This window comes from Pseudooceanicola sp. (assembly GCF_041987405.1).
In the GTDB taxonomy this organism is placed as follows: Bacteria; Pseudomonadota; Alphaproteobacteria; order Rhodobacterales; family Rhodobacteraceae; genus Pseudooceanicola.
The window spans coordinates 674902-732572 of the sequence record NZ_JBHIWR010000001.1 but is presented as its reverse complement, the minus strand read 5'-3'; the positions used below and the strand labels follow the sequence as shown (position 1 = coordinate 732572).

Here is a 57671-nt window from a genome sequence, read left to right as displayed (position 1 = left end):
CCGCGTTCCGGTATACCGCACCGTCGCGATCGACGGCCGTCACGGCAAGGGCAAAGGGAAAGGCCGCCGGGTATTGTGGCGGTTGATCCGCGCCTGCATTTCCCACGGCCGCGACAAGTATGATGCCGTCCTGCGCGGCCTGCCCGAGGGCGCGGTTCATCAGCTTGTTTTTGGGGCCGGCAAGGCTGATGTTCACGAGGTTCACGCCGTTGGACGCCAACCAGTCCATACCGCGCAGAATACTGACGACCCCCGCGGCCTCTCCGTCGGCGAATGCCGGGTCAACGACGTTTGCGCTGAACAGCGTCGTATTCCGCAGACTGTCCGGTCCGACCAGCAATTCGGCCAATAGCGTTGCGTGATCGCTTGCAGGTGGCGCGTCGCTGCCGGTGAACGCACGCTGTGCGATGCGTCCGTCCCTCAGCCCGGGATGATCCGGGGCAACACCGTTGTCGAGCATACCCACGCGCACATGGGCACGACAGCCCCCCTTCGGCCATGCGATCATGGCGGCGGCGTAATCCCTTTCGCCGCGTGCGGAGGCTTGCAACCTGTAAACGTGATGCGCGCCGGCTGTGACGGCGGGAACGGCCTCCTCGATTTCTTCGATGGCCTGCGGAATGGATGTGCCGTCCGGAATGCGAAAGACCACCAGCGTGTCGTCGAGGTCCGGCAACGGATACACCGCCTTCAGACGATAGCCGAGTGTCCGGGCGCGGGAGATCAACACCTGCGGTGCATCCGCCGTCAGAACGATAAGCTCCTGCGGGTCCACGATCGTCGAGGCTGCCGGACCCTGAGCAAGGCGCAGCGATTGGTTCGGCCCCCCGTCGGCAGCGACGCAGGCTGAGAGGGCCATGAACAGAAGTGGAAGCAGTCGCATGGGGTTACTCCTCCGCCAACAGATCGACGAGGGGAGAGGCAGACAACCGATCTCGCGCCGCAGCCAGCGCATCCTCACTCTCAAATGAAATCCGGTAGAGTCCAATCGCACTGGGGCCGTCCACGATACGTCCCCCCGTGTCCCGCAGGAGCGCCTCGATATCTGCCATGGCTGCTTCCGCCGTGAATGCGATGGCGAGTGTGAAACCGGCCACCTCGTCGGAGACGGGCCTGAAAGCGGGCGCATTATTAGTGCCGGGGGCAACGGCAATATACGCCCCTTGCCCGATGACAAGCGCGCCGAGGAACATCGCGGCGATCCTCCAGACGTGCGGACGGGCTCGCGGCTCCGGTGCGTGATCCTCCGATTTCGCGATCTCCGCCTGCAGCCGACGCCAGCCGAATTCGCGTGTATCGGGGCCGTCGGTTGCCGCTGCAAGCGCACCTCTCAGCCCGCCCATCAACGCCAGCTCGGCGCGGAGGGTTTCATCGGTCGCCGCTGCCGCCTCGATCCGGGCCGCGACATCAGCAGGGGCCTCCCCGCGAGAGAAAGCCAGGATGTCATCCTCGTCGAATTTGTCAGGCCGCTCCATCACCATCTCCGTTGACTGGGTGCATGTCTGTTAGACTGGCGAGAGGCTATTCGGTTCAAAATCATTTTGTCGCACTCATCGACAGGCACCGCATGAGCAACTGTTTGGCGTGGTAGATGCGGCTTTTGACGGTGCCTTCGGGCACGGTCTCAACGTCGGCGATCTGGGCGCAGGTCATCTCCTGATAGAAGGCCAGATGGATCACGGCGCGCTGGCGCTCGGGCAGTTTTTCGACGCATGCGCGCAATCGGTCCGCTTCCTGGGCGGCCGCCAGAACGGTTTCGGGGTTGGGATCGTCGTCTGGGATGTCCTCGTCAACGGCCCCGAGGGTGACACGCGCCTGCTTGCGAATGTGGTCCACAGTCCGATTGCGCGCCAATGTCAGGATCCAGGACAGGACGCTGGCCCGCCCTTCAAACCCTTTCGCCCCGCGCCAGACGCTGAGCATCGTGTCATGCACGATGTCCGCAGCTTCGGCATCATCCCTGACCCGCGCGCGCACGAACCGCGTCACCGCATCCGCATGCGTCATGTAGAGTGATTTCATGGCGGTCATGTCGCCGTCAGCCACGCGTTTGAGAAGCTCAAAGTCTTCGGTGCGATCGCGGCGCGCAGACTGTTGAACTTGCGTGGGCATGAAATTTCTTACGCCGCGCAACTGCAGTTGGCAAAGGGAAATTTTGACCCTGGCATCACCTCGCTGCAGGAAACTCACATTTCTTTTGAACCTTTCCGAACCCTCCAGCGACCAACGGTCAACCTCGCAATGGGCGAGGGGCACGCAGATGGTAAGGAACCCACTAATGACGACCGCAAGCACAGCGTTTCAAAGCCCCGAAAGCACTGGCCTCATCAAGGAGTTCGCGTTTGAAGCGGGACCCGACGGCGCACCGATCGATGCCGACGGCACCAATCCTCTTCCGCCGACCGAAGAATTCTCGCCTATCGGGGACCTCCGGGTCGAAGGAACGAAGGGAGACGACGTCCTGGAGGGCGGCCCGGGAGACGATACGTTCATTGCAGGCCCTGGTGATGACACGGTCCTGGGCGGTGAGGGTGCGGACGACATCAATGGCAAAACCGGCTTTGACATCGTCGATTACTCCTTTTCGAACGCCGCGGTTTCGGTGTCGCTTGAAAACGACGGCCAACCGCAATCCGGCGGGCATGCAGAGGGCGAAATCCTGCGCAGTGTTGAAGGGGTCGTCGGCTCGAACTTCGGTGACCGGATTATCGGCGATGGAGCCCGGAACCTGCTCGACGGTGGCAATGGGAATGATTTCCTCGACGGCGGGCGCGGCGCCGATACCCTGCTCGGCGGAAATGGCAACGATACGATTGTTGCGCATAACGACGGCGCCGAGGTCTACGATGGTGGCGAAGGCACCGACACATTGCACGTGAACAGCCGTGTCGAGCTTCGCGATGATGGTATCAATTCGATCGAGAACCTGGTGATCGAGGCCTCCGCGGGAGAGAACGCTCTCGCCCGTCTCAACTCCAGCCAGATGGGCTTTGAGACGATCACCTTCAATTCCGTTAACGACCGGTCCGCCGTGGTGGAAGTTCAGTTCGACACCGACGACGTCGATCTGTCCGACATCACCTTCAATGGCTTCGAGGCGGGGCGCGACCGGGTGGAGATCGTGGCCAACGGCCGGGACAACCGGATCATCGGCAGCGAGGCCGACGATTTCATCAGGGCGGGCGGCGGAAATGACACCGTGTCGACCGGCGATGGCAATGATGACATTCGCGGCGGGGAAGGTGCGGACGATCTGAACGGCGGTGCCGGAGACGACCAAATTCTGGGGGAAGACGGCGACGATTACATCCAAGGCGGCGAAGGTGCGGACACCCTTGATGGTGGAAACGGCCGGGACACCGTGTCCTACACGGAATCCGACGCGGGTGTGGCCGTTTCGCTCCACCAGGGCGCAACCGCGCAACGTGGCGGCACTGCGCAGGGCGACGTGCTGCGCAACATCGAAAACGTCGATGGTTCGCAGTCTGACGACGTGGTCACCGGCAACAATGGCGCAAACGTCATCGGGGGCTTTGCGGGGAATGACATCATCGAAGGGCTGGGTGGTGCAGACACCATCGAGGCCGGCAGCGGTGACGACATGGTGATTGTCGGCGCGGGGGATGGTCGTGTCATCGACGGCGGAGTTGGCTTTGACACGCTGCGTGTCGCCGATCGCGTGGGTCTGCAGCGGAACGACGAGGTAACAGGCTTCGAAGCGCTGGAAATCGTCGGGACGGCGGGGCGCAATGCCCTTCTGCGACTCGATGCGGATCAGTTCACATTTGAAAAGATCACCTATGAAAGCCTGAACGGGCGCGCCGCTATCATCGAGATCTTCGGCGACGATACCAAGGTGCTGGATTTTTCGACCGCAGAGCTGATCGGATTTGACGGTCAGGACGAGTTCCGCTTCTACGGTTCCGGCAGCGACGAGGCCGTCACCGGGACTGCCTTGGATGACCGTCTCGAAGGTCGCAACGGCAACGACGTACTGAACGGTGGCGACGGTGCCGACCTTCTGTTCGGTCAGGATGGCAACGACGTTCTTATCGGCGGGGCTGGATCGGATCGCTTGGATGGGGGCAGTGGTATCGACACGGTAGACTACTCCGCCTCGGCCGAGGGGATCGACATCGTGCTGGACAACGGCAATCGGCGCGGCGACGGCGGTGATGCCGGTGGCGATCAGCTGATCTCGATCGAGAACGTCATCGCCTCCGCCTTTGACGATCTTGTGCGCGGCTCGAACGCCGACAACCGAATCGAAGGCGGCGAGGGGGACGACGTGGTCGAGGGTCTGGGCGGCAACGACGTCTTGATCGGCGAAGACGGCAACGATGTTCTTGACGGTGGTCGCGGGGAAGACCTGCTGATCGGCGGCGCGGGCAACGACGTGCTGACAGGCGGGACGCATGCGGACACGTTCCGTTTCACCGACCGCGATGGTTTTGGCCAGGACGTCATCACTGATTTCGAGGCCATCGACCTGATCCAGCTCCTGCGCGACGGCGATGTGACCGGCTTTGACGATCTGGAGATCTTCCAGACGATCACCGAACTGGGTGGCGGCGAGACGCGCACCGACACCGTGATCGAACTGGATGCCGGAACGATCACATTGCAAGGTGTCGATTTCGCCCTGCAAGCGGGTCACTTCGACTTCTTCGGCTGACACGCTCCTGCGCGGACGACCTGAAGACAAAGCCCCGGCAGTCTTTGCGCCGCCGGGGCGATTTTTGGTTTTCGGCAGGTGCCCGAGACCATGGTGTATCGTCGTAAGTCTACCGGGCGCGGCGTCCGGTCCACGCGCAGCCCTTCCTTGATGTCCAGGCTGCGTGAAACCTATGAGCCAGTGGTGGGCCACCGTGCCAAAGGAACGCCGTCCCGCCCCAGGCCCTTTGTCTCACAGCATCATCTGATAGCTGGACGGGACATAGCGGAAGCGGCCGTCGCCGCGGTCCTCGACATAGCCGACAGCGGGGAAGGGCATGTGGTAGCCGATGAAGGGCACGCGATCCGCAGCCAGCATACCCAGCACCTTCTTCCGCGTTTCCGCAGCCTGGGCCTTGTCGGCGTCAAAGCGCACCTCCCACTCCGGATAGGCCAGCGACCAGACGTAGTGGTTTGCCGTGTCGGCAAAGACCAGCAGCTGCTTGCCGCCGGACTCCAGCATATAGGTCATGTGGCCTGGCGTGTGTCCGTAGGCGGCCATCCCGGTAATGCCCGACACCACGCTGTCGCCATCCCCGATGAAGGTCATCTTGTCGGCCAGCGGGCGCACCTTGGCCTCGAACCCCTCGTTCGATTGCCCGGCCCAGTGGTCGTATTCGGTCTGGCCGGTGACGTAGCGTGCATTGGCATAGGTCGGCGCGCCGGAGGCATCGGTCAGCCCGCCGATGTGATCGCCATGCATGTGGGTCAGCACGACGATGGTCACGTCATCGGCCGAATATCCGGCCTGTTCCAGCGCGGGCAGGGTGCCTTCGGCGTTCAGACCGGTGTCGAACAGAACCACGTCATCCCCGGCCTTGACGACCGTCGGCGTGAAGAAGAACTGCGTCTTGTCGGCCGGGATGAAGTTGGCTTCGCTGACCTCCGCGAATTCTTCGGGCGGAACGTTCATGCCGAAAGTGCCTTGCGGGTCCTCGACGGTGCGGGTGCCCGCGAGAAGGGTGGACACTTCTAAATCGCCCAGCATGAAGCCGCGTTTTTTGGCGTTTTCGCTCATCATGGTCTGCGCCAGGGCGGGGCCCGAAGCGGTGGCGAGGGCACCGGCGAAAGGCAGCGTTGCTCCGGCGGCGAGCGCACTGCGGCGTGTTATCAGTTTCATGAGGATCCTCCCAGATCGATTATGGTGGGGGGAGGTTAGACCGAATTCCGCGCCCTTCCAGTCATCTGTCCGTGAACTGCGGGCGGTCCTTCCCGGCCATCAACGCGTGGCGCTTCTGGCCCGGGCCAGGACGCCTGCGATACCGACCGACAGGGCAAACAGGATCGCGACGACGCAGACGATGGTCGGACCGGTCGGCGTGTCCAGAACGTAGGAGGCCCGAAGTCCGCCAAGGACCGAGGCTGCGGCAATGCCGACCGCGTACAGGGCCATCATCTCGGGCGTGCGGCTGAAGGGGCGGGCGGCCGCGGCGGGAATGATCAGCATCGCAGTGATGAGCAGCGCGCCCACCACCTTGATCGCCACGGCGACGACAATGGCGAGCGCGAGTGTCAGCACCAGTTCTTCCCGCTTGGGGTCCACGCCTTCGGCGAAGGCCAGATCGGGGTTCAGAGTGGCGGTCAGAAGGGCGCTCCATCGCCAGATGATCAGACCCAGTACAAGCGCCGCGCCGCCCCAGATCACGGCCAGGTCCGCAGGGACCACGGCCAGGATATCCCCGAAGAGATAGGCCATAAGGTCGATCCGCACGCCTGACAGGAACGATGCCGCGACGAGGCCGAAGGCCAGCGCCGAATGCGCCAGAACGCCCAGCATCGTGTCCATGGCAAAACCTCGACCGCTGAGCGCTGACACCGTCAGGGCCATGACCAGCGATACCGCCAGCACGCCGCCGAAGACCGAGGCGGAGAACGTCAGCGACAGGGCAACCCCGAGGATTGCCGCATGGGCCGTGGCATCCCCGAAATAGGCCATTCGCCGCCAGACCACGAAACAGCCAAGCGGCGCTGCCGCGATGGCCAGCCCCAGGCCCGCCAGCGTGGCGCGCACCATGAAATCGTCAAGCAGGCTCATTCCGCGGCCTCGTTCGAGTGGTCATGCCCATGATCATGTTCGTGATTATGGTCATGGTGGTGGGTGTAGAGCGCCATCGTGCCCTTGGTCCCGGCTCCGAAGAGCGCGCGGTACTCGGGCGCGGAGGCCACATGGCTCGGTTCCCCCTGACAGCAGATATGCGCGTTCAGGCAGATGACCCGATCGCTGGCGCTCATCACCACGTGCAGATCGTGACTGACCATCAACACGCCGCAGTTGGTCTCCTGCCGGACGGCTTCGATCCTCTCGTAGAAAGCGGCGGTGCCCGGTTGGTCCAGCCCCTGGGTCGCTTCGTCCAGAACCAGAAGCTGAGGGTTGGACAGAAGCGCGCGCGCCAGCATCACACGCTGGAACTGCCCGCCGGAGAGCACGTTCATCTGTCTGTCCGCCAAATCCTCGATCCCGGCCTTGGCCATGGCATCGCGGATCGCCGCCTGACCGACATTGCGGCGCAGGCGGAGCAGCCGGGACACCGTGATCGGCAGGGTCGGGTCAAGGTGCACGCGCTGCGGAACATAGCCGATGCGCAGGCCTTTTTGGCGCGTCACGGCTCCGCTGGTCGGTTTGAGCGATCCGATAAGGACCCGCAGCATGGTTGACTTGCCGGAGCCATTCGGTCCGACGATGGTGACGATCTCGCCCGCGTCCACATTGACGGAAACGCGGTCGAGGACGGTCGCGTCACCAAAACGGACAGACACATCATTAAATTCGAACAGGCTCATGCTGGGGTTCCGGCCTCCCGGCAGTCGGGGCAAACTCCGATCGCCTCTACGGTCGTTTGTTCGATTTGGAAACCGACATCTCTGGCTGCACTGCCCAACAGCCCTCGGGACGGGGCCGGGGTCGTCTCTGCAACGGAGTCGCAGACCCGGCAGATGAGGAAGGCCGGAAAGTGATCTTCATTCGGATCGGCACAGGCGATGAAAGCATTCAGACGTTCGATCCTGTGCGCGAACCCGTATCTCACAAGGAAATCAAGGCAGCGGTACGCAACAGGGGGCTGCGCGGCATGTCCTTCCTGCTTCAGTCGCTCCAGGATCTCGTAGGCGCCCAGGGCACGATGTTCCTCCAGCAGGATCTCAAGCACACGGCGCCGAACCGGTGTGAACCGCAGCTTGTGAGTCTCGCAATAGTCTTCGGCGGCCGAAATGGCCTGGTGAACGCATGCTGCGTGATCATGCGGTGCAAATCCTGCTGCTTCCATGGGAGCCTCCGGCTTGGGTGCTTGAACTGTAATAAAGTAGCATGTACTTGTCCACTGGCGTTACAACATAACAAAGGTATTCCGATGCGCAAAAGCATGATCCTGGGAACGGTCTCCGTGATGGGCCTTGTCGGCGCGGCGCGCGCTGATGTGCCGTTGGTCGTCACCGACATTCCGCCCGTTCACTCTCTGGTGTCCATGGTCATGGAGGGCGTCGGCACGCCTGACCTGATCGTTCAGCCCGGCGCGTCACCGCACGGCTATTCGATGCGCCCCTCAGAGGCACGAGCGCTGGACAGGGCGGACGTCGTGTTCTGGATGGGCGAGGGGTTGGCGCCATGGCTGGCCAACTCGATCGACGCTCTGGCCAGCGACGCACACGTGATCGAACTGGCTGAGGTCGAGGGGGCGATCGCGCTCGAATTCCGTGAAGGTGCGACCTTTGAAGGGCATGCCCACGATCATGACGATCATGCTCACGAGGATCACGAAGACCATGATCACGCCGAGGATGAGGATCACGATCACGAAGACCATGAAGACGATCATGCGCACGAGGATGGTCACGAGGGTCATGAGGAAAACCATGATCATGATGAAGACCACGCCCATGCGGACGAGCATGACGATCACCACCGCGAAGGCCATGATCCCCATGCCTGGCTCGACCCAGAAAACGGCCGTGTCTGGCTTGACGTGATCGCCGCCGAACTCTCCGAACACGACCCCGACAACGCGGCGACCTACAAGGCCAATGCCGAAAAGGGCAAAGCGGAGCTGGCCACACTGATCACCGAAATCTCGGCGCAGCTGGACCCGGTGCGGGGCGCCAACTTTGTCGTTTTCCACGACGCCTATCAGTATTTCGAGAACCGGTTCGATTTCCGGGCGGCAGGCTCGATCACTTTAGGGGATGCGTCAGACCCGAGCCCGGCCCGGATCGAAGAGATCCACGACAAGGTCAAGGGGCTTGAGATCACCTGCGCCTTCTCCGAACCGCAGTTCAACCCGAACCTGATCCGCACTGTGTTCCAGGGGACCGATGCCAAGGCCGGTGTCATGGATCCGCTTGGGATCGACCTGGCACTGGGGGCGGATCTCTACCCCAGTATGTTGCGCAATCTCGCCAACAGCCTCGTCGACTGTCTGAAGTAGCATGATCTCGCGGGCCGGTGTTTCCCACTGGCCCGCAGACCAAAACCCCGGCTTGATCGCGACATCGCCGGTCCCCGGCGGCCGAAATTCAGTCTCCAAACTCTCACTAGGTCGCTTCACCGCAGGGGAGGTTCACGGGGCAGGGGCCGCGGCTGGACAGGAGCCATATGCAAATGTAGCGTTTCCCTAGGGTAAATTCATTCAGATGCATTTTCGAGAATTTCGAAAAGGGGCGCTTATTTCATGAGCCGATTTGGCACGACCACCGCGAACTGGCTGGGTATTTTCGGCCTCTGTCTGGCCGTCAATGGCATGGCCGCCAAAGCGTTGGCCAGTGACGAGGCCTGGAGCTTTTCCACGGATCGGCAGGATCAGGTCGGCACCATCATTCCCGGTGGTCCCGCAGGCAAGGCCATTTCGCTCAGCTGTATCCAGTCCGGCCTCAAGGTGGCCGACTATACCGGTCGTGCGGACATTCGCGAACACCGGGCGGACGAGCTGGTTCTATATGTGACCCGGTCTTATGTCGGGTCCAACGGTCGCGCCGTCGGGGCGGAGGCCCCGGTCAAGTTCACACTCGATGGCAAGGAGGTGGTGACACTCAATCTAGTTCGGGTGCGGCCCGAAAACAGGCTCATGACCAGAGTGCCGCGCTTCGGGTCCTTGCTCGATCAGATCGCGGCGGCCGAGACTTTCTCGATCACAGGCGACAAGCGGACCGAGGAAATCCCCGTCGCGGGGTTCGCGGCTGCGCTGGCCGAACTGCGCGCCTATTGCGCCGCCAAGGACGACCCCGCCCCGGTCGTGGCGGAGCAGCCCGCCAGTGACACCAGCACGGCGGAGGCAGAACCCGGAACCACAGGCGCGCGTCGGTCCGATCCCCCCGCGCCCGCTTCATCCGAGCGCGCCGAAACCAGGCCTCGTTTGCGAGAAGGCCCGACGCCGGATCCGTCCGCGCGATGGAGTTTCGATGTCAGGTCCAGGAATTGGCAGGGGCGCATGCGTCCGAATGCCGGTGCGGCGCAAGGGGCGATGTCGCTGGTCTGTTTACGGCCGGGAATTGCCTTCGCCGACTACAACAACCTCGGCGGCGTTTCCATCCAGGAACACGGGCCAGATGAATTCGTCCTCTACATCACCCGGTCATCCGTCGGATCAAATGGCCGCGCTGTAGGGGAGGTCGCGCCGGTTACCCTCTGGATTGACGGAAAAGAGGACGCGACCCTCGATCTGGTGCGCGTTGCGCCGGAGAATGTGCTATCGATCAATCTGCCGCGCGATCATGACCTCTGGGCCCGGATTGCAAAGGCCGACACCTTCGAGATCTCCGGCGACAAGACCAAAATGCAAATCCCTGTCAGCGGTTTTGCAGAGGCCACGGCACAATTGAGCGAGTTTTGCAGTACCCCGCCGACGCCAGAAGGGCAGGCGGAGCCCGATCCCGATCCGGTGATGACATGGCATGGAGAGATTGCCTGTGCGGGCCTGTCCGACGGCGAAGCCAGGCTGAGTATCACCGAGACATCGCCGGAGCGGTACGACGCCACGCTGTTGATCGGACATGACGCCAGCCTAGTGCGCGGGACACCGTACTTCACCCTGAAAGGCCAGACACAGGATGACCAGATCCGCTTTGTCATCGAAGACGCCCGTGGCGGCCGCCCCCCGCTGCGGCGGATCGACCCCTTCGTGTTTACTCCCGCTACCGGTCAGGCGAGGTTCGACGGCGGAGGGGCCTGTACTGACATGGGGCTCACCCCGCTGACCGCGGCATCGCCGCGATTGGTGCCGACCACCCGCCTCGACGGGACGCAAGGCGCCTTTGACCGCGCGGCGGACAAGGACGCGAAGTGCAAGTTGGTGATCGATTGGGTAAACCGCGTGTCCCGGGAATACTCCGACCCCGCAGACAGCCGCCGTCCGGGCAATGCAAAAACCGCGTGGAAGCAGGTGAAGCTCCTCGCCGACGCGGGTTTTGTTCCGGTGTTCGGTAAGCCGTTCGATCAGCTGAGCGATGAGGATCGACGCGGCCTGTCGGATTTTGTCCGCCGACAATGCTTTTCGGATCTGATCTATCGAGAACAACTGGGCCTCTGGGGGGAGAGCATCGACAACGCCATGCGGGACGGCTCGCTCCGCATGGGACGGATGAACCGGATGGGGCACTCGGCCACCGTCCTGGCCGTCCGCAAGATCCGGGAGGTGCACCATGTCTTGGCCGCGCTTGATGCGCCCTCGTCACGGAAGGGGACCGAGGCCGACGACACATTGGCCAGGCTCATCGCCACCCGGGCGCAGATTGACCGGTCGCCTGAGCTATTGTGGCCGAGCGAACGGGCGGACCAGGTGGCCCGGCTGGATGCGGCGATCGCGGATCAGGCGCTTGGCATGGCCGCAGCGCTGCTGGACGCGTCACGCCAGATAGACGACCCCCTGAAACGCCTCGCCGCCATAACGTCGCTGCAGGACCGCCTGCGAGGGGACCTGGGAGACTGGATGGCGGATAGTGCCCGCGTGGAACAGCAGGCGGTCGTTCTTCGGGAACGGCGCGACGTGCTGGCCGATGTGACACGACCAGAGATCGAGGCGGCGAAAGCCAGCGGTTCCAGCCTTGCGGAGGCGCGCGCCCTCTATCATCGCGAGCCTAAGGGCACACTGGCCGACCTGCTGACCCCGGCGGAGCAGCAGGCGCTGTCCGACCAGTTCCGAGAGGAAGCAGAGGTGCGGCTTGTCGGCAATGTTGCGGAATGGCAATCAGACCTCGACCGGGCCACAAGAGCGGCGCGCCTGCAGGATCAGCTGGCTGCAGGGGCGGAGTGGATGCAGTCCTTCGAGAAGGCGTTTTCCGGGCTGGAGGCATCCCCCACGGTCGCGGGTGAGCGGCAGGCGTTTCTCGACACCCGGTCCGACCTGCTGGCGGAGGCATTCGAAGACTTCCAGTCAGAGGTGAATGCCGCACGGGACGAGGACGAAGTGCGCGACCTTCTGTCGGCTTACCTTGGTTGGCAGGGTGACCGGACCTTGCCTGACTCGCTGCCCTATCGGTTCGTGGCCGCCATGGCCGCGATGCGCCTGGGCGCTGAGGCCGAGGTCGTGGCGACCTTTGACGGCGACCGGCCCTGGCAGGGTGCCATCCCAATTGCGCGGTTCGGTCAGAGCCTGGTTGACCCGTTCGCCGGGCGTCCGGGCCATTCTGCCGCCGACGCCGCGATCAAGACCTTGGTTGCCCAGGAAATTGAAAGGGTCGCCGATGCGGAGCTGGAGAGATTTTCAGAACGGACCCGCGACCGCCAAGACACCTGGGCGACCGTCGATAATCTGTCCTCCGCCCGCGCGGAAATCGCCGCCTTGCCCCAGTCCGAGGCTTTCGCAACATACGCGCGGATCATTGAAGATAAGCTGGACGATGTGTTCGATACGCTTGAGGCGCATACCATCGACGATTTGCAGGCGTCCGGTGAAACCCATGTAGACGTCCAGGCCCTTTTCGCTGCCAGCCGAAAGGCCGAGGCGCAGTTCATGGCGAATGGCCAGGGCACCCGGGCCGAGGCCATCCACGCCGCTGCCGTCGCGCGCGCAGGCACTATCCTGCGTCAGGACCTGCCCAGGTATGCAGAGGAGATCGGCGCGATCGAACCGGACTACGCCACCGCAGAAGATCTCGAAGCCGCCGCGGACGAGTTCGAGCGATCCACCGATCTGCATGAGGGATTCGCCGCTTTCGCCCGGCAGGCGAGAGAACGTGCGCAGGCCATGTCAGATGCCCTCTGCGCCGCCGCGCATTCTGACGCTGACCTGTCAGACAGACTGTCGGACATCCCGATCCTTGTCGCCGACACGCCGATGCCCGCAGGCGATTTCATCTGCCAGCTTGATCGCCTCGGGCATGACGTGCGCGAATTTGCATCTCCGGGCTCCCTGGCCTCTGACGACGGCGTGACCTTCAAGGTCGCACAGCGCGAGGACGGTCCCTTCGATTTCGCGGTTCTGCGCAAGGTCGAGGCAGTGCCCGGCCAGTTGGTTTTGGTCGGCGCGGAATTTGGCGACGCCGTGCAGCGCGCGCCCGTCGGCCTGGACGACTGGGAGGGCTACACATCCCGGTTGATGGGCCTTTCATCCGGCATCTCGTCAGACCTCATGGGCGACCGCGCCCTCTTCGCGCGCCTGCGCGGGGCAACGGTCTGGATCTTGTTCCCGGGTGTCGGCTCCGGCACCGGCTCTTTCATCGGGCCGACAACGATCCTGACCAATGCGCATGTCGTTGAATCGCGGGATCGCAACGGCCAACCGAACGGTGTCCTGCGAGAGGGCTTTGCCATGAGCCCGACCATCGGCCTGAAGCGGATCACCGTCCGGGCCAGCGCTGACAGGTCGCACGACGTGGACGCCGCCGTGGTCGAGATCGAAGGCTATGTCCACGACGAGTTCCTGCCCTTTGCGCAGAGTGTCAGCCTGGACGAAGGCATTGCCTCCGCCGGATTTCCTGGCCGGGGGCAGCGGGCATTCGATGCCAAGGCAAACGCCGTGACGGATGCCCTGCGCCGGGGGCAGCTTCCCTCGGCCTCCGAGGCGCCGCAGGCAATCATGATCGACGGTCTGGTGAGCAATCTCGTTGTTGATCGAAGGACCGGCAACACCGACATCCTTCACACCATGCAGACCTCGCAAGGGGCCAGCGGATCGGCCATCGTCAATGACTGCGGGCAGATCGTCGGCATTGTCCGCGCCGGTCTGGGGAAGGGCGAGATCGCCTATGGCGTCGGGGTCTCGCATCCGCATATCGAAGCGTTTCTGGATGCCAATGAAATCGGCTACGTCAAGGCGGAGCAGGTTTGTGGGAACGCCGGGTGACGGCCTGAAGGCGACTGGCCGGGCCTAGCCGTCCCGGGCACTGCGCAGAAAGTCGATCATCGCCCGGACCTTGCCGGGCACATAGCTGCGGCTCGGGTAGACCAGCCAGGCAGCAGTGTCGAAGGTCGTGGCCGTCACCTCCCATCCTTCGAGACAGTGGATCAGCCGTCCCGCCGCCAGGTCGTCGTTGATCAGCCAGTCGGGCAACAGCGCGGGACCGAGCGCGGCCAGTGCCGCGTCGCGAAGCGCGCCGGAGGGGGACAGGACAATGTCCCCCGCGACCGGCTGATCCGTGATATCGCCCTGCGCATCCCGGAACAGCCAGCGGGAGCGGAAGTCGCGAAAGGGAAACAGGATCGCGCGGTGGTTCTGCATATCCTCGGGCCGCAACAGGGGCGCGGACTTGGCCAGATACGCGGGCGCGGCGACGACGCTGTATCGGGTGTCCATCAGCTTGCTCACCACATAGTCGCCCTGCACCTCAGGGGCGAGGCGGATGGCCAGGTCGATCCGCTCTGCCACGAGGTCGATGTTGGTGTCGGAAAACACGCCCTCGATCCCGACCTCCGGATAGACGGCCCGGAACGCCGCAAGCCGGGGAACGATGAACTGCTGACCGAAGGTCGCCGAGGCCGACAGCCGGAGGGTGCCGCGCGGCTCTGACTGCATGGCGCGGGCGTCTTCGCGGGCGCGCTCCAGCTCCTCGCTCAGCGGGGCAATCCGCGCGAGATACAGCGCACCCGCCTCGGTCAGTTCCATCCGCCGCGTCGTGCGCGAAAAGAGGCGCAGCCCCAGTTCCGTCTCTATCCCGGCTACCAGCCGCCCGATGGAGGACGGATCGACCCCATGCTGACGCGCCACCGCGGCAAAGCTACCAAGCCGGGCGATCTCCTGGATCAGGGTTAGGTCGTTCAGGTTCATTCGTGCAGAATCCGCATGAGTATGTGGATCAAAGCATAATTTATTGCGGGGAATCTAGCTAATAAACCTGACTCATTCGAAATTCTCACCAAGGAGGCAAAAATGCCTGACTTCACCCTACATACCCCCGACACGGCCCCTGAGGGGTCGAAAACCACCTTGGAGGCGGTCACGACGGCCTGGGGCTTTACCCCTAACATGCATGCGACGATGGCGGAAAGCCCGGCGGTCCTTGTCGGGTACGAAACGCTATGGGCGCAGATCGGCGCCTCCACCCTGACGCCCGTGGAACAGCAGGTCGCCTATCAGGCGGTAAACGTGATGCACGGCTGCGGCTATTGCACCATGGGGCACACCTACCTGTCCGCCCAGGTCGGCATGGATGACGCAACGAGTACGGCCCTGCGCGCAGGCCAGGCGCCTGCCGACCCGCGCCTTGCCGCGCTTTGGACCTTCACCCGCCGCGTGGCCGAGGCCCGGGGCGAGGCGTCCGACGCGGTGCCTGCCTTCCTGGCCGCGGGATTCACCCGGGCGCAGGTGCTCGACGTCGTTGCGGTGATCGCGACCAAGGTACTGGCGAACTACACCGCCGCCCTGACCGGCCTGCCGGACGAGGAGTTCATGTCCGACCCCGCGCTGGCCTGGACCCCGTCGATGGCAACCGCCGCCGAATGACCCTGACAGACGGGGCGGTACGCCTCGGCTTTTCACGGAGGAATACCATGATTTTCAAGAACACGTCGGTGATTGTCACCGGTGCCAGCCGGGGCATCGGCGAAGCCACGGCCCGGCATTTCGCGACGCTCGGGGCCCATGTCGTCCTGGCCGCGCGCGACGCGCGGCGGATCGAAGGGATCGTCGCGGACCTGGAGGCGCAGGGCCTGTCGGCCTGCGCCTGGCCAACGGATGTCGCCGACGCCGGGCAGGTCAAATCCCTTGTCGAGGCCACCTTGGAGGAGACGGGGCGCCTGGACCTGCTGGTGAACAACGCGGGCCTCATCGACCCGATCGCGCGCCTCGGCGACAGCGACCCCGAGGACTGGGGGCGGATCGTGGATGTGAACCTCAAGGGCGTCTACCACGGCCTGCGCTACGCGATACCCGCGATGGCGGCGCAGGGCGGGGGGACCATCGTGAATATCTCGTCCGGCGCCGCGACTTCCGCGCTGGAGGGGTGGAGCCATTACTGCGCCACCAAGGCCGCGGTCCTCTCGCTCACCCGCGTGGTCGACAAGGAATATCGCTCGCAGGGTGTCCGCGTCATCGGGCTGAGCCCCGGCACCGTCGCCACCGGGATGCAGGAGCAGATCCGCGCCTCCGGCATCAACCCCGTCAGCCGGTTGGACTGGTCGGCCCATATCCCGGCAGATTGGGTCGCCCAGGCGATCGCTTGGCTGACCCGTGACGCGGCTGATGCCTACCTCGGCACCGATTTCTCGTTGAAGACCGGGGAGGGGCGGCGACTGGTCGGCTTGCCAGCAGCGTGACTTTGCCGTCGGCCCAATCGACCCGAAGTCGGATGGACAATCCGTAGCGAGGTCTCGGCCAGACTGATGTCTGCAAATAGGTTGGGCGCCCGCAGTTTGCAGGCGCCCGACCGTTTCATAAAGACCGCGTCAGGCTAGCAGGCCGCTGTCGCCCAGGGAAAGGCCGATCAGCACCGGATCGTGGTCGGACGAGCGGAATGGATCCGCGTTGTAGAGGTCATCGACCTGATCGGCGGGCATGTAGTTGGTGTTGTAGTCCAGTACGGCGGCTTCGGTGGCATTGATGTGCCATTCCCGCGCCCCGGTCACCTGCGCCGCGAGAGAGCTGTTGGCCAGCGCATAGTCCAGCGTGCCGAAGGTCTGCGTCTGCGGTGCCCTGTCCAGATCGACGGGGAAGCCAAAGGACAGAACGAACTCGTCCTCCTCCAGGAACTGCTTCACCAGGTTCTGATAGCCCTGATCCTCCAGATGGGTGATCGGGTCCTCCTTGGCATAGGCGTTCAGGTCGCCAAGGATCAGAACGTCGCTGTCCCCCGACCCCGTGGGATCGCTGTCCAGCCAAGCGTCCAGCGCCTGCGCCGCCTGCAGCCGCGCCTCGTTGTTGTTCCCGGTGCCGTCGCCATTGCCCGCATTGTCGCCAAAGGGGCTGACCGACCCCTTCGATTTAAAGTGGTTGATCGAGACGGTGAGGGTCTCGCCGCTGGCGATCTCCTCAAACGTTGCGGCCAGGGGCGCGCGGCTGGTGCCGGGGCCATCGAACACCGGGTTGCCGGGATCGACACCCAGCCCGGCCAGGCCCGCATCGGTCAGCGTGGCGATGGTGGTGCCCTCGGCAATCCGCACCGTATTGGCGTCGTAGATCATGCCGACCATGATCGCATCCCCGCCCAGATAGGGCGTGCCGGGGTCGACGAACTGATAATCCGCGCCGGGCAGGGCCTGGTTCAACGCGTCGGTGATATAGCCGATGGCAAATTCGCCATCGCCGTTCTGATCCCCGATTTCGTTCTCCACTTCGAGCAGGCCGATGATGTCCGCATTCATCCCGCTCAGCGCCGCGATCAGCTTGTCGACCTGACGCTCCAGTTCCGCCAGATTGTCCGCGCCGCGCACCTCCAACCCGTCCGGCCCCGCCGTCAGCCCTTCGTCCCCGAGCGAGGTGAAGAAGTTCAGAACGTTGAACGACGCCACGGTCAGCGACCCGCCGACATCCGGCGCCTCGGTTCCCGAGGGACGGGCATAGCTGTCGACGAAGTCCGGCGTTTCGGTCGGGTTCAGGCGATAGATCTCGTCCCCGTCTCCGCCGGACCCGCGCGAATAGCGCAGCACCCCGGTCAGGTCCGACACCGTATCCCCGGCGCTCAGCGCATCTTCGGCGTCGAACTCCCCTGCAATACGTCCGGTCTCGCCTGCGATTTCAAAGGGGATCACCGACGGGTTCTGCACCGTTGACCCGTCATCCACGATCAGCGTGTTTCTCACCTGCTCCTGAATGAAGCCATCAAAGCCCGCCACATCCGGCGCGTTCGCCTGGGTGTAGGTCTCCGACAGGCCCAGGGCGCTAAGCCCCATGTCGCCGAACCGGCCAAGCGTGTAGAGATCGGTGATCGTCATCTCCTGCGGAACGGTGACCAGCATGCCCTCGTAGGCTTCGAGATCCGCGATCAGCGCCCCGTCGGAATTGGTGATGACATTCGCGACCGGGAAGGTGATCGTGGCCGCCGTCGGCAGGGCATTGCCGCTGCTGACGATCTCGACCGAAGTGACCGATCCGATCTGCGTTTCGCCGAAAAACTCGGTCACGGTGCCGGTCACCCGCACCTTGTCGCCCGCTTGCACATCGACCCCGGGCAGCGACCCGTCAAAGACGAATATCCCTTCGGAACTCAGCGCGTTGCCATCGGCATCCGCATCTTCCTCCTGCAGGTAGAAGCCGTTCAGATCCCCGTCGGTCCCGGCCGCACCATCCTGGAAATCGCCGACCACGATGGCCTCGATCGTGACCACCTGACCTTCCAGGGCCGAGGCCGCGCCGGTGCCCTGAACCTCGGAAATCAGCGTGGTTTCGGAAGGGGGCGGAGTATCATCCGACTCCCCGACAAAGAAGTCATCCACCTGCCAGAGCGAGGTCGTGCCGCCCTCGGTGCCCGAGGCCTCGTAGCGGAAGGCGAATGTCACCGTATCGCTGGTGATGCCCGACAGGTCGATCTCGCCCGAGGGCGTCTCGGCATAGCCGCCATCCGAGGCGGTGTAGGGCAGTTCGGTCCAGGTGGCTGCGGTCGGATCGCCGGAGCCGGAATAATCCGTGGAATAGAGGAAGGTGACCTCCGGATCCTCGGTGCCGCCGTCGTCAAAGTTCTTGGCCGTGACAAACTTCGCGACCGGCGCGCTCAACCCCGAGATGTCGAGAAGTGGCGAGATCAGCCAGTCATCTGCCGCCTCGCCGTCGTCAAACCCGTTGACCTCGGCAAATCCGTCGCCGCTGAAACTGTCGTCGTACCAGGTGCTGTCCGTGTCGCCATCGACAGAGTAGGCCTGCCACCCCTGCGTCGCAAAGGCGGTTTCAAAGTCGAAACTGTAGGGGGCAGGGGTGCTGGAGACACCCCCGTCGTTGGCTGCCCCGCGCGTGTCTGCCTCCGGCTCGCGCCAGGTATCCCCGGCCTCGTCGCGCTGAAGGGAGTGGCCCACAGGCGTGCTGCCTGTCTCCGCCACGCCGATGTCGGTGGAGGTCATCCCCGCCGCCGTGCCGCCGGTCGCCGCGAAGGAGCCCTCGTAGGAGAGGAACTCGACAACCGCGCCGTCATTGACCAGCGCCAAACCATCCGGCGCACCGTTCTGCAGCCCGTTCTCCGGCAGTTCGATCAGGTAGTAATCATACCCGCCGCTGCTGGTCGTCGGCAGCGCGGGCAGGGCGATCGTGTCATACGCCGCTCCGTTCGACCCGTTGTAAAGTTCTACCGAGGCGCCCGTGACATCCCCGCCTTCGATCACGCGGATCTCGATGAACTCGCCGACATCCCCGCCCGCGTTGTCGTAGTGGATTTCGTTGATCCGCCCGGCAAAGGGCACACCGGCGGCGATGTTCGCCGTACCGCGCGTCTCGGCCTCCGGCGCGCGCCAGGTATCCCCGGCCTCGTCCCGCTGCAGCGAGAAGCCCACATCGGTGCTGCTGCTTTCGGCCACCCCGATATCGGTGGAGGTCATCCCGTCCGCCGTACCGCCAGCCGCCTCGAAGGTCCCCTCGTAGGAGAGGAATTCTATGACCTCGCCATCGTTGATCAGCGCCATCCCGTCCGGCGCGCCGTTCTGCAGCCCGTTTTCCGGCAGTTCGATCAGGTAATAATCGTACCCGCCGCTGCTGCTAGCCGGACCCTCAGGCAACTCCAGCGTGTTGTAGAGCGACCCGTTCGACCCGTTGTAAAGCTCCACGGTGGTGCCGGAGACATCGGTGCCTTCGGCCACCCGAACCTCGATGAACTCGCCGACGTCGGTTCCCGCGTTGTCATAGTGGACCTCGTTGATCCGGCCTTCGAACGGCGGCTCGTAATCGTTGTTCAGCCCGCGCGTATCGCTCTCGGTCACGCTCCATGTGTTGCCGTCCTCGGCGCGCTCCAGCGAGGCACCAACAGGGGTCGAACTTGTCTCCGCGACCCCGATATCGGTGGAGGTCAGCCCGGCGGCCGGTCCTTCCGTGGCGGTCAGCACGCCTTCGTAGGACAGGAACTCCAGCACAGTGCCGCCCAAGACCAGCGCCAAACCGTCAGGCGCGCCATTCTGGATGCCGTTGCTGGGCAGGTCGATGTGGTAATAATCGTAGCCATTGCTGGTGCTGCCGGGGGCGGTCGGAAGGGTTTCGGTCCGGTAGACCGTGCCGTTGGAGCCGTTGTAGAAGACCACCTCCAGGCCGGAGGCATCCTGGCCCTCGCCGACGCGCACCTCGACAAACTCGCCCGTATCGGTGCCCTCGTTGTCGTAGTGCACTTCGTTGATCCGGGCGTCGATCTCGATGACATCGGCGACGGTCACCTCGATCGCCTGGCTGTCCCGCCCGCCTTGGCCGTCGGCGACGGTCACCGTCACTTCATAGACGTTGTCGCCATTCGCATCCGTCGGCGCCTCGAAATCCGGGGCGGTGACAAAGGCCAACGCGCCGGTTCCCGCGTCGATCATGAAGGCGCCCGCATCGGCGCCGGAGAGCGAATAGACAAAGGTGGTGCCATCGACATCGCTGGCGGAGATGCCCGCAGGCACCTCTGTCGTATTCTCGTCGATCGTGACGGAAGGGGCCGCGGTCAGGACCGGATCGTCATTCGTCCCCTCGATGGTGACGGTGACCGTAGCGGTCACGGTGCTGCCCTGACCATCAGTCACGTCATAGGTGAAACTGTCGGTCGTGCTTTCGCCCGAAGCCAGCGCATCGAACAGCGCCCCGGGGTCATAAGTCACAGTGGTGCCGTCAAAGCTGACACTCGCCCCGGCTGCGCTGGTGCCCGCGACAGCGGTCAGGGACAGCGCGTCGCCGTCGAAATCCACATCATTGGCCAGCAGCTCCGCTGCCCCGATGGTCAGGGCGGTGTTTTCCTCGGTGCTCACTTCGTCGTCGTTGGCAAAGACCGCGTTATTGGTGCCGTCGAGGTAGTAGAGGAAATTGTCGAACTGGATCGCCTCGACAGATTTCAACGTGGTCTGCCCGTCCTCCGAGGTCAGGCGCACCTGCCGCCCATGCCAGGGTGTGATCTGGTAATCCAGGACCGATCCATCGGCCAGGGCGGTATCGAACCCGCGCCCGCCATCGACCCGGTCCCTGCCGCCGCTGAGGCCGATCACATCGTCCCCCCGGCCCGCGTTGATCGTGTCATTGGCGTCGCCGCCCAGAATGGTGTCGTCGCCCCAGCCCCCGAAGGCCTTCAGCGACCCGGACCCCGCGACGATCTCGTCATCGCCGAACCCGCCAAAGACGGTCGCGCGCCCTCCGACGGTGATCAGATCATCCCCTGGCCCCGCGTGAACCAGGGCGCGGTTGGCGCCGGTTGCGATCTCGTCGTCCCACCAGCTGCCGATGTGAATATCTAGCGATTTAAGCCGGAAATCGAAGCCGCCGAACAAAGATTTTTGCGCGAACGGAAAGCTGAATTTTGTCTGAAAGCCCACTGACTAACCCTCTCATAAATGGTCACCCAACACCTTCCATGACTATGTTACAGCTTTGCGATCCCGTCACTTGATCCAGAAAAAATGCGCAGCATTCCGCCACGGTAGGCGCATCGGAAGTACGCAATCCTGAGCCACTACAGCGCCAGACAACGCGCATTACAGTTTTCTGAAATCCGATCTGTTCTTTGTTCCTGCGCAACGTTCCGGCTGTGGCAGGCGCATAGTCTCCGGTTCATGACACGCAGCTCCGCCTTTTTCGGTATTCTTTTCGGCCTCGTCCTTGCCTGGGGCGCGGTGGCCGGAGAGGTCCTGCGCGCCTCGCATGCCCTGGCCGCCGCAGGCCAGACCAGCATGGTGATCTGCGGGCAGTATGGCCTGACGCGGATCACCCTGGATCGTGACGGCACCCCGGTCGACCCGGCGGGCGACTGCACCCATTGCAACGGGTGCCTTCTTCAACCGCTGACCTTGGCAACGGGCCACCCGGCCCCGCAGTTCATCCCCGGTTGGAGCCTGGTGGCGCACCCCCCGCTGACCGCGCCTGTCCGTCTGGAGGGCGTGTGGAATTCCCAGGCGCGCGGCCCCCCGATCAAGAGCAGAACAGTATGACACTCGGTCTTTCCCTCCGCGTCATTTGCGGCGCGATCCTGATGGCGGCTTGCGTGACCGTCCTCTCCGGCCAGGCGGTCAATGCCCAATCCGTCCTGTCGCGCTTCCTGTCCGAGCTTCCGGCGTCCGAGCTTTCACCACAGGCCGAAAGCTACGGCGCGATCCGCGACGATATCCCCGTTGCCCCGCTCCTCCGCGGGGGCGAGGTGATCGGCCACGCCTTCATCACCTCCGATTTCGTCGGAACCACGGGCTATTCCGGCAAGCCGATCCATACGATGGTTGCGGTGGATGCCGATGCGCGCATCACCGGGCTGGCGCTGGTCAAACATTCCGAACCGATCGTCCTGATCGGTATCCCCGAATCCGAAATCCGAGAGATGATCGCCGGCTATGTCGGGCTCGATCTGGTGGCCGAGGCGGAAGCGCGCGGATCGGCCCATGATCTTGATATCATCTCCGGTGCGACCGTGACGGTGATGGTGATCGACGACACGATCCTGCGCGCAGGGCTCAAGGTCGCCCGCGCCCTGGGCCTCGGCGGGCTGAGCGCGCAGACTGACACCGGCCCCACCTTCGAGATCGACGAGGCGGCGGAGGCCCCGACCGACTGGCTGACCATGGAAGGGGACGGCACCGTCCGCCGCCTGTCGCTGGACGTCGGCCAGGTCAACCGCGCCTTTGACGAGTTGAACGACCTGCGCGCCACCGCCCGGGCGCTGACCGCATCTGCGGACTCGACCTTCATCGATATGCAGATGGCCCTGGTCAGCGTGCCCGCCATCGGCCAGGCCATCCTGGGCGAGGCCGAATATACCAACCTCTCCAACTGGTTGGAGGAGGGCGACCATGCCATCGCGGTGATGGGCCGGGGCAGCTATTCCTTCAAGGGGTCCGGCTATGTACGCGGCGGCATCTTTGACCGGATCGTCCTGATCCAGGACGATGTGACGGTCCGTTTCCGCGACCGGGGCCACCGCCGCATCGGCACCATCCCGATGGAGGATGCGCCGGAGTTTGTCGAACGCGATCTGTTCAAGATCCCCGCCGACAGCGGCTTTGACCCGACCAAACCCTTCCGCCTGCAACTGCTGGTCCAGCGCGAGGTCGCGGCGATCGAGAAGGTCTTCATCACCTTCGACCTGGGCTACCAGTTGCCCAACCGCTACCTGCGGCCCGTCGCCCCCGCCGCCCCGGTGGCCAAACTCGCGGCCGAGACCGGGTTGGACGAAGACGCGGCGCAGCACGCGCTCTGGCGCAAGATATGGGACGACAAGCGGCTGGAGATCGGCGTGCTGGCCGTGATGTTGGCCGTGCTGACACTGGCCTTCTTCTTCCAGATGCAGCTCACCCGCTCCGAAAAGGCGGTCCGCATCTTCCGCTACGCCTTCCTGACCGTGACCCTGGTCTTCCTGGGGTGGTACGCCAATGCGCAGCTGTCGGTCGTCAACCTCATGGCGCTCTTCGGCGCGCTGACCACGGACTTCAGCTGGCAGGCCTTCCTGCTCGACCCGATGACCTTCATCCTGTGGTTCGCGGTGGCGGCGGCGCTGCTCTTCTGGGGCAGGGGGGCCTATTGCGGCTGGCTTTGCCCCTTCGGCGCGCTGCAGGAGCTGACAAACCATATCGCCCGCGCGCTCAGGGTGCCTCAGATCACACTGCCCTGGGGCCTGCACGAACGCCTCTGGCCGATCAAGTACATGATCTTCCTGGGGCTCTTCGGTGTCTCCCTGGCCTCCATCGAGCAGGCCGAACACCTGGCCGAGGTCGAGCCCTTCAAGACCGCGATCATCCTCAACTTCGTCCGCGCCTGGCCCTTCGTCGCCTATGCCGCCGCGCTGCTGATCGCCGGCCTCTTCGTCGAACGCTTCTACTGCCGCTACCTCTGCCCGCTTGGCGCAGCCCTGGCGATCCCGGCGCGGCTGCGGATGTTCGACTGGCTCAAGCGGTACCGCGAATGCGGCAATCCCTGCCACGTCTGTGCCAACGAATGCATGGTCCAGGCCATCCACCCGACAGGCGAGATCAACCCGAACGAATGTCTGAACTGCATGCACTGCCAGGTGCTCTACCAGTCCAAGACCAAATGTCCGGTCGTGATCAAGAAGCTCAAACGCAAGGGCTCCACCTCGGATCCCGGCGCTTTCCTGAAGCCGCGCGAGGGGCTTCAGAACCACCCAAACCACCAACCTAGCTGAAAGGAACTGGTTATGTCTGACATCAAGAAAACGGGGCTCAGTCGGCGCGGCTTTATCGGCGCGACCGCAACCGGGGCCGCCCTGGGCGGCGTCGGTGGCCGCATGGGGCTTCTGGGCGGCGCGGCCGCCGTCACTGCGGCCTCCGCCACCTCCGCCTCCGCGGCGACGGGCGCACATGCGGCCCTGCCGGGACCGGGCGAGCTGGACGAATATTACGGCTTCTGGTCCTCGGGCCAGTCCGGCGAGATGCGCATTCTCGGTGTGCCCTCCATGCGCGAACTGATGCGGGTCCCGGTCTTCAACCGCTGCTCCGCCACGGGCTGGGGTCAGACCAACGAAAGCCTCAAGATCCTGACCGAGGGCATGCTGCCGGAAACCAGGGATTTCCTCGCCAAACAAGGCAAGGTCGTGCACGATCAGGGCGACCTGCACCACGTGCATATGTCCTTCACCGAAGGGCGGTATGACGGTCGCTATCTCTACATGAATGACAAGGCCAATACGCGGGTTGCCCGGGTGCGCTGCGACGTCATGAAGTGCGACAAGATCATCGAGATCCCGAACGCCAAGGCCATCCACGGCCTGCGTCCGCAGAAATGGCCGCGCACCAACTACGTCTTTGCCAATGGCGAGGACGAGGTGCCGATGGTCAACGACGGCAAGGTGCTGGATGATCCGTCGCAATACACCAACTTCTACACCGCCATCGACGCGGATGAGATGAAGGTGGCCTGGCAGGTGATGGTGTCGGGCAACCTCGACAACACCGACTGCGATTACGACGGCAAATACGCCTTCTCCACCTCCTACAACTCCGAAATGGGCATGACCCTGCCAGAGATGATGGAGGCAGAACGGGACCACGTTGTCATCTTCAACATCAAGGAGATCGAGAAGGGCATCGCCGAGGGCGACTATATCGAACTCAACGGCGTGAAGGTCATCGACGGCCGCAAGGGGCAGAACAAGAAATACACCCGCTACATCCCGATCCCGAACAGCCCGCACGGCTGCAACATGGCCCCGGACAAGATCCACCTCTGCATCGCGGGCAAGCTCTCACCGACCGTCTCGGTCATCGACGTCCGCAAGCTGGACGCCCTGTTCGAGGAAGACGCGGACGAACGCTCTGCCGTCGTTGCCGAACCGGAACTGGGCCTCGGGCCGCTCCACACCTGCTTTGACGGGCAGGGCAACTGCCTGACCACGCTGTTCCTCGACAGCCAGGTGGTGATGTGGAACCTCGACAAGGCGATCCGGGCTTACAACGGCGAAGATGTCGATCCGATCCTGTCCAAGACGGATGTGCATTATCAGCCGGGTCACAACTCCACCTGCGAGGGGGAAAGCCTGGATGCGAGCGGCAAGTACTACCTGTCGATGAACAAGTTCTCCAAGGACCGGTTCCTCAACGTCGGCCCGCTCAAGCCCGAGAACGAGCAGCTCTTCTCGATCAACGGGACGGAACTGACCCTGTTGCACGACGGCCCGACCTTTGCCGAACCGCATGACTCGATCCTCGTCCATGCCTCCAAGGTCAATCCCAGGAACGTCTGGGACCGCAACGACCCGATGTGGGCCGATGCGCGGGCACAGGCGGAGGCCGATGGCGTCGATCTGGACGACTGGCAGGACACGGTCATCCGTGACGGCAACAAGGTGCGGGTCTACATGACCAGCCAGGCGCCGGAATTCTCGCTGTCCTCCTTCACGGTGCAGCAGGATGACGAGGTCACGGTCTATGTCACCAACCTCGACGACATCGACGACCTGACCCACGGCTGGACGCTGAACAACCACGGCGTGGCGATGGAGGTCGGGCCGCAGGCCACGGCATCCGTCACCTTCACGGCCTCCAAACCCGGCGTCTACTGGTACTACTGCCAGTGGTTCTGCCACGCGCTCCACATGGAGATGCGCGGCCGGATGTTCGTCGAGCCGAAGGCCGGCTGATGCGCTGGCTGGTCCTCATATGGGCGATCCTCGTCTCCGTCCCGGCCTTGGCCGGGCGGGTCGAGGTGACGCCGGAAACCTTCGCCAGGGCGCTTGCCGCGGCGGAGGCGGGGGACGAGCTGGTCCTGGCACCGGGCCGCTATGCCGGCCCGGTTGTCCTGACCAAGGCCCTGACCCTGACGGGACAGACCGGCACCCTGCTGGATGGCGGGGGCGAGGGGACTGTCATCAAAGTGGATGCGCCCGGCGTGACGCTGCGTGACCTGACGGTCACCGGCTCCGGGCGCGACAACGAGGCGCTCGACAGTGGGATCAAGCTGACCAGTAAGGCGACCGAGGCCCGGGTCCTCAACAACACACTGACCGGAAATCTCGTGGGCATCGACGTCCACGGCGCCCGCGACGCGCTGGTCAAAGGCAACCGGATCGAGGGGCTTCGCCTGGCGCGGATGAACGACCGCGGCAACGGCATCTACCTGTGGAACGCCCCCGGCACGGTGATCGAGGACAACGAAATCCGCTATGGCCGCGACGGCATCTTCGTCGTCACCTCAAAGCGCAACACCTATCGCGGCAACCTGATGCGCGACCTACGGTTTGCCGTGCATTTCATGTACGCCAACGACAGCGAGGTCAGCGACAACGTCTCCATCGGCAACCATTTCGGCTATGGGCTGATGTATTCCGACCGGACCTTGCTGAAGCGCAATGTCTCGATCAACGACCGGGACTACGGTGTCCTCCTGAACTACGCCAACCAGTCGGATATTTACGACAATCTCGTCTCCGGAGGCGCCAACAAATGCGTCTTTATCTACAACGCACACCGCAACCTGCTGGCCGAGAACTTGTTCAAGGGTTGCGAGATCGGCGTGCATTTCACCGCCGGATCCGAACGCAACGCCATCACCGGCAACGCCTTTGTCGGCAACCGGACGCAGGTGAAATACGTCGGCACCCGTTTCGTGGAATGGAGCCACGAGGGGCGCGGCAACTTTTGGTCGGATCACGCCGCCTTCGACCTGGACGGGGACGGGCGGGCGGACAGTGTCTATCGGCCGAACGACCTGATGGACCACATCCTCTGGTCGCAACCGGCGGCGAAACTGCTGCTCGGCTCCCCTGCCGTGCAGCTGGTTCGCTGGAGCCAGGAACAATTCCCCGCCACGCTGCCCGGCGGCGTGGTGGACAGCCATCCCCTGACAATCGCGCCCGACCGCGCCCTTCCCGAGCCGCTGATGCAGATGGCCCGGGCGGAACCGGCCTGGGCGCAGGAGGCAACGCATGACGATACTGACCCTCTCGCGGCTCACTAAGAGCTACGGCAAGGCCACCGCGCTCAACGCCGTGGACCTGAGCCTTGCTGCTGGCGAACGCGTGGCCCTCATCGGGCATAACGGCGCGGGCAAGTCCACGATGATGAAGCTGGTGCTCGGCCTGATCACCCCGTCTGACGGGGCGGTGGATATCGCGGGCCATGCGCCGGGGTCCCCTGTCGCCCGCGCGCTGACGGCCTATCTGCCGGAAAACGTCGCCTTCCACCCGGCGCTGACCGGGCGTGAGCAACTCACCCACTACCTGCGCCTGCGTGCCGCGCCCGTATCGCAGGCCAAGGACCTGCTGGCCCGGGTCGGGCTGGCCGATGCGGCCGACCGCCGGATCGGCACCTGGTCCAAGGGGATGCGGCAGAGGCTGGGTCTGGCCCAGGCCCTGATCGGCACGCCGCGGCTGATGCTGCTGGACGAACCGACCAGCGGCCTCGATCCGGTCTCCCGTGGCGAATTCTACGACCTTCTGGACGAACTGTCGGCGCGCGGCACGGCGGTCATCCTCTCCTCCCACGCCCTGTCAGAGATCGAGGCCAAGACCGACCGCGTCATCGTCCTGTCGCGCGGCCAGAAGGTGGCGGAGGGCCCGGTATCGGTCCTCAGGGCCCAGGCGGCGCTGCCCCTGACCCTGATCCTCTACCCGCGCGCCGGGGCCGCTTCCCGCCTGGTCGAGGCCTTCCCGCAGGCCAAGCCCTCGGGCGCGGCCTTCTCCGTCACCTTCGCCCCCTCCGAAAAGATCGCCATGACCGCCCGGGTCGCCGACGTGGCCGATGTGCTGGAGGACTATGAATTGATCACCGCAGGCCTCGACGAGGTCTACGCCAGCATCAGCAGGAGGGCCGCATGATGGTCTCCCGTATCTTGTCCGCCGCCCGCATCGAATTCCTGATCGCGCTGCGCAACCGTTGGGTCACCATCGCGGCCTGCATGATGATGCTCTTCGCGCTGGTCCTGTCCGTCGCGGGCTCCGCCCCGACCGGGGACCTCGGCGTCGACCGCCTGTCGATGACCGTGGCCAGCCTCACCTCCCTCGCGGTCTATCTGGTACCGCTGATCGCCCTGCTGATCTCCTTCGACGCCATCGCGGGCGAGGCGGAGCGGGGGACATTGGCCCTTCACCTGACCTATCCGGTCGCCCGGGGGGAAATCCTGGCCGGTAAACTCCTGGCGCAACTCGCCGTGATCACCCTGGCGGTCGGCGCGGGCTACGCGGTGGCCGCCACGACCGCCTTTGTTCTGGGTGGCGCCGCCGCGGTGGCCGGGCTGGGGGCGCTGTGGCGGCTGGTCTGGACGTCGGTGATGCTGGGCGCGGCTTTCCTGTCTCTCGGGCATATGCTCTCCGGCCTCGCCCGGCGCCCCTCCGGTGCCGCGGGGCTGGCCGTGGCGCTCTGGCTGGCGGCGGTGGTGCTCTACGACCTGGGCCTCCTGGCCGGGATCGTGGCGGACGACGGCGGCGTCTTCACCCGGCAGGTCTTCCCCTGGCTTCTCGTGGTCAACCCGGCGGATGCCTTCCGCATCTTCAACCTCAGCGCCTCGCACTCCGTCGGCGCCGCCTCGGGCCTCGCCGGGGCCGCCGATGCCATCGCCGCTTGGAAACCTCTGGCTTCCCTGCTGCTCTGGCCCGTCGTGGCGGCGCTATTGGCGCGGGCGAGCTTTGCGAGGGTCCGGCCATGATACAGCGTCGCCTATCCGTCGCACTGGCCGCGTTGGCCATTTTGGGACTTACCGCCTGCCGGGAGGAGATCGCTACACGCCCCGACCCGGTCCAGATGACGGCAGAAGCCGTGGGCTTCTACTGCCGCATGGACATCATCGAGCACGACGGCCCGAAAGGGCAGGTGCAACTCGACGGTCTGCCCGGCGCGCTCTTCTTCAGCCAGGTGCGGGACACGGTCGCCTATCTGCACATGCCCGAACAAAGCCATGACATTGCCGTGGCCTACGTGCAGGACATGTCCGGCCCCGCTACATGGGAGACCCCCGGCCCCTGGATCGAGGCCACCTCGGCGCTTTATGTCCTGGGTTCCGACGCCCGGGGCGGGATGGACGCGCCGGAGTTCGTGCCCTTTTCCGACCGGACCGCGGCAGAGGCCTTCGCCGCCCGTCATGGCGGCCAGATCCGCCCCTTTGCCGAAATCACATCGGCCGATGTCCTCGCCCCCACGGAACCGCAGGAAAGCTCGGACACCCCGGACGACATAGCTGACCGTCTGCAAAAACTCTCAGATGGGCCGCAAGGATAAAGTCATGACTGCACGACCGCCCCTGAACCGCCGCCGTTTCCTCACCATCGCCTCCGCCGCTTGTCTGGCCGGACCCGCCGCCGCGACCGCGCATGTCTGGACCGGCATCGCCCTTGGGGCCCGCGCCCGTATCGTCCTGGATCATCCGCAGGCTGCGGTCCTCACCCGCAAGGCCGTGGCCGAAATGGACCGGCTGGAAGGGATCTTCAGCCTCTACCGACCCGACTCGCAGATCAGCCGCCTCAACCGCGACGGCCATCTCCCGGCCCCCGCCTTTGAACTGCTGGACTGCCTGACCCTGGCCCGCCAGATCTGGCATGACACCGAGGGGCGCTTTGACCCGACGGTCCAGCCCCTGTGGCAGGCCATGGCCAAAGCGAAGGAGGCGGGAATCGCCGCCGACCGGCAGAGCCTGAACCGTGCCCGGGCCGCTATCGGGTTCGACCGCGTGCGGATCGACAGCGACCGGGTCGATCTGGACCCGGGTCAGGCGCTTACCCTGAACGGCATCGCCCAGGGCTATATCGCCGACCGCGTGGCGGATGTCCTGCGGCGGGCAGGCGTGGCGGATGTGTTGATCGACACCGGCGAAATCCTGCCGCTCGGCTCCGCCCCCGGCCAACAGGGTTGGCCCGTCACGATCAAGGGCGAGGCATCGCCGCGACAGGTTAGCGGCCGGGCCTTCGCGACCTCCGCCCCGGCGCAGCTGATACTGGATACGGGGCAGGGGATTGGCCATATCCTGGACCCGCGCCGCACCGCGGCCGCCCCCGGCCCGATCCGACAGGTCACCGTCAGCGCCCCGCGCGCCGCCGTGGCCGACGCACTGTCGACGGCCCTGTGTCTTGCAGCGGGCCGGGATGAGGCGTTCGGAATGTTGCGCGGGCGCAAAGACGCCCGGGTGGAGAGCCTGTACCTCGGTCAGTGAACCTAACGAATACAGGACAGATTCAATGAAAAACTGGATGATTCCTCTGGCCGTTGCAGCGGCCACCCTCGGGGCCGGCGCAGCCTGGGCAGGCGATGCCGCCAAGGGTGAAAACATCTTCAAACGCTGTAAATCCTGCCATGCGATCACCGCTCACGACGGCACCGCTATCGTCAAAGGCGGCAAGACCGGCCCGGACCTCTACGGGATCGTCGGCCGTGGCGTGGCCGCGGATGAGGCGTTCAAATACAGCGAGTCGCTCGCCGCCGCCGGTGCTGCCGGGGCCGTCTGGGACGAGGCCTCCCTGGCCGCCTATGTCGCGGACCCGGGCGCCTGGCTGAAAGAGACCCTCGGCGACAGTTCGGCCAAGTCGAAAATGACCTTCAAGCTCAAGAAGGGGGGCGAGGATTTGGCGGCCTATCTGGCCACCCTGACCGACTGAACCCGCCCTATCTCATCTTTCCGAACGTCTGACCCGCCGCCGCGCTCATTGCGGCGGCCCGGTATCCAGTGGCCGATTGCGCCGCGACTTCCTCCTGTGGGGGCGTGCAACCATGAACAACATGATCATCCAGCGTTCTGATCTCAGACGCGTCTACGGTTTTCCGCATTTCCAGGGCATGACCCCGGTGGAGATCGGCGATCTCCTCGATCAGGGCAAGATGATGACCTGGGCCGAAGGGGATCAGCTGTTCCACTACGGCGCGGCCGCGGACCGGTTCTTCCTGCTGGTGCAAGGCATCGTCCGGGCCGTGCGCCCTCAGCCGAACGGCACCCAGATCATCCCGCTGCACATCCCGGCGGGGGAGCTCTTCGGGGTGTCCATGGCGCTTGGCCAGGATCGCTATCCCGTCACCGCCGTAGCCGCGGCGGATTGTGTCACCATTGACTGGCCCTCTGCCCACTGGCCCGAGATAAGAACCCGCCACCCCGGTATCTCCGTCCGTCTCGATCATGAGATCGGCAACCGGATCGAGGCCCTGCAAAACCATATCGAGGCGCTGACCACCCGCAGCGTCGAACAACGGATCGCCGCCGCTCTACTCCGCTTGGGCGAGGAGATCGGCCGCCATGACCCCGCGGGCCGACGGATCGGCATCACGCTGACCCGGGCGACCCTGGCGGAAATGGCGGGGACGACGCTCTACACCGCCAGCCGGACAATGTCCCAGTGGGAGAAGATGGGCCTGCTGAGCAGCACGCGCGGCCATGTGACCTTGCGGGATGTCCCCCGGCTGGAGGACCTGCGGGACGGCGTTTGATCCCGGGGTGCGATGCGCCTACGACTCGATTTCGACCGACGGGTCTGACTGGGCTGCCACGCGGTTCTGCAGGGTGGCCATGGCCAGTTCGGTCGTGCCGCTGACGATCAGACGGTCGAAATGGCTGTCGCCCTCCAGCCCGGGTTCGTTCAGACGCCGCGTCTCCTCGCTCAGCGCGGGCAGGGTGCCTTCCCAGGATTGGCCCTCGCGCAACCCGAAAGCGGCGATGGCCTTGCCCGGGTGGCGTTCGAACTCTCCACCGCCGCCCTTGATCACGCTCAGAGATTGCCAGCCCAGAAGCGCCGCCGCATCGGCCTGCAATAACCGGTAGGACGGATGGAACACCCCCTGCACGCTGGCCCCGGCGCGCCCGGGGTTCAGCATCCGGCAGACCGTGTTGACGCAGGAGCGCAGGCCAAAGACCGGCCGCAGGTTCAGCAGGGCGAATAGCGCAGGATGCGACGTTTCCAGCCGCAGATAGGCGATGCCGTCAGCGCTCAGCCTCTCCTCCGCCTCGGAAACGCTGTCGACCATGGCGATCCCGGCCTGGCCCAACCCCTCTCGCACCGTCTGATCCGGCCCGTTCCAGCCATGCAGCAGCACGCGGTAACCCTGATCCGCCACCTCCCGGGCCGATTGCAGGAACCAGGGCGCGCCCCGGGTCCGCCCCGCCGCGTAGGAGGGCCAGTCCAGATCGACGCCCGCAATCGGGGGCATCGCCGCCTGCGCCGCCCCGGCGAAACCGGCAATCTCCTCCGCCGTTTCGCCCTTCATCCGCAGCAGCATCAGGATCGCGCCCACAGCCTCCGGCGCGCCCTTGCCGGACAGCATGATGCCCATGGCATCGGCGGCCTCCTCCTGCGTCAGGGATCGGGATCGCCCCGGCCCCCGGCCCAGAGTTCGGACATGTTCTGCAAGGCTCACTCGGCGGCTTCTCGTGTCACTGTTGTGCTCAGAAGCGCGGCGATTTCCGGTCGGCAGGAGCCACAGTTGGTCCCCGCCTGAAGCGCTTCTCCAATCGCTTCTACGCTCATCAACCCCTGCGTTTCAATGGCCGTGACGATGGTGTTCACCCCCACGCCAAAGCAGGAGCACAGGATCGGCCCCGGGTCCGGCTGCCCCGCAGGCCGCCGTCCGCCCAGCACCTGCGGCGCCTCGGTCCCCGGCAGGGTGGCCAGGTAATCGCGCATCACCGCCACTGGTTCCCGCGCCACGAACAGCGCGCCGATCAGCACGTCGTCCAGGGTCAGGGCGACCCGGGCGATCCCCCGCGCCTCGTCCCGGATGGTCGAGGCCTCGGCCTCCGGCGCGTTGAAGATCCGCCGCGCCTCGGCCTCCCAGTCCGCGATCTCCTCCATCCCCGCAAATTCGGCGCGATACCCGGTCTCGGTCCGCGCCAGCGCCCAGTACTCGCCCGGCAGGCTGATCGGCCCGCTGGAGATGACAAAGCCATACCAGGCCGCCTCCACCCGCTCGACCGCAACCACCGCCGCCTTGCTTTCCGGCTGGCCTGAGACCGGGTCGGTCACGCCCGCGACCACCGCGTCGATCCGGGCCGATGGCGCGGTTTCCCCGGTCCAGTGCATGGGGGCAAAGACTTGGCCGGGCAGCACGCTGTCGGTGATCCGCGCCCGCAGGATCGACTGGCCGGTCGGATTGGCGACCCTGACCAGATCGGCGGAGGAAATCTTCAGCCGCGCCGCATCCTCGGGGTGGATCTCCAAAAAAGGTTCCGCCAGATGGGCCGACAGACGCGGGCTGAGCGCGGTGCGCGTCATCGTGTGCCACTGGTCGCGGATACGGCCGGTATTGAACCGGAAGGGATAGCGCGCGTCCGTCCGCGCCGCGGGCGGTCGCCACGACACCGGCAGCATCCGCGCCTTGCCCCCGGGGTGAAAGAACCGGCCATCCCCAAAGAACCGTCCGCCCTGGCGCTCCTGCGTCACCGGCCAGCGCACCGGGACCATCCGCTCATAGTCTGCATCGCCGATATCCATCAGGCCCGAGATGTCGAAATCCCGGCCAAACACCCGCCCCGCGATGCCCGAGAGCGCGGCATATTCGCGAAAGATCTCCGCCGGGGTCGTGTAGTCAAAGGCCGCCTGCCAGCCCATGCGCCGCCCGACCTCGGCCAGGATCGCCCAGTCGGCCCGCGCCCCGCCCGGCGCGGGCAGCACCGCCCGCTGTCGGCTGATCGTGCGGTCGGAATTGGTGACCGTCCCCTCCTTCTCGGCCCAGGCCGAGGCGGGCAGCAGCACATCCGCCAGCCGCGCCGTATCCGTGGCCCCGGTGACATCGCTGACCACGGTGAAATCACAGCCCGCAATCGCGTCTCGCACCGCATCCGCGTCGGGCATGGTGACCGCTGGATTGGTGTGGATGATCCACAGGGCCTTGATCCGGCCTTCGCCCACGGCGCGGAACATGTCCACCGCCTTCAGCCCGGGCCTGTCGGCGATCACCGGCGCGTCCCAGAAGGTCCGCAACGCGCTGCGATGATCGGGGTTTTCCAGATCGAGGTGACAGGCCAGCATATTGGCCAGCCCCCCGACCTCACGCCCGCCCATGGCATTGGGCTGCCCGGTGACCGACAGCGGGCCGCAGCCCGGCTTGCCGATCCGCCCGGTGGCGAGATGGCAGTTCAGGATCGCATTCACCTTGTCACTGCCCGAGGAGGACTGATTGACCCCCTGGCTGAAAACCGTGACGACCTTTTCGGTCCCGGCCCATAGGTGACAGAACGCCTGGATTTCCGCCTCGCTCAGCCCCGTGGCCTGGCCATCCTCCGCCCGTGCCGCCGTCACCGCCTCGGCGTAGCCGTCTACATGGGCGGCGAAGCCGGGGTCCGCAGCGCCCGTCTGGTCGATATGCGCCAGCAGCCGATTGAAGAGTGCCACATCGCCCCCGGGCGCGATCTGCAGATGCATGTCCGCGGCCTCGCAACTCGCCGTGCGGCGCGGGTCGATCACCACGATCCGCGTCCCCCGATCCTCCCGCGCCGCCAGCAGCCGCTGGTAGAGCACCGGGTGACACCAGGCCAGGTTGGACCCGACCAGGACCACCAGATCGGCCTCCTCCAGGTCCTCATAGGTCTGCGGCACCGTGTCCGTGCCAAAGGCCCGCTTGTGACCCGCCACGGTGGAGGCCATGCAAAGCCTTGAATTCGTGTCGATATTCGCCGACCCGATGTAGCCCTTCATCAGCTTGTTGGCGACGTAGTAATCCTCGCTCAGCAACTGGCCCGAGACATAGAAGGCCACGCTGTCCGGCCCGTGTTCCGCGATGGTGTCACGGAATTTGTCCGCCACCAGTTGCAGCGCGCTGTCCCACTCCGCCTCGGCCCCGTCGACCATCGGCTGCATCAGCCGCCCGCCCAGCCCCACGGTCTCTGCCAGGGCCGACCCCTTGGAGCAGAGCTTGCCTTTGTTCGCCGGGTGCTCCGGATCGCCGCGCACGCTCAGCCCGCCCTCGCCGTCGGCCCGCAACAGGACGCCGCAGCCCACGCCGCAATAGGGGCAGGTGGAGCGCGTTTCCGGCAGGGCGGCGCCGTCCATCAGGCCACCTTCCGCGATCCGATGGATTCCGCGTCCAGCAGAATGCGCCGCCCTTCGATCCGGACGGGATAGGTGGCGATGCGGGCGTCTTCGCCCACGGCTTCGCCGGTGTTCAGATCAAACACCCAGTTGTGCAGCGGGCAGGTGATCTTCTGCGCGTGCACGATCCCGTCGGCCAGCGGCCCGCCCTTGTGCGGGCAGGTGTTGGAGGCGGCAAAGATCTCCTCCTCCGCCGTGCGGAAGAGCGCGATGCAGCCCGCCGGGGTCTTCACCATGCGCGCACCGCGCAGCGGCACATCGTCGAGAGTTCCAATGTCGATCCAGCTCATGTCAGGTCTCCTGTTGCGATGCGGGTCGAAACTGCGGGCGATCGTGCCCCGGACGTGATCCGGGGCCTCGCCGACCCGCGCCTGTCGTCGAGGTTCCGGGGCAGGCCCGGGACAGGGCGTCGCGCCGTATTTGCCCCGGACCTGATCCGGGGCCTCGCAGGACTGGGCATGCCATCGAGGTCCCGGGGCAAGCCCGGGACAGGGCCCCGCGCTGTATTTGCCCCGGACATGATCCGGGGCCTTGCGGCACCGGGCACACCGTCGCGGTCCCGGGGCAGGCCCGGGACAGGGCACCGCGTTGTATCTGCCCCGGACCTGATCCGGGGCCTCGCGGCACTGGACACACCGTCGCGGTCCCGGCGCGAACCCGGGACAGGCGCTCCCCGGATCATTCCGCAGCCTCCAGGGTGAGATCGGCCAACGGGGCGTATCTGTCCGCCCGCTCGCGCACATGCTCGGCCCAGGGGTCTTTGCGATAGATGGATTGCGACAGCTCAAAGGCCTCGACCAGGCGGCGGCGTTCCTCGGCGTCTTCGACAACCCGCTCCTTGACCCAGTCCAGCCCCACCTTGGCGACCCATTTGTAGGGCCGGTCCAGATACTTGGCGTTCTCGCGATAGAGCTGGATGAAAGCGGTGATCATCTCGATCGCCTCCTCCTCCGTCGCCACATCGACCAGGCGCTCGGTCTCCTTCACGTCCATGCCCGCAGCACCCGCGACACCGATCTGATAGCCGCTGTCCACGCAGATCACGCCGACATCCTTGCAGGTCGCCTCCGCACAGTTCCGAGGGCAGCCCGAGACCCCCAGCTTGACCTTATGCGGCGTCCAGGACCCCCAGAGCAGCTTCTCCAGCTTGATGCCAAGGCCCGTCGAATCCTGCGTCCCGAACCGGCACCAGTCCGACCCGACGCAGGTCTTCACCGTGCGCAGCCCCTTGGAATAGGCGTGGCCGGAGACCATGCCCGCATCGTTCAGATCCGACCAGATGCCCGGCAGATCCTCGCCCTTCACGCCCAGCAGGTCGATCCGCTGGCCACCGGTCACCTTGACCGCCGCGCCGTATTTCTCCGCCGCGTCGGCGATGGCGCGCAGCTCACCCGGGTCGGTCATCCCGCCCCACATGCGCGGCATGACGCTGAAGGTGCCGTCCTTTTGAATATTGGCGTGCTTGCGTTCATTGACAAAGCGCGACTGCGGGTCGTCCTGATATTCCACCGGCCAGTCCGCCAGTAGGTAGAAGTTCACAGCCGGACGGCAGATATGGCAGCCGTTCCGTGTCTTCCACCCCAGCTCCTGCCAGACGGCCTCCTGGCTCTTCAGCTCTTTCGTCTTGATCAGGCGGCGCACGTCCTCGTGGCTCAGATCGCAGCAGCCGCAGATCGGTTGCACCGTCGGCGCCTCGAAACTGTCGCCAAGCGTGACCTGGAGGATCTGCTCCACCAGCCCCGTGCAGGTCCCGCAGGAGGCACTGGCCTTGGTCGTGGCCTTCACCGCGCCCAGGTCGGTCGCGCCCCCTTCGATCGCCTGAACGATGGTGCCCTTGCATACGCCGTTGCAGCCGCAGATCTCCGCATCAAGCGGCAATGCTGCAACGGCTGAGAGAGGGTCCGCGGAGCCGCCCCCCTGAAACGCCGGGCCAAAGATCAGCGTATCGCGCATCTCGTCGATGTCGGTGCCGTCCTTGATCAGGCCGAAGAACCAACTGCCATCGGCCGTATCGCCGTAAAGCACCGCGCCGATCAGCTTGCCGCCCTCGATCACCAGCCGCTTGTAGACGCCACGTGCCGGATCGCGGAAGATGATGTCCTCGCGCCCCTCGCCCTCGGCGAAATCTCCGGCGGAGAAGAGGTCACATCCCGTCACCTTCAGCTTGGTGGACAGCTCCTTTACCGCAAAGCTCGCCTCGTCCCCGGTCAGGGTCTTAGCCAGTACCTTCGCCTGATCGTAGAGCGGCGCAACCAGGCCGAAGAGGTTCCCCTCGAACTCGACGCATTCGCCGACCGCATAGACATCTTCGACCCCGGTCCGCATTTGCGCATCCACATGGATCGCGCGACCACAGGGAATGCCGCTGTCCTGCGCCAGTTGAACCGCGGGCCGGATGCCCACGGCCATACAGACGATGTCGCAGGGCAGTTCCGTGCCATCCTTCAGAACGACCTTCTCGACATGACCGTCCCCTTCGATCCGGTCCGTCGACGCCTCCAGCATCACGGTGATGCCGCGCCGCTCCAGATCCTTTTTCAGCAGGTAACCCGCCGCCGGATCGAGCTGACGTTCCATCAGATGGCCCATCAGGTGCAGCACCGTGACCTCCATGCCGCGCAGCCGCAGCGCCGCCGCGGCTTCCAGCCCCAGCAGACCGCCCCCGATCACCACCGCCTTCGCTCCCGGCTTTGCCGAGGCTTCGGTCATGGTGTCGGTATCTTCCAGATCGCGGAAGGCCACCACGCCCGGCAGGTCATGGCCGGGGCAGGGGATGATGAAGGCCGAGGAGCCGGTGCCAAAGACGAGCTTGTCATAAGGCACCTCGCCCTTTTCGCCGACCACGACCTTGCGCGCCGTATCGACCGAAAGCACCTTTTCGCCAAACCGGCAGGTCACATTGTTCTCGCCGTACCAGTCATCGTCATGGGTGACGATCTCGGCAAAGCTCTTTTCACCCGACAGCACGGGCGACAGCATGATCCGGTTATAGTTTCCACGCGGTTCGGCATTGAACAGCGTGACCTCATAGGCGGCAGGGTCCGCGTCGAACAAGTGCTCAAGGAACCGGCCAGACGCCATCCCCGCACCAATGACAACTAGTTTTTGCATCTCTTCGGCTCCTTACAGGTACCAGGCCACGACGTGGCTCAGTTCACCGTTCTGGTGGATGGGCATCGCGACCATGGAGTCGTAGCCCGCGGCCAGCCCCGGTTTGCCGCCTTCTACCAGCGGCACCCCGGTGCCCAGCACGCGCCCGATGGCGCCCTGCCAGGCTGTGACCTTGCGTTCATTTCCGGCATTCTCCGGGTCCCACAGCGCCCCCTCGCGGGCGCAAATCCCGTCGATCAGCCGCGCCTCCTTAACTGATCCGTTGCGGGCCGCGCGGGCGTCCCAGATCTCGAATCGGCGGGCAATCGGCGTGCCCTTGGCCGACAGCAGCGTCAGCACAAAGGTCCTGTCGCCCGGGACTGGCACCGGCAGGCCCAAACCCGTGGTCAGCCCGGCCTTGGCTGCGCTGTCGGCCCGGATGAACTTGTAGCCCGAGCCCAGGTCGCGCATCAGCATCGGCGTCAGCGAGGACCAGACGCCGCCGGGCAACCCCTGGCCGCGCGGGAAATGCGTGTGCTGGCTGACCCATTCGAAATGCTTGGCCGCGCCGTAATAGCCATCGTCCAGCATCAGCAGGCCGTCCTGCTCCGACCAGACCTCGATCGCGCCGGTCCGGTCCTCGTCATCGCCACACAGCACGACAAGAACCGCCTTGAGCGTGGCCCCGGCAAAGACCGGCACGGCGACCGCACTGGTCAGTCCGGCCTCCTTCGCGGCCTCGGTGCGCTTGAAATAGGACCCGTCAAACCCCTTCAGCACGACCGGCCGTTCCTCCGCCCAGGCCTTGCCGGGCAGGCCTTCGCCCCTGGCAAAGCTTTCCCGGCGAGAAGCGGCGGCAAACTCGCTCAGCGCGCCATAGTTGCCCTCGGCCAGGACCAGTTGATCCCCCTCCGGGACCCAGATTTCGGACACTTCGACGAAGGTCCGGTCCGGCGCCGCAACCGTGGTGTCCATCACGCGGCCTCCTTATTGGCTTTGGCGGGGGCTTCGGTCTTCTCGGATTTCCCCTTGGCCCCGTGCTCGTATTCCTCAAGGAAATCGAGGACCTGCTCGCGGTAGAGGTAGTAATCCGGATGCTCCAGCAGCGCCTTGCGGGTGCGCGGGCGGGGCAGGTCGACATTGACGATCTTGCCGATGGTGGCCTGCGGCCCGTTGGTCATCATCACCACGCGGTCGGCCAGCAGGATCGCCTCGTCCACATCATGCGTGACGCAGATCGCGGTGACCTTGGTGCGGCTCCAGACCTCCATGAGAACCTCCTGCAGTTCCCATCTGGTCAGGCTGTCCAGCATGCCGAAGGGTTCATCCAGCAGCAGCAGTTTCGGCGAGAGGGCAAAGGCCCGCGCAATCCCGACCCGCTGTTTCATGCCGTTCGACATCTCGGCGGCGGATTTGTTCATCGCGTCGCCCAGACCGACGCGTTCGAGGTAGTATTCCACCACGTCCTGCCGTTCCGCCTGGCTGGCCTTGGGATAGACCTTCTCCACCCCGATGGCGACGTTTTCGCGCGCAGTCAGCCAGGGGAAGAGGTTGGGTGATTGAAAGACCACCGCACGCTCCGGATCCGCGCCACGCACGTCGTAGCCATCCAGCTTGATCACGCCCTTGGAGATCTCGTTCAACCCGGCGACCATGGTCAGCACCGTGGACTTGCCACAGCCCGAATGGCCGATGAGGGAAATGAATTCCCCCCGGTCGAGCTTGAGGTTGAAATCCTCCACCACCGTGAGCGGCCCCTTGGGCGTCGGATAGACCTTGTGCAACTCGCTGAAGGTCAGATAGCGCTGGTCGATCAGACCCTTCTGCGCATCCTTCACGGCCGTGGGAATATCCGCGTCATGTGTGTGCTTGGGCTGAATGTCCGGCAGGCGTCGCGTCCCTTCGGGCTTGGCCTCGATGCCGACATCCATCAGGTAATTCGTGACCTCCGCGCGCAGCGCCTTGAAGGTCTCGTTGTGGTTCATGGCCGACCGTTCGCGCGGACGCGGGATCGACACCTTGAACTCCGATCCAAGGGTCCCGTCGGGGTTCAGCGTGACGATCCGGTCGGCCAGGATGATGGCCTCGTCCACGTCATTGGTGATCAGGACACAGGTCTTCTTGTCCGCGTCCCAGATCGCCTCGATCTCATCTGCCAGGTTGGCGCGGGTCAGCGCGTCCAGCGCCGACAGCGGCTCGTCCAGCAGCAGGACCTCCGGGTTCATCGCCAGGGCGCGGGCCACGTTGACCCGCTGCCGCATCCCGCCGGACAGTTCCGCCGGACGCCGGGTCGTCGCATGGGACAGCCCCACCATCTGCACGTAATGCGCGACCTTCTCGGCCTTTTCCTTGGCGGGCATCGAGGGGAAGACGGAATCCAGCGCCAGGCGCACATTCCCCTCCACCGTCAGCCACGGCATCAGCGAATAGCTCTGAAAGATCACCCCGCGTTCCGGGCCGGGGCCAGTGATCGGCTCGCCCTTGAAGGTCACCTTGCCACGCGTCGGCTGCTCCAGCCCTGCCATCAGGTTGATGAGGGTGGTCTTGCCGGTGCCCGAAAAGCCCAGGATGACCAGAAACTCCCCCTCGGCCACCTCCAGGTCGATCCCGTTCAGAACCGGGGTCGCCTGGGTGCCTTCGCCGAAACTCTTGTGGACGCTGTCGAACTTGAGAATGCTCATGACGTTTCCTTTCGCGCTACCGCTTTGCTACTTGAGCGCCGCGCCGATCAGCGGTTGTTGGTGAAGGTGAAGGCGGCCTGCAGTGCGAACATCACCCGATCCAGCAGGAAACCGATGATCCCGATGGTGAAGACGGCGACCATGATCTTGGCCAGCGACTGCGACGACCCGTTCTGGAACTCATCCCAGACGAATTTGCCCAGGCCCGGGTTCTGGGCCAGCATTTCCGCCGCGATCAGAACCATCCAGCCCACACCGAGCGACAGGCGCAGACCAGTGAAGATCAGCGGCAGGGCCGAGGGCAGGACCAGTTTCACGATCTTGGTATAGGTGTTCATTTTCAGAACCTTGGAGACGTTCACCAGGTCCTTGTCGATGGAGGCCACCCCAAGCGCGGTATTGATCAGCGTCGGCCAGAGCGAACAGAGCGTCACGGTGATCGCCGAGATCAGGAAGGATTTGGAGAACATGCCGTCATTGGTCGTGTAGACGGCCGAAACGATCATCGTCACGATCGGCAGCCAGGCCAGCGGCGAGACCGGTTTGAAGATCTGGATCAGCGGGTTCAGCGCGGCGTTGGCGGTCTGCGACAGGCCGGCTGCGATCCCCATGGGAACGGCCACGGCTGTGGCGATCAGGAAGCCGAAGAAGACCGTCTTGATCGAGGTCCAGATCTGTTCGTAGTAGCTGGGCGCGCCGGTATAGGCGACCTGCTTGACCTGGTCTTCCTTGCCCGCCGCGATCAGCTTGGCGTTCCGCTTGTCGACCATTTCCTCGAACTTGGCCTTCTTGGCGGCCTTGTCCTGCGCGTCCTCGTGCAGGTTGACCACCTCGGTCCAGACCTCGACAGGGCCGGGGACGGCACCAAGCGATGTCTCCACCTTGGGGGCGAGGTTGCCCCAGAGGATCAGGAATGCCGCAATGGCCAGCAGCGGCACCCCAAGCAGGCGCCAGATCTCCCCCGCCTGCGCCTTGGGGTTGTCCCCCGCGACGGCCTTGAGGATCGGCGCGACCCAGGCCAGACCCAGTACGGTCAGCCATTTGTCGGCCTTGTTGATTGTGGTGAAGAGCCGGGCGCGGCGGGCCTCCTTGGCGGCGGCGGCGTCCAGATCCTGGTGGTCGATGGCGGTCATGTGTCCGTCCTTGCTAAAGCTGGGTTCTGTGGGGCCACGCCGTTGCGGCCGGTGTTGTCTGAGACGGCAGGCAGCGCTTGCCCCTGTCGGAGCCTCGCCCCGCCCGCCGTCCCGTTCTGTAGGGTGCGCGCCGTCACGCACCGCTTGTGGGCCGGGCCTCAGCCCTGGACCTCGTTGCCGACGACCTTCTGTTGGCCCTTCAGGCCGATCGGCAGGCTGTCGAGATAGGCGTTCGGGGCTTTGCCGTCGTATTCGATACCGTCGATGATATCGGCCGCCGGGGTCGGGGCCTTGTAGCCGTCGCTGTCCCAGGGGAAGTCGGCTTCGTTCGCCAGACCCTCATCCACCAGCAGGCGGGCCGCTTCGAGGTAGATGTCCGGGCGATAGACCTTCCGGGCGACCTCGTCATACCATTCGTCCGACTTGGCTTCGGCGATCTGGCCCCAACGACGCATCTGGGTCAGGTACCACACGGCGTCCGAATAGAAGGGGTAGGTGGCGTTGTAGCGGAAGAAGACGTTGAAGTCGGGAACCTCGCGCTTGTCGCCCTTCTCGTATTCGAAGGTGCCGGTCATGGAGTTCGCGATCACCTCCGCATCGGCGCCCACGTATTCGGGCTTGGACAGGATCTCCACCGCTTCCATGCGGTTCGCGTTGTCGTTTTCATCCAGCCACATGGCCGCGCGGATCAGCGCCTTGGTCACGGCCTTGGTGGTGTTGGGATACTGCTGCGCAAACTCGGCCGAGATGCCGAAAACCTTCTCGGGGTTGTTCTTCCACAATTCGTAGTCGGTGATGACCGGAACGCCGATGCCCTTGAAGACAGCCTGCTGGTTCCAGGGCTCGCCCACGCAGTAGCCATAGATCGTCCCGGCCTCCAGCGTCGCGGGCATCTGCGGCGGCGGGGTCACCGACAGCAGCACATCCGCCGCGATCTGGCCGGAGATATTGTCGGTGGAATAGTAGCCCGGGTGCAGACCGCCGGCGGCCAGCCAGTAGCGCAGCTCGTAATTGTGGGTGGAGACGGGGAAAACCATGCCCATGTTGAAGGGCTTGCCCTCGGATTTGTACTTCTCGACCACCGGCGCGAGGGCCGAGGCGGAGATCGGGTGCTGCGGGCGGCCGTCGTCCATCGTCGGGATATTCGGCTTCATCTGTTCCCAGATCTCGTTGCTGACGGTGATCCCGTTGCCGTTGAGATCCATTGAGAAGGGCGTGATGATATGCGCCTCGGTGCCAAAGCCGATGGTGGCGGCCAGCGGCTGACCGGCCAGCATATGCGCGCCGTCCAGTTGCCCGCCGATCACGCCATCCAGCAGCACCTTCCAGTTGGCCTGCGCCTCCAGCGTGACAAAGAGGCCCTCGTCGAGGAAATACCCCTGTTCATAGGCCACGGCCAAAGGCGCCATGTCGGTCAGTTTGATGAACCCGAAGGTCAGCTCGTCCTTTTCAAGATCCAGCATTTCGGCGAAAGCCGGACCTGCCAGCGCGACAGAAGCGGCGAGGCCAAAGAATACTTTCTTCATCGTCTTTCCTTTCCAGTTGGCTCCGGTCCAGATGGGACGGAGCAGAACGCAAATAGGCCGCAGCACATCACGCCCTTGGAGGCGGAGTGCGAGCGGCCTTGCTCAGCTTGTCCCGGTCGATGGGAAATTCCGGACCGTCTGCGCCATTGCAGTTGGTCTTCCTCTGGATAGCCCCGGCGCGGCGTCTGACGAAAGGGAAATCCCGGGTTTTCCGCCAGGCTCACTGATTTTGCGGGTGCAGAAAGGCCCCGATGCACAATTTTTAATCGGACGGGCGGGGGGTGGTTCAAAATTCACGCGCTGCGAATCCACGCCCCGCGATGTCTGCCCCACAGGGATCGCCTTGTTTTGCTGAGGTGTGTGGGTGATTCCGCCCTCCGCCCGCCCGCGAATTCGCGTCAGGATGCGGCCAGACCACCCCCTCGAATCCCCTTGCGACACCGCCCGCTGCAGCGCAGAAGATGAGCCCATGCCAGATCAACTGTCAGTACTTGTCGTGGAATCGGACCGGGAGCGGGCCCTGCAGATCGTCGACGGCCTCGGCGGCAGCGACCGCTTTGTCGTGTCGGTGATCTCGGAATCCTCCGGACTGGCCCGCCACGTCGCCGAACGGAACCCCGATGTCGTTCTGATCGACATCGAAAGCCCCTCCCGCGATATCCTCGAAGAACTGGCCAGCGCCTCCAGTCCGCTGGAACGCCCGGTCGCCATGTTCGTGGACCGCTCCGACGACGGGCTGACCCAGGCCGCGGTGGAGGCGGGGGTCTCCGCCTATGTGGTCGACGGGCTGCACACGCATCGCATCCGCCCGGTCCTGGACGCCGCAATCAGCCGGTTCAGCGTCTTCAAGCGCATGCGGACGGAATTGGAAACGACCAAACGCGCCCTCGAAGAACGCAAGGTCATCGACCGCGCCAAGGGCATCCTGATGAAGTCCAAGGGCATGTCCGAAGATGAGGCCTACGCCATGCTGCGCAAGACCGCCATGGATCGCGGCCGCCGCGTCAGCGACGTGGCCGAGGCGCTGGTGACAGCCGCGGGGCTGCTCTCATGACCCGGATCCTGACGGCCGGGTTTCTGCCGCTGACCGATGCCGCCCCCTTGGTGGTGGCCCGCGAAATGGGCTTCGCCGCCGAAGAGGGGCTGGACCTGTCGCTGGTCAAGGCGACCTCCTGGTCCTCGCTGCGCGACTACCTCGTGCTGGGCAAGCTCGACGCCGCCCAGATGCTGGCCCCGGTGCCGGTGGCCGGGGCGCTTGGCCTCGGCGCCCTGGGTGGGGGGATGGAGGTCATCTCCGCCCTCAACCTTTCCGGCAATGCCATCACCATCTCCATCGCCCTCGCGACAGAGATGCGCGCATCCGGTTACGAGTTCGACTTTGCCGATGCCACCGCGGCGGGCCGGGCGCTGATCGCCCTTGGCCGCCCCCTGCGCATCGCGGTGCCCTTTCCCTTCTCCATGCATGCCGAACTGCTCTACTACTGGCTGGAGAAGCTGGGCCTCGCCGCGCCACAATCCCTCTCGGTCCGCACCATCCCGCCGCCGCTGATGGCACAGGCCATGGCCTCGGACGAGGTGGACGCAATCTGCGTCGGCGAACCCTGGGGCTCGCTCGCGGTCGAAAACGGCGATGGCGTGATGCTGCTGCCCAGTTCCGCCATCCGGCAATCCTCCATCGAAAAGGTGCTGGCGGTGCGCGATGGCTGGGCGGATGAGAACCCCGACCTGACCCGCAAACTGCTGCGCGCCCTCTGGCGGGCCTCGACCTGGCTGGACCAGCCGGACAAGCGGGAAGTGGCGGCGGAAATCATGGCCCGGCCCGATTATCTGGGCCTGCCAGTCGATCTGGTCGAACGGGCCCTGCGTGGCGTCTTCACCATCTCGCCCCAAGGCGACCTGCGTGAAGCCCCTGGTTTCCTGGTCTTCGGGGCAGGCGCGGCGGGTTTCCCCTGGCGGTCGCAGGCGGCCTGGATGGGGATGCGCATCGCCGCCCGCACCGGCCTGGATCAGGCCGAGGCAATCACCGCCGCCAAGGCCGTCTTCCGCACTGACATCTACCGCAACCACCTGCGCGGCGTCGGCGCCGATCTTCCTAGCGCGTCGGAAAAGCTGGAAGGCGGGCTGGATCACGCGACCGAGGTCGCGTCGGAAACCGGGCGGGTCATCCTGGCCCCGGACCGTTTCTTTGACGGGACGGTCTTTGACCCGGAGCGAAGGTAAGGCGCGTTCAGGCGAACTGGCGCGACATCTCCCCGGCGGCACCGGCCAGCGACTTCGGATAGCTCACCATCAGGATGGCCGGGCTGCTGATCCCCTCGCGCGTGATGCACGCCGCCAGATCGCCCAGCACCGTTTTCACATGCCGTTCGCGCGCGGTGCTCGCTGCCGCCACGATCTCCACCGGGCAGGCGGCGGGGGCGCCGCCCGCCAACAATCCGGCCTGTACCTCCTCCGCCTTGTCGACCGCCATGTAAAAGGCGGTCGTCGTGCCGGGACGGGCCATCAGGACCTTGTCCGGTGCAGCATCCCCGGGGCGGCAGGTGCCCGTGGTGATGACGAAAGTATCCGTTTCACCCCGTTCCGTGAGTGGTCGCCCGATAGCGGCTGCGGCGGCCGAGGCGGCGGTAATGCCCGGCACGATTTCTGTTTCGATCCCGGCTGCTCGGGCCGCCGAAAGCTCCTCCTCCGCGCGGCCGAAGATCGACGGATCGCCCGATTTCAACCGCACGACGCGGCGGCCCTTCCGGGCTTCGGCCACGATCAGCCGGTCGATCTTCTCCTGCGGCCAGGCGTGGGAGCCGACCTCTTTCCCAACATAGACCCGATCCGCATCGCGCCGCGCCAGTTCCAGAACCTCCGGATCGACCAGCCGGTCGTAATAGATCACATCCGCCTGTTGCAGCCGCTGCACCGCCCGCAGCGTCAGCAGATCCCGCGCCCCGGGGCCGGCCCCGACCAGCGCGATATGCCCGGTGGCGTCAGGGGCACGCCCCTCCGCAATCGCCTCCTTCAGCAGCCGCGCGCCCTCCCTCTCGCGGCCGGCCAGATGGGCGCGGTAGGCCTCGCCGCTGAAGGCCCATTCCCAGAACCCCCGGCGTTGTTGGGGTGAAATCTTCTCGGCCACCGCATCGCGCAGCCGCCCGGCCAGTGCGACAAAGGGGCCGAGGCGCGGCGACAGCATGGTTTCCACCTCTGTCTTGATCGCCCGGCCCAAAACAGGCGCGGCCCCCTCCGTGCCGATGGCCACGACCAGCGGGTCACGATCCACGATCGAGGGGGTGAAGGCGTCGCACAGCTCCGGCCGGTCGATGACATTCACCACCGCACCCGCGCGCCGCGCCTGCGCCGCCAGCGCGGCGTCCAGCTCATCCTCGCCCGTGCCGATAAAGACCAGCGCCGCGCCCTCAAAGTCATCCGCACCGGCACGCGTCACATGATCGGCCCGCCCGGAGGCAACCAGCCCCTGCAATTCCGCGTCCAGCTCTTCGGCCACCAGCGTGATCCGCGCCTCGGTCTTCAGGATCAGCCGGGCCTTGCGCGCCACCTCCTCGCCACCGCCGCACAGCACGACACGGCGTCCGTCCATCCGCAGGAACATGGGGAAATTCTTCATGGCTCTCGATCCTTGCAACGCATGTTGGGCCGCCGACATCCACACGACTCCTGTCGTGTTCGGTCGAGCAGCCTTGCCCAGGTATCCGGTCTTTCGGGGGTCAGCGACGCCGTTGTCGCTGTCTCAGCCGTAAGGCGGGCAGGGGCGGCGGGGCAAGGGGTATCCTGCATTTTCCGGGCAGCTTTGGCAATTTCGCCCAAAAAGTGGGCGTAATGCGTGCCAATTCTCGCCGATACGGCCTCACGGCATGCGCGTCAGGGCGTCCAGGAAATAGGGCCGGAATCCCTCGGGGTGCTCGCTCATCGGGAAATGGCCCAGCTCCTCCATCACCGTCAGGGTCGCGCCGGGGATGGCCTCCGCCGTGCGGCGCGCATCCTCGACCCTGCAGGTCATGTCATAGGCCCCGACCAGCATATGCACCGGCGTCTTCGCTGTGTCGATCTGGGCCAGCCGTCCGATCAGGCTGTCGTCGGTGGAATAAAAGCTCAGATCGCCCCGCACCACACCCGGCCCGCTCTGCATGAAAAGCCACAGGGTGTTCCACCGCTCCGTCTCCGGCGCATGCGGCGAGATATTGGTGGACACCAGCGCCGCCCCCATCTGCCCGCCATCCGCATCGGGCCGGTCGAACCAGTCGATGTCATACCAGGCGGGCTGGAAATCCGAGGCCTCGATGGCGATGAACCCGGCAAAACGGTCCGGATGCAGCGCCGCCAGCTGCAGCGCGATCCGTCCGCCCATGGAGGTCCCGGCCAGCACAGGCCGCTCAAGCCCCAGCCCGTCGATCACCGCCAGGATCGTCTCGATATAGACCTCCGTCGTCAGCTCGTACTGCTCGGTCTGGAACCCCTCGGGCGGCAGGCTGCGCCCGTGCCAGGGCATGTCAAAGGCGATCAGCCGGTTGCCCGCCGTCACCTCCGCGTCGTTCATCAGATGCCGCCACTGCCGCGCATCCGATCCGGCGGTATGCAGGCACAGCACAGGCCGACCCTCTCCGGCCTCCTCAAAGAAAATCCGCTGCGTGCGTCCCGCGACCTCCGCGGTCAGATAACGCCCGGTGATCGGTTCGATCATGCCACCGCCTCCCGTCCGAGGGCGAGGAACTCCTTGATGAACCTCAGGTTCTTGACCAGTCGCAGCATATCGCCCCGGACCTCCGCCCGCCCGATCTTGACCAGCGCAAAGAGGTCGTGAAACCCTGGCGCAGGCAGTGGCGACCAGAAGGCGGTGAGCGCCTCCGCATCGGTGACGATCCCGAACTGATAGGGCGTCTTGCGGCTCGGCCCCTCGACGATCCGCGCCAATTGGCCCCGGTCGAAGACAAGGTAATACTCCGCCCCGTCGACCATCAGCAGAACCGTATCGGAAAACAGCGCGCCAAGCCGCGCCAGATGCGGCCGCTCGCCCAGCCGCACCTGCATCAGCGCCAGCCTGTCGCCCAGACCGATCACTCTTCGGCCACCACGCGGTTGCGCAACACGCCGATCCCCTCGACCTCCACCTCGCAGACATCGCCCGGCTTCATCCACAGCTGCGGGTCCCGCGCCATGCCGACCCCGGCGGGCGTCCCGGTGACGATCATGTCGCCCACCTCCAGCGTCATCACCGCCGACAGCTTCTCGACCAGCGTGGCGACATCGTAGATCAGCAGCTCCGTATTGCTGTCCTGCACCACCTCGCCGTTCAGCCGGGCGCAGATCCGCAGCCCGCGCGCCCCTTCGGGCAGGTCTTCGGCCATCACGAACTCCGGCCCAAGCGCCCCGGTCGCGTCGAAATTCTTGCCCAGGGTCCACTGCGGCGTCGCCATCTGGAAATCCCGGATCGACCCGTCGTTGAACAGCGTATAACCCGCCACATGATCAAGCGCCTGTGCCCGGGGGATCGCCCGCCCGCGTGTGCCGATCACCGCCACCATCTCGGCCTCGTAATCGAAATGCGTGGACAGGGCCGGGCGCACCAGCTCCCCCTCGTGCGGGACGAGATTGTCGTTGAACCGGACAAAGACGGTCGGATAGGGCGGCGGCTCATGCCCGGTTTCGGAGGCATGGTCGGCATAGTTCAGCCCGACACACAGCACCTTGCCCGCGCGGGTGAAGGGCAGGGCAGGCGTCACCGTCTCCACGTCGATCACATCGCCCGCCGCCAGCGCCCGGCCCGCCGCCTCCAGCCGCCCCTCGCGCAGGATGTCGTCCAGCGTCCCGGGGTAGGAGGCATCCTCGGCCATCAGTCCGGCGTAGCCCGCCTCCGTCTTCACAGCCAGCCCGGCCACGCCATCCTTGGTGAAAGCAAAAAACCGCATCTTGTCCTCCCAGTTTGCGCCAAAGAACCACGCAGCGCGGGGGAGTGCAAACTGTCAGCGCATGGGCAGGATGGCCGGGCTGTCCTTCACCGTCTCCATCGCCATGAAAGTCGAGGTCTGCGCGACATGGGGCAGATGGGCGATAACTTCTGTCAGGGCCTTGCGATAGGCCGCCACGTCGCGGGTCCGGATCTTGAGCAGATAGTCGAACCCGCCCGCGATCATGTGGCAGCTTTCGACCGCGCGCGCCTTGCGCACCGCGGCGTTGAACTCCTCCAGCGCGGTGGCGGTCGTCTGGGTCAGCGTCACCTGGACAAAGGCTACCTGCGCCAGGCCCAGGCGGTCCACATCCAGCGCCGCGTGATAGCCCCGGATATAGCCCGCCGCCTCCAGCCGTTTCAGCCGCACAGTCACCGGTGTCTTGGACAGACCGACCAGATCCGCCAGCGACGCCATCGACAGCCGCGCATCTTTGGCGAGCGCGGCGAGAATGCGATGGTCGAACTGGTCCAAATGGTCCGAATCTTCGGTCATGACAGATCGTATCGCCTAAAACCCCGTGTCAAATCAAGGCTGTTGGGCAGCGAACGGTCAAAACTCAGATCCGCAACACCCCCGAACCCCGTGTATAATGCCCGCCAGAGTCAGTCCCGATCCCGACCCGCAGGAGGCCCGATGACCGCCCAGACCCCCGCCGACATCCGCACTGCGATGCGCGCCGCCACCCTCGGCCCCGAAGCCGAGGCCCTGGCCCGCCTGACCACCCGGGCCGACCTCACCGACGACGACCGGGCGGAGATCTCGGACCGCGCCGCCGCGCTGATCCGCAAGGTCCGCGCCTCCTCCGATCCCGGCATGATGGAGAGCTTTCTGGCGGAATACGGTCTTTCGACCAAGGAGGGCGTCGCGCTGATGTGCCTGGCCGAGGCCCTGCTGCGCGTGCCGGATGCCGAAACCATCGACGATCTGATCCAGGACAAGATCGCGCCGCATGACTGGGGGGCGCATGTGGGCGACAGCGGCTCGCTCATGGTCAATGCCTCGACCTGGGCGCTGATGCTGACGGGACGGGTGCTGGATGACGAGGACGAGGGCGTCGTCGGCGCCCTGCGCGGCATGGTCCGCCGTCTGGGCGAACCGGTGATCCGCACCGCCGTCGGCCGCGCCATGCGCGAGATGGGCGCGCAATTCGTCCTGGGCCGCGACATCAACGAGGCGATGACCCGCGCCCGGGGCCGCGAAAAGGAGGGCTACGCCTACAGCTACGACATGCTGGGCGAGGCCGCCCGGACCGAGGACGACGCGATGCGCTATCACGGCGCCTATGCGCAGGCCATCGCCGCCATCACCGCCGCCGCCCGTAGTGACGACATCCGTCGCAATCCCGGCATCTCCGTCAAACTCTCCGCCCTGCATCCCCGCTACGAGGAGGCGCAGCGCGAGGAGATGCTGCCGCAGCTGGTCGCCCGTACCCTGCAACTCGCCCGGGCCGCCCGCGACGCGAAGATCGGCTTCAACATCGACGCGGAGGAACAGGACCGCCTCGACCTCTCTCTCGACGTGATCGAAACCGTCCTTTCCGACGACAGCCTCGCAGGCTGGGACGGGTTCGGTGTGGTGGTCCAGGCCTATGGCCCCCGCGCTGCCCATGTCATCGACTGGCTATATGCCACGGCGAAACGCCTCGACCGCCGCATCATGGTCCGTCTGGTCAAGGGCGCCTATTGGGATACCGAAATCAAGCGCGCCCAGGTCCTCGGCCTTGATGGTTTCCCGGTTTTCACCCGCAAGGCCAATACCGACGTCAGCTATATCGCCTGCGCCCGGCAACTCCTGGCCTATCGCGACCGGATCTATCCGCAGTTCGCCACCCACAACGCCCATTCCGTCGCCGCGATCCTGGCGATGGCCGACGAGAGGACGAACCTCGGCTCCGACAGCGCGCAGGACCCGGAAACCGCGAGTCGCGCCACCGCCCTGACCCGCGACAGCTTTGAGTTCCAGCGCCTGCACGGTATGGGCGAGGCGCTGCATGATACGGTCCTGAAGGCCGAAGGGACCCGCTGCCGCATCTACGCCCCCGTCGGCGCGCATCGCGACCTGCTGGCCTACCTTGTCCGCAGGCTACTTGAAAACGGTGCCAACTCCTCCTTCGTGCACCAGATCGTGGACGAGGGTGTCGCCCCCGAAACCATCGCCCGCGATCCTTTCAATCATTGTGATCCCGCACCCAACCCGGCGATCCAGCACCCCTCCCGGATCTACGGGAAGGGGCGCAATGCCGCCAAGGGATGGGACCTGACCGACCCGACGACCCTCAACACGCTCGATACTGCCCGAAAACCCTTTGCAAAAGGTTACGAATGGCGCGCCGGGGAGGGCCCCGATGCACGCGCCGTCCTCAACCCCGCCGATCCCTCCGACGTGGTGGGCCATGTGCACGAGGCCACGGCCGAGGACGTCACCCGCGCCATCACCGCCGCCGAAACCGCCCAGCCCGCCTGGGCCGCAACCCCCGTCGCCGACCGCGCCGCGATCTTGCGCCGCGTGGCCGACCTCTACGAAACCCACGCCGCAGAATTCTTCGCCCTCTGCACCCGCGAGGCGGGCAAGACGCTGGCCGATGGCGTGGCCGAGGTGCGCGAAGCGGTTGATTTCCTGCGCTATTACGCGGGACAGGCCGCCACCGCCGAACGCGACACCCAGGCGCGCGGCGTCATCGTCTGCATCAGCCCCTGGAACTTCCCGCTCGCCATCTTCACCGGCCAGATCGCCGCGGCCCTCGTCACCGGCAACGCCGTGATCGCCAAACCCGCCGAGCAGACCCCGCTGATCGCCGCCCGCGCCGCTGCGCTGATGCATGAGGCCGGAATTCCCGCCGATGTCCTGCAACTGCTGCCCGGCGATGGCCCCTCCGTCGGGGCGCCGCTCACCGCCGATCCGCGCATTGTCGGCGTCTGCTTCACCGGTTCGACCGAGGTGGCGCAGATCATCAACCGGCAACTGGCCAAAACCGCCCCCGAGGCCATGCTCATCGCCGAAACCGGCGGCATGAACGCCATGATCGTGGACAGCACCGCGCTGCCCGAACAGGCGGTGCGCGATATCCTCGCCTCCGCCTTCCAGTCGGCCGGGCAACGCTGCTCCGCCCTGCGCATCCTCTACGTCCAGCGCGACGTCGAAGACCGCGTGCTCGACATGCTGTTCGGCGCGATGGACGCCCTGCGCATGGGCGATCCCTGGACCCTGTCCACCGATGTCGGCCCCGTCATCGACCAGGAGGCGCACGATGGCATCATCAGCTACTGCGAGGAGATGGAGGGCAAGGGCCGTCTGCTGAAACGCCTCGACCAGACGGGCGACCATCCGGGCGACCAGACTGGCGACGGCCTGCATGTCGCCCCCCATGTCTTCCGCGTCTCCGGGATCGAGGAGATGCAGCGCGAGGTCTTCGGGCCCGTCCTGCATGTCGCGCGGTTCGATGCCGACCGGATCGGGGACGTCATCGCGGCAGTCAACGCCAAGGGCTACGGCCTGACCTTCGGGCTGCACAGTCGCATCGACGGCCGGGTGCAACAGGTGGTCGATGCGCTGCATGTCGGCAACCTCTACGTCAACCGCAACCAGATCGGCGCCGTCGTCGGCTCGCAACCCTTTGGCGGCGAGGGACTATCCGGCACCGGGCCGAAAGCTGGCGGGCCGCTCTACCTCACCCGGTTCCGCAGGCCCACAGCAGCGGTCGAGATCGAACCGGTGCAGTCCACCCCAGTCCCCCTCGACACACTGCAACTGGCCCTTGCGGACCTGACCCCGGGCGCTTGGGCAACCAGCACCACCCGCATCTCCACCCTCCGCTCCCGCCTGCGCGGCGGCGCCCCCGAGGCGATGAGCGCCACCGCCGCGCTCGACATGGGCCCGCTGGACCTGCCCGGGCCGACGGGCGAATCCAACCGGCTGAGCCTGATCCCGCGCGGCACTGTCCTGTGCCTCGGGCCCGATGAGGATCACCTCTTGGCGCAGGTCGTGCAGGCCCTTGGCACCGGCAATGCCGTACTTGCCCTGGCCCCCGGCGCGCCCGCGATCCTGGAGGTGCTGACGGGCGCGGACCTGCCCCTCACCGCGCTGGACGGAACCCTGCCCGAAAACGCGCTGGAGACCCTGTCGGTGGATGCCGTGGCCAGCCCCGACACCGCGCTGCGCCCTGATCTGGCGGCGCGCGACGGGGCTATCCTGCCGCTCATCACCGCTCGGATCGACCCGGCGGCTTATGTCCACGAACGCGCCGTCTGTATCGACACCACCGCGGCGGGGGGCAATGCCACCCTTCTGGCCAAGGCGGGCTAGGGCTGCTCGCCGGTCAGCTTGGCGATCCACTCCAGCAGCTGCGCCTCGGAAAGCTCACCGATATGCGCCCCGGCCAGCTGACCGTCCGAGCGGAAGAAAAAGGTCGAGGGCAGCGCGGCGGAGCCATAGCGCCGCGCCAGTCGCCGCTCCGCGTCGATCAGGACCGCCTCGCCCGAGAGCCCCTCGAGCGCGAGGAAAAGCGCGATGGTCCGGCTGTCCTCCGCCTGATTGGCAAAGAGGATTTCCACATCCGGCCTCTGCGCGGCCACCTGCTGCATCATCGGCATTTCGCTGCGGCAGGGGCCACACCAGCTGGCCCAGAGGTTCAGCACCAGCGCCCGCCCGTCGCGCTGCGCCAGGTCAACCTCCGCCCCGCCGAGCGCGGGCAGGACCGCCCCCTCCAGCGTGCGGCCGTCACCAGCGGGCGGTTTCAACAGCGCGGGCACCCCGGTCGCCACCCCGACCAGCGCCACCACCGCCAGCGGCCGGACCAATTGACTGCGCCGCAGGGCCCAGCCCAGCCCCACGGCCATCGCCGCCGCCAGCCCCCAGAGCGGCGAGAGCCCGGCCTCCAGAGGACCGGCCATCGCGGCAAGTCCATTGCCCCGCAGCGCCGCGACTCGCGCCGCGATCCCCCAGACAAGGACCAGCGCCACACTGGACACGCCCGGGGGCAGGCCGCGCCCATGCCGCCGGTCGCGGCGGGCCAGAACCTCGCCAATCAGCACAAGCAGGATCAGACCGCCGAGGCCAAGGGCCCAGGGCCAGGTCAGGAGAGTGGCAGTGGAATCGGACAAGAGGCGCGCCGGGATCGTGATGGGTCGCGCCACCTTGCCCCGTCGCCGCGCGACGTGCCATGGGGGATCACGCAGAGGTGCCGATAAACGGCAAAAGGGCCGCCTAACGGCGACCCTTTTCGCGTTTCCCGTGAGGGAAAATTGGAGCGGGCGAGGCGATTCGAACGCCCGACCCTAACCTTGGCAAGGTTATGCTCTACCCCTGAGCTACGCCCGCTTCCTTGGGTAGGGGAGCATGTATAAAGAAGCCGTTCTGGGTGCAAGGGGGAATTTGCAGCTGCGGCCAGATTTTTCGCTCTCCCTGACGACCTGTGAGGCAGATCAACCGCCTACTCGAACTCCACCAGCAGATCCTTGGCGTCGATCTGCGCCCCGGCGGTGACATGGACGGCCTTGATGACCCCGTCGCGGTCGGCGTGCAGGCCGGTCTCCATCTTCATCGCCTCGATGGTCAGCAGCAGGTCGCCCTCCTTCACCTTGGCCCCTGCCGTCACGGCGAGGGAGGCGACGACGCCCGGCATCGGGGCGGCGACATGGTTTGGGTTGGTCGGGTCGGCCTTGGGCGCGGCGGCCTTGGTGCCGGTGGCCTTGCGGTCGGGCACGCGCACCACGCGGGGCTGGCCGTTCAACTCGAAGAAGACCCGCACCTCGCCGTTGTCCTGGGTGTCGCCCACGGTGACCAGGCGGATTTCCAGGGTCTTGCCGGGGTCGATCTCGGCCGTGATCTCCTCTTCGGGTTTCATGCCGTAGAAGAAGGTCAGCGTCGGCAGGGTCCGCACGGGGCCGTACATCTCGTGCCGCAGGGCATAATCGGTGAAGACCTTGGGATACATCAGGTAGCCGTTGAGATCCTCGTCGTCGATCTCCACCCCGCCGCAGGCCTCGGCGGCCTCCGCCCGCTTCTCTTCCAGGTCGATCGGCTTCAGGTGCTTGCCCGGCCGGTCCGTGTTCGGTTTCTCGCCCTTCAGCGCCTTCTTGACGATGGCCTCGGGGAAACCGCCCGGCGGCTGGCCGAGGTTGCCCTTCATCATGTCGATCACGCTGTCGGGGAAGGAGACATCCTTCTTCGGGTCTTCCACATCCGCGCGGGTCAGCCCTTGGCTGACCATCATCAGCGCCATGTCACCCACGACCTTGGACGAGGGCGTGACCTTCACGATGTCGCCGAACATCTGGTTCACATCGGCATAGGCCTGCGCCACCTCGTGCCAGCGCTCTTCCAGCCCCAGGGACCGGGCCTGCGCCTTGAGATTGGTGAACTGCCCGCCTGGCATTTCGTGCAGATAGACCTCCGACGCCGGGGCCTGCATGCCCGACTCAAACGCCGCATACTGGCCGCGCACCGCTTCCCAGTAGTTCGACACCTCGCGCACTGCCACGATGTCGATGCTGCTGGCGCGCTCGCCATGCTTCAGCGCCTCCAGCACCGATCCGAAGGTCGGCTGAGAGGTGTTGCCCGAGAGTGCATCCATCGCGGCATCCACACAGTCCACCCCGGCCTCCGCCGCCGTCAGGATCGTCGCGATAGCCGCGCCGGAGGTATCATGCGTGTGGAAGTGGATTGGCAGGTCCACCGCGTCCTTTAGCGCGGGGAAGAGGACCTTGGCGACCGGGGCCGTCATCACACCGGCCATGTCCTTGATCCCAAGGACATGCGCGCCGGCCTTTTCCATCTCCTTCGCCATGTCGACGTAATACTTGATGTCGTACTTGGCCCGCGCCGGGTCCAGCGCATCGCCGGTGTAGCAGATCGTGCCCTCGCAGATCTTCTCTGCCGCCTGCACCGCATCCATGGCCACGCGCATGTTCTCCACCCAGTTCAAGCTGTCGAAGACGCGGAAGACGTCCACGCCCGTATCTGCCGCCTGGCGGACGAACTCCTGCACCACATTGTCGGGATAGTTGGTATAGCCCACCCCGTTCGAGGCGCGCAGCAGCATCTGGGTCAGGATGTTGGGCATGTGCGCCCGGATGTCACGCAGCCGCTGCCAGGGGCATTCCTGCAGGAAGCGATAGGCCACGTCGAAGGTCGCGCCGCCCCAGCATTCCACCGAGAAGAGTTGGCTGAGGTTCGCCGCATAGACCGGCGCAATCTTCACCATGTCGAGCGACCGCATCCGCGTCGCCAGCAGCGACTGGTGCCCGTCGCGCATCGTCGTGTCGGTGAAGAGCAGTTCTGTCTGGTCCTTCATCCACTCGGCGACCGCCTCCGGCCCCTTGTCGTCCAGCAGGTCGCGGGTGCCCTTGGGAACCTCGCCCTTCACCTCCGGGATGCGCGGGGGTTTCAGGTCGGGATGGGGCAGGGGACGGCCTTGCACTTCGGGATGCCCGTTCACCGTGATATCAGCGATATAAGTCAGGACCTTGGTCCCGCGATCCCGGCGCGGTTTGAAATCGAAGAGCTCGGGCGTCGTGTCGATGAACTTGGTCGTGTACTGGTTGTTGAGGAACGTCGGGTGCTTCAACAGGTTGATCACGAAGTCGATGTTCGTGCTGACGCCCCGGATGCGGAATTCGCGCAGCGCCCGGT

At 65.4% G+C, this 57671-nt stretch carries 42 protein-coding genes and 1 tRNA gene (2 of these 43 only partly in view); 18 read left to right on the top strand and 25 right to left on the bottom strand.

Annotated elements, in window-relative coordinates; translation table 11 throughout:
• From ACFC2Y_RS03440 to ACFC2Y_RS03430, 3 genes are all read right to left on the bottom strand, one after another.
• Positions 1-859: the 5' portion of a S8 family serine peptidase gene (locus ACFC2Y_RS03440; protein WP_375186401.1), read on the bottom strand. It extends 263 nt beyond the left edge of the window; 859 of the gene's 1122 nt are visible here — the first part of the coding sequence; its start codon is at positions 857-859; the stop codon falls past the left edge of the window.
• A gap of 28 nt (positions 860-887) precedes the next feature.
• Positions 888-1475: a hypothetical protein gene (locus ACFC2Y_RS03435; protein ID WP_375173651.1), complete on the bottom strand. Its 588-nt coding sequence runs from the start codon at positions 1473-1475 to the stop codon at positions 888-890.
• Between the two features lie 61 nt (positions 1476-1536).
• Positions 1537-2112: an RNA polymerase sigma factor gene (locus tag ACFC2Y_RS03430; protein ID WP_375173650.1), complete on the bottom strand. Its 576-nt coding sequence runs from the start codon at positions 2110-2112 to the stop codon at positions 1537-1539.
• On the opposite strand from ACFC2Y_RS03430, the gene ACFC2Y_RS03425 reads away from it, so the two are divergent.
• On the top strand, positions 2111-4675 hold the full coding sequence (locus ACFC2Y_RS03425; protein WP_375173649.1) for a calcium-binding protein: 2565 nt from the start codon (positions 2111-2113) through the stop codon (positions 4673-4675). The two genes, ACFC2Y_RS03430 and ACFC2Y_RS03425, sit on opposite strands and share 2 nt — an antisense overlap.
• Positions 4676-4906: 231 nt before the next feature.
• On the opposite strand, the gene ACFC2Y_RS03420 is transcribed toward ACFC2Y_RS03425, so the two are convergent.
• The 4 genes from ACFC2Y_RS03420 to ACFC2Y_RS03405 form a co-directional block, all read right to left on the bottom strand.
• Positions 4907-5833 carry an MBL fold metallo-hydrolase gene (locus ACFC2Y_RS03420; protein ID WP_375173648.1) on the bottom strand — a complete coding sequence of 309 codons (927 nt, stop codon included), beginning with the start codon at positions 5831-5833 and terminating at the stop codon, positions 4907-4909.
• A 99-nt stretch (positions 5834-5932) separates the two neighbouring features.
• Positions 5933-6748, bottom strand: coding sequence for a metal ABC transporter permease (locus tag ACFC2Y_RS03415; RefSeq protein WP_375173647.1), 816 nt, complete (start codon positions 6746-6748; stop codon positions 5933-5935).
• On the bottom strand, positions 6745-7494 hold the full coding sequence (locus ACFC2Y_RS03410; RefSeq protein ID WP_375173646.1) for an ATP-binding cassette domain-containing protein: 750 nt from the start codon (positions 7492-7494) through the stop codon (positions 6745-6747). The genes ACFC2Y_RS03415 and ACFC2Y_RS03410 overlap by 4 nt, the downstream gene beginning before the upstream one ends.
• On the bottom strand, positions 7491-7976 hold the full coding sequence (locus ACFC2Y_RS03405; protein ID WP_375173645.1) for a Fur family transcriptional regulator: 486 nt from the start codon (positions 7974-7976) through the stop codon (positions 7491-7493). The genes ACFC2Y_RS03410 and ACFC2Y_RS03405 overlap by 4 nt, the downstream gene beginning before the upstream one ends.
• Positions 7977-8060: 84 nt before the next feature.
• Here ACFC2Y_RS03405 and ACFC2Y_RS03400 point away from each other — a divergent pair, with 84 nt between their 5' ends.
• On the top strand, positions 8061-9131 hold the full coding sequence (locus tag ACFC2Y_RS03400) for a zinc ABC transporter substrate-binding protein (protein WP_375173644.1): 1071 nt from the start codon (positions 8061-8063) through the stop codon (positions 9129-9131).
• A gap of 243 nt (positions 9132-9374) precedes the next feature.
• Positions 9375-13982, top strand: a complete 4608-nt coding sequence (locus ACFC2Y_RS03395) for a trypsin-like peptidase domain-containing protein (protein WP_375173643.1) — start codon at positions 9375-9377, stop codon at positions 13980-13982.
• A 24-nt stretch (positions 13983-14006) separates the two neighbouring features.
• Here the strand turns inward: ACFC2Y_RS03395 and ACFC2Y_RS03390 are convergent, their stop codons facing one another.
• Positions 14007-14903, bottom strand: coding sequence for a LysR substrate-binding domain-containing protein (locus ACFC2Y_RS03390; RefSeq protein WP_375173642.1), 897 nt, complete (start codon positions 14901-14903; stop codon positions 14007-14009).
• A gap of 102 nt (positions 14904-15005) precedes the next feature.
• Here ACFC2Y_RS03390 and ACFC2Y_RS03385 point away from each other — a divergent pair, with 102 nt between their 5' ends.
• Complete coding sequence (locus tag ACFC2Y_RS03385) at positions 15006-15578, top strand: carboxymuconolactone decarboxylase family protein (protein ID WP_375173641.1); 573 nt, start codon at positions 15006-15008, stop codon at positions 15576-15578.
• A 47-nt stretch (positions 15579-15625) separates the two neighbouring features.
• Positions 15626-16390, top strand: coding sequence for an SDR family oxidoreductase (locus ACFC2Y_RS03380; RefSeq protein ID WP_375173640.1), 765 nt, complete (start codon positions 15626-15628; stop codon positions 16388-16390).
• Positions 16391-16519: 129 nt separating this feature from the next.
• Here the strand turns inward: ACFC2Y_RS03380 and ACFC2Y_RS03375 are convergent, their stop codons facing one another.
• Positions 16520-21496 (bottom strand): ExeM/NucH family extracellular endonuclease, encoded by a 4977-nt coding sequence (locus ACFC2Y_RS03375; protein WP_375173639.1) that lies wholly within the window; start codon positions 21494-21496, stop codon positions 16520-16522.
• Between the two features lie 282 nt (positions 21497-21778).
• Here ACFC2Y_RS03375 and ACFC2Y_RS03370 point away from each other — a divergent pair, with 282 nt between their 5' ends.
• The 10 genes from ACFC2Y_RS03370 to ACFC2Y_RS03325 all read left to right on the top strand — a co-directional run bounded on the left by ACFC2Y_RS03370 (position 21779) and on the right by ACFC2Y_RS03325 (position 32065).
• Positions 21779-22153 carry a hypothetical protein gene (locus tag ACFC2Y_RS03370; RefSeq protein ID WP_375173638.1) on the top strand — a complete coding sequence of 125 codons (375 nt, stop codon included), beginning with the start codon at positions 21779-21781 and terminating at the stop codon, positions 22151-22153.
• Positions 22150-24351 (top strand): 4Fe-4S binding protein, encoded by a 2202-nt coding sequence (locus ACFC2Y_RS03365; protein ID WP_375173637.1) that lies wholly within the window; start codon positions 22150-22152, stop codon positions 24349-24351. Before ACFC2Y_RS03370 ends, ACFC2Y_RS03365 begins: the two co-directional genes overlap by 4 nt.
• A 12-nt stretch (positions 24352-24363) precedes the next feature.
• Positions 24364-26304: a TAT-dependent nitrous-oxide reductase gene (gene nosZ / locus ACFC2Y_RS03360; RefSeq protein WP_375173636.1), complete on the top strand. Its 1941-nt coding sequence runs from the start codon at positions 24364-24366 to the stop codon at positions 26302-26304.
• The gene (locus ACFC2Y_RS03355; RefSeq protein ID WP_375173635.1) at positions 26304-27620 is read left to right on the top strand and encodes a nitrous oxide reductase family maturation protein NosD; all 1317 of its coding nucleotides are present in this window, start codon (positions 26304-26306) and stop codon (positions 27618-27620) included. Before nosZ ends, ACFC2Y_RS03355 begins: the two co-directional genes overlap by 1 nt.
• Positions 27589-28479, top strand: a complete 891-nt coding sequence (locus ACFC2Y_RS03350; RefSeq protein WP_375173634.1) for an ABC transporter ATP-binding protein — start codon at positions 27589-27591, stop codon at positions 28477-28479. The genes ACFC2Y_RS03355 and ACFC2Y_RS03350 overlap by 32 nt, the downstream gene beginning before the upstream one ends.
• The gene (locus ACFC2Y_RS03345; RefSeq protein ID WP_375173753.1) at positions 28479-29306 is read left to right on the top strand and encodes an ABC transporter permease; all 828 of its coding nucleotides are present in this window, start codon (positions 28479-28481) and stop codon (positions 29304-29306) included. The genes ACFC2Y_RS03350 and ACFC2Y_RS03345 overlap by 1 nt, the downstream gene beginning before the upstream one ends.
• Positions 29303-29875 carry a nitrous oxide reductase accessory protein NosL gene (locus ACFC2Y_RS03340; protein ID WP_375186400.1) on the top strand — a complete coding sequence of 191 codons (573 nt, stop codon included), beginning with the start codon at positions 29303-29305 and terminating at the stop codon, positions 29873-29875. The genes ACFC2Y_RS03345 and ACFC2Y_RS03340 overlap by 4 nt, the downstream gene beginning before the upstream one ends.
• A gap of 4 nt (positions 29876-29879) precedes the next feature.
• On the top strand, positions 29880-30803 hold the full coding sequence (locus ACFC2Y_RS03335; protein ID WP_375173632.1) for an FAD:protein FMN transferase: 924 nt from the start codon (positions 29880-29882) through the stop codon (positions 30801-30803).
• Positions 30804-30828: 25 nt separating this feature from the next.
• Positions 30829-31245 carry a c-type cytochrome gene (locus tag ACFC2Y_RS03330; RefSeq protein ID WP_375173631.1) on the top strand — a complete coding sequence of 139 codons (417 nt, stop codon included), beginning with the start codon at positions 30829-30831 and terminating at the stop codon, positions 31243-31245.
• A 112-nt stretch (positions 31246-31357) separates the two neighbouring features.
• Positions 31358-32065 (top strand): Crp/Fnr family transcriptional regulator, encoded by a 708-nt coding sequence (locus ACFC2Y_RS03325; RefSeq protein WP_375173630.1) that lies wholly within the window; start codon positions 31358-31360, stop codon positions 32063-32065.
• Positions 32066-32083: 18 nt separating this feature from the next.
• Here ACFC2Y_RS03325 and ACFC2Y_RS03320 read toward each other — a convergent pair whose 3' ends face one another.
• The 8 genes from ACFC2Y_RS03320 to ACFC2Y_RS03285 form a co-directional block, all read right to left on the bottom strand.
• Positions 32084-32989, bottom strand: coding sequence for a glycosyl transferase family protein (locus ACFC2Y_RS03320; RefSeq protein ID WP_375173629.1), 906 nt, complete (start codon positions 32987-32989; stop codon positions 32084-32086).
• Positions 32986-35619 carry a molybdopterin-dependent oxidoreductase gene (locus ACFC2Y_RS03315; protein ID WP_375173628.1) on the bottom strand — a complete coding sequence of 878 codons (2634 nt, stop codon included), beginning with the start codon at positions 35617-35619 and terminating at the stop codon, positions 32986-32988. The genes ACFC2Y_RS03320 and ACFC2Y_RS03315 overlap by 4 nt, the downstream gene beginning before the upstream one ends.
• Positions 35619-35948 carry a nitrite reductase small subunit NirD gene (gene nirD / locus ACFC2Y_RS03310; protein ID WP_375173627.1) on the bottom strand — a complete coding sequence of 110 codons (330 nt, stop codon included), beginning with the start codon at positions 35946-35948 and terminating at the stop codon, positions 35619-35621. The genes ACFC2Y_RS03315 and nirD overlap by 1 nt, the downstream gene beginning before the upstream one ends.
• Before the next feature lie 388 nt (positions 35949-36336).
• Positions 36337-38769, bottom strand: a complete 2433-nt coding sequence (gene nirB / locus ACFC2Y_RS03305; RefSeq protein WP_375173626.1) for a nitrite reductase large subunit NirB — start codon at positions 38767-38769, stop codon at positions 36337-36339.
• Positions 38770-38781: 12 nt separating this feature from the next.
• The gene (locus ACFC2Y_RS03300) at positions 38782-39723 is read right to left on the bottom strand and encodes a GAF domain-containing protein (RefSeq protein WP_375173625.1); all 942 of its coding nucleotides are present in this window, start codon (positions 39721-39723) and stop codon (positions 38782-38784) included.
• On the bottom strand, positions 39723-41429 hold the full coding sequence (locus ACFC2Y_RS03295) for an ABC transporter ATP-binding protein (RefSeq protein WP_375173624.1): 1707 nt from the start codon (positions 41427-41429) through the stop codon (positions 39723-39725). Before ACFC2Y_RS03295 ends, ACFC2Y_RS03300 begins: the two co-directional genes overlap by 1 nt.
• 47 nt (positions 41430-41476) lie before the next feature.
• Positions 41477-42562, bottom strand: coding sequence for an ABC transporter permease (locus tag ACFC2Y_RS03290; RefSeq protein ID WP_375173623.1), 1086 nt, complete (start codon positions 42560-42562; stop codon positions 41477-41479).
• A 158-nt stretch (positions 42563-42720) separates the two neighbouring features.
• A complete protein-coding gene (locus ACFC2Y_RS03285; RefSeq protein ID WP_375173622.1) occupies positions 42721-44088 on the bottom strand; it encodes a CmpA/NrtA family ABC transporter substrate-binding protein in 1368 nt (455 codons plus the stop codon).
• Positions 44089-44557: 469 nt separating this feature from the next.
• Here ACFC2Y_RS03285 and ACFC2Y_RS03280 point away from each other — a divergent pair, with 469 nt between their 5' ends.
• Entirely contained in the window at positions 44558-45142 is a 585-nt protein-coding gene (locus ACFC2Y_RS03280) for an ANTAR domain-containing response regulator (protein ID WP_375173621.1), read from the top strand.
• Positions 45139-46308 (top strand): ABC transporter substrate-binding protein, encoded by a 1170-nt coding sequence (locus tag ACFC2Y_RS03275; RefSeq protein WP_375173620.1) that lies wholly within the window; start codon positions 45139-45141, stop codon positions 46306-46308. The genes ACFC2Y_RS03280 and ACFC2Y_RS03275 overlap by 4 nt, the downstream gene beginning before the upstream one ends.
• Positions 46309-46315: 7 nt before the next feature.
• Here ACFC2Y_RS03275 and cysG read toward each other — a convergent pair whose 3' ends face one another.
• From cysG to ACFC2Y_RS03250, 5 genes are all read right to left on the bottom strand, one after another.
• Complete coding sequence (gene cysG, locus ACFC2Y_RS03270) at positions 46316-47701, bottom strand: siroheme synthase CysG (protein WP_375173619.1); 1386 nt, start codon at positions 47699-47701, stop codon at positions 46316-46318.
• Between the two features lie 240 nt (positions 47702-47941).
• The gene (locus tag ACFC2Y_RS03265; RefSeq protein WP_375173618.1) at positions 47942-48775 is read right to left on the bottom strand and encodes an alpha/beta fold hydrolase; all 834 of its coding nucleotides are present in this window, start codon (positions 48773-48775) and stop codon (positions 47942-47944) included.
• The gene (locus tag ACFC2Y_RS03260) at positions 48772-49152 is read right to left on the bottom strand and encodes a hypothetical protein (RefSeq protein WP_375173617.1); all 381 of its coding nucleotides are present in this window, start codon (positions 49150-49152) and stop codon (positions 48772-48774) included. Before ACFC2Y_RS03260 ends, ACFC2Y_RS03265 begins: the two co-directional genes overlap by 4 nt.
• On the bottom strand, positions 49149-50000 hold the full coding sequence (locus tag ACFC2Y_RS03255) for a fumarylacetoacetate hydrolase family protein (RefSeq protein WP_375173616.1): 852 nt from the start codon (positions 49998-50000) through the stop codon (positions 49149-49151). The genes ACFC2Y_RS03260 and ACFC2Y_RS03255 overlap by 4 nt, the downstream gene beginning before the upstream one ends.
• A 54-nt stretch (positions 50001-50054) precedes the next feature.
• Positions 50055-50534 carry an Lrp/AsnC family transcriptional regulator gene (locus tag ACFC2Y_RS03250; protein ID WP_375173615.1) on the bottom strand — a complete coding sequence of 160 codons (480 nt, stop codon included), beginning with the start codon at positions 50532-50534 and terminating at the stop codon, positions 50055-50057.
• 141 nt (positions 50535-50675) lie between these two features.
• On the opposite strand from ACFC2Y_RS03250, the gene putA reads away from it, so the two are divergent.
• On the top strand, positions 50676-54344 hold the full coding sequence (gene putA, locus ACFC2Y_RS03245; protein WP_375173614.1) for a bifunctional proline dehydrogenase/L-glutamate gamma-semialdehyde dehydrogenase PutA: 3669 nt from the start codon (positions 50676-50678) through the stop codon (positions 54342-54344).
• Here putA and ACFC2Y_RS03240 read toward each other — a convergent pair.
• The 3 genes from ACFC2Y_RS03240 to ACFC2Y_RS03230 all read right to left on the bottom strand — a co-directional run.
• Complete coding sequence (locus ACFC2Y_RS03240) at positions 54341-55141, bottom strand: TlpA family protein disulfide reductase (RefSeq protein ID WP_375173613.1); 801 nt, start codon at positions 55139-55141, stop codon at positions 54341-54343. The genes putA and ACFC2Y_RS03240 overlap by 4 nt on opposite strands.
• Positions 55142-55283: 142 nt before the next feature.
• A tRNA-Gly gene (locus tag ACFC2Y_RS03235) sits at positions 55284-55358 on the bottom strand.
• A gap of 112 nt (positions 55359-55470) precedes the next feature.
• A protein-coding gene (locus ACFC2Y_RS03230) for a pyruvate carboxylase (protein WP_375173612.1) crosses the window boundary here: on the bottom strand, positions 55471-57671 show its 3' portion. Its footprint extends 1240 nt past the window's final position; the window shows 2201 of its 3441 coding nt (coding positions 1241-3441); the start codon falls outside the window, past its right edge — the gene reads right to left on this strand; it ends in the stop codon at positions 55471-55473.

What these genes read in the sequence shown, in the direction of transcription:
- ACFC2Y_RS03255 (WP_375173616.1), bottom strand. Translation starts at nt 50,000, where the DNA reads ATGCGGTTTTTTGCTTTCACCAAGGATGGCGTGGCCGGGCTGGCTGTG.
- ACFC2Y_RS03430 (WP_375173650.1), bottom strand. Translation starts at nt 2,112, where the DNA reads ATGCCCACGCAAGTTCAACAGTCTGCGCGCCGCGATCGCACCGAAGAC.
- ACFC2Y_RS03350 (WP_375173634.1), top strand. Translation starts at nt 27,589, where the DNA reads ATGACGATACTGACCCTCTCGCGGCTCACTAAGAGCTACGGCAAGGCC.
- ACFC2Y_RS03355 (WP_375173635.1), top strand. Translation starts at nt 26,304, where the DNA reads ATGCGCTGGCTGGTCCTCATATGGGCGATCCTCGTCTCCGTCCCGGCC.
- ACFC2Y_RS03325 (WP_375173630.1), top strand. Translation starts at nt 31,358, where the DNA reads ATGAACAACATGATCATCCAGCGTTCTGATCTCAGACGCGTCTACGGT.
- ACFC2Y_RS03290 (WP_375173623.1), bottom strand. Translation starts at nt 42,562, where the DNA reads ATGACCGCCATCGACCACCAGGATCTGGACGCCGCCGCCGCCAAGGAG.
- ACFC2Y_RS03330 (WP_375173631.1), top strand. Translation starts at nt 30,829, where the DNA reads ATGAAAAACTGGATGATTCCTCTGGCCGTTGCAGCGGCCACCCTCGGG.
- ACFC2Y_RS03435 (WP_375173651.1), bottom strand. Translation starts at nt 1,475, where the DNA reads ATGGAGCGGCCTGACAAATTCGACGAGGATGACATCCTGGCTTTCTCT.
- ACFC2Y_RS03280 (WP_375173621.1), top strand. Translation starts at nt 44,558, where the DNA reads ATGCCAGATCAACTGTCAGTACTTGTCGTGGAATCGGACCGGGAGCGG.
- ACFC2Y_RS03315 (WP_375173628.1), bottom strand. Translation starts at nt 35,619, where the DNA reads ATGGACGGCGCCGCCCTGCCGGAAACGCGCTCCACCTGCCCCTATTGC.
- ACFC2Y_RS03405 (WP_375173645.1), bottom strand. Translation starts at nt 7,976, where the DNA reads ATGGAAGCAGCAGGATTTGCACCGCATGATCACGCAGCATGCGTTCAC.
- ACFC2Y_RS03395 (WP_375173643.1), top strand. Translation starts at nt 9,375, where the DNA reads ATGAGCCGATTTGGCACGACCACCGCGAACTGGCTGGGTATTTTCGGC.
- ACFC2Y_RS03425 (WP_375173649.1), top strand. Translation starts at nt 2,111, where the DNA reads ATGAAATTTCTTACGCCGCGCAACTGCAGTTGGCAAAGGGAAATTTTG.
- ACFC2Y_RS03385 (WP_375173641.1), top strand. Translation starts at nt 15,006, where the DNA reads ATGCCTGACTTCACCCTACATACCCCCGACACGGCCCCTGAGGGGTCG.
- ACFC2Y_RS03420 (WP_375173648.1), bottom strand. Translation starts at nt 5,833, where the DNA reads ATGAAACTGATAACACGCCGCAGTGCGCTCGCCGCCGGAGCAACGCTG.
- cysG (WP_375173619.1), bottom strand. Translation starts at nt 47,701, where the DNA reads ATGAAGAATTTCCCCATGTTCCTGCGGATGGACGGACGCCGTGTCGTG.
- nosZ (WP_375173636.1), top strand. Translation starts at nt 24,364, where the DNA reads ATGTCTGACATCAAGAAAACGGGGCTCAGTCGGCGCGGCTTTATCGGC.
- ACFC2Y_RS03335 (WP_375173632.1), top strand. Translation starts at nt 29,880, where the DNA reads ATGACTGCACGACCGCCCCTGAACCGCCGCCGTTTCCTCACCATCGCC.
- ACFC2Y_RS03390 (WP_375173642.1), bottom strand. Translation starts at nt 14,903, where the DNA reads ATGAACCTGAACGACCTAACCCTGATCCAGGAGATCGCCCGGCTTGGT.
- nirB (WP_375173626.1), bottom strand. Translation starts at nt 38,769, where the DNA reads ATGCAAAAACTAGTTGTCATTGGTGCGGGGATGGCGTCTGGCCGGTTC.
- ACFC2Y_RS03410 (WP_375173646.1), bottom strand. Translation starts at nt 7,494, where the DNA reads ATGAGCCTGTTCGAATTTAATGATGTGTCTGTCCGTTTTGGTGACGCG.
- ACFC2Y_RS03295 (WP_375173624.1), bottom strand. Translation starts at nt 41,429, where the DNA reads ATGAGCATTCTCAAGTTCGACAGCGTCCACAAGAGTTTCGGCGAAGGC.
- ACFC2Y_RS03370 (WP_375173638.1), top strand. Translation starts at nt 21,779, where the DNA reads ATGACACGCAGCTCCGCCTTTTTCGGTATTCTTTTCGGCCTCGTCCTT.
- ACFC2Y_RS03345 (WP_375173753.1), top strand. Translation starts at nt 28,479, where the DNA reads ATGGTCTCCCGTATCTTGTCCGCCGCCCGCATCGAATTCCTGATCGCG.
- ACFC2Y_RS03285 (WP_375173622.1), bottom strand. Translation starts at nt 44,088, where the DNA reads ATGAAGAAAGTATTCTTTGGCCTCGCCGCTTCTGTCGCGCTGGCAGGT.
- ACFC2Y_RS03415 (WP_375173647.1), bottom strand. Translation starts at nt 6,748, where the DNA reads ATGAGCCTGCTTGACGATTTCATGGTGCGCGCCACGCTGGCGGGCCTG.
- putA (WP_375173614.1), top strand. Translation starts at nt 50,676, where the DNA reads ATGACCGCCCAGACCCCCGCCGACATCCGCACTGCGATGCGCGCCGCC.
- ACFC2Y_RS03250 (WP_375173615.1), bottom strand. Translation starts at nt 50,534, where the DNA reads ATGACCGAAGATTCGGACCATTTGGACCAGTTCGACCATCGCATTCTC.
- nirD (WP_375173627.1), bottom strand. Translation starts at nt 35,948, where the DNA reads ATGAGCTGGATCGACATTGGAACTCTCGACGATGTGCCGCTGCGCGGT.
- ACFC2Y_RS03300 (WP_375173625.1), bottom strand. Translation starts at nt 39,723, where the DNA reads ATGGACACCACGGTTGCGGCGCCGGACCGGACCTTCGTCGAAGTGTCC.
- ACFC2Y_RS03340 (WP_375186400.1), top strand. Translation starts at nt 29,303, where the DNA reads ATGATACAGCGTCGCCTATCCGTCGCACTGGCCGCGTTGGCCATTTTG.
- ACFC2Y_RS03380 (WP_375173640.1), top strand. Translation starts at nt 15,626, where the DNA reads ATGATTTTCAAGAACACGTCGGTGATTGTCACCGGTGCCAGCCGGGGC.
- ACFC2Y_RS03365 (WP_375173637.1), top strand. Translation starts at nt 22,150, where the DNA reads ATGACACTCGGTCTTTCCCTCCGCGTCATTTGCGGCGCGATCCTGATG.
- ACFC2Y_RS03275 (WP_375173620.1), top strand. Translation starts at nt 45,139, where the DNA reads ATGACCCGGATCCTGACGGCCGGGTTTCTGCCGCTGACCGATGCCGCC.
- ACFC2Y_RS03265 (WP_375173618.1), bottom strand. Translation starts at nt 48,775, where the DNA reads ATGATCGAACCGATCACCGGGCGTTATCTGACCGCGGAGGTCGCGGGA.
- ACFC2Y_RS03400 (WP_375173644.1), top strand. Translation starts at nt 8,061, where the DNA reads ATGCGCAAAAGCATGATCCTGGGAACGGTCTCCGTGATGGGCCTTGTC.